The 57,671-nt window shown below is 40.3% G+C and carries 39 protein-coding genes and 3 tRNA genes (2 of these 42 cut by a window edge); 17 read left to right on the forward strand and 25 right to left on the reverse strand.

Annotated features, from left to right (window positions below; genetic code table 11):
* The 11 genes from DWW23_RS13405 to panC form a co-directional block, all read right to left on the reverse strand.
* Positions 1 to 2,530, reverse strand: partial view of a SusC/RagA family TonB-linked outer membrane protein gene (locus DWW23_RS13405; RefSeq protein WP_122353793.1) — the 5' portion only. The gene continues 563 nt to the left of window position 1, outside the view; the window shows 2,530 of its 3,093 coding nt (coding positions 1-2,530); its start codon is at positions 2,528 to 2,530; the stop codon falls past the left edge of the window.
* Positions 2,531 to 2,560: 30 nt separating this feature from the next.
* The gene (locus DWW23_RS13410) at positions 2,561 to 4,384 is read right to left on the reverse strand and encodes a RagB/SusD family nutrient uptake outer membrane protein (RefSeq protein WP_122353794.1); all 1,824 of its coding nucleotides are present in this window, start codon (positions 4,382 to 4,384) and stop codon (positions 2,561 to 2,563) included.
* A 19-nt stretch (positions 4,385 to 4,403) separates the two neighbouring features.
* Positions 4,404 to 7,592: a TonB-dependent receptor gene (locus DWW23_RS13415; RefSeq protein WP_122353795.1), complete on the reverse strand. Its 3,189-nt coding sequence runs from the start codon at positions 7,590 to 7,592 to the stop codon at positions 4,404 to 4,406.
* 644 nt (positions 7,593 to 8,236) lie between these two features.
* Positions 8,237 to 9,448, reverse strand: a complete 1,212-nt coding sequence (locus DWW23_RS13420; protein ID WP_122353796.1) for a hypothetical protein — start codon at positions 9,446 to 9,448, stop codon at positions 8,237 to 8,239.
* A 40-nt stretch (positions 9,449 to 9,488) separates the two neighbouring features.
* Positions 9,489 to 12,320, reverse strand: coding sequence for a hypothetical protein (locus tag DWW23_RS13425; protein WP_122353797.1), 2,832 nt, complete (start codon positions 12,318 to 12,320; stop codon positions 9,489 to 9,491).
* A gap of 256 nt (positions 12,321 to 12,576) precedes the next feature.
* Positions 12,577 to 12,653: transfer RNA gene (locus DWW23_RS13430), tRNA-His, on the reverse strand.
* Between the two features lie 97 nt (positions 12,654 to 12,750).
* The gene (gene folD, locus DWW23_RS13435) at positions 12,751 to 13,647 is read right to left on the reverse strand and encodes a bifunctional methylenetetrahydrofolate dehydrogenase/methenyltetrahydrofolate cyclohydrolase FolD (protein ID WP_122353798.1); all 897 of its coding nucleotides are present in this window, start codon (positions 13,645 to 13,647) and stop codon (positions 12,751 to 12,753) included.
* An 18-nt stretch (positions 13,648 to 13,665) separates the two neighbouring features.
* Complete coding sequence (gene ffh, locus DWW23_RS13440; protein ID WP_122353799.1) at positions 13,666 to 14,991, reverse strand: signal recognition particle protein; 1,326 nt, start codon at positions 14,989 to 14,991, stop codon at positions 13,666 to 13,668.
* Positions 14,992 to 15,070: 79 nt separating this feature from the next.
* Positions 15,071 to 16,393: an MATE family efflux transporter gene (locus DWW23_RS13445; protein ID WP_122353800.1), complete on the reverse strand. Its 1,323-nt coding sequence runs from the start codon at positions 16,391 to 16,393 to the stop codon at positions 15,071 to 15,073.
* 111 nt (positions 16,394 to 16,504) lie between these two features.
* Positions 16,505 to 16,855 (reverse strand): aspartate 1-decarboxylase, encoded by a 351-nt coding sequence (gene panD, locus DWW23_RS13450; RefSeq protein ID WP_122353801.1) that lies wholly within the window; start codon positions 16,853 to 16,855, stop codon positions 16,505 to 16,507.
* Positions 16,856 to 17,008: 153 nt separating this feature from the next.
* The gene (panC, locus tag DWW23_RS13455) at positions 17,009 to 17,851 is read right to left on the reverse strand and encodes a pantoate--beta-alanine ligase (RefSeq protein ID WP_122353802.1); all 843 of its coding nucleotides are present in this window, start codon (positions 17,849 to 17,851) and stop codon (positions 17,009 to 17,011) included.
* Positions 17,852 to 17,952: 101 nt separating this feature from the next.
* Between panC and DWW23_RS13460 the strand changes: the two genes are divergently transcribed.
* Both DWW23_RS13460 and DWW23_RS13465 read left to right on the forward strand, forming a co-directional pair.
* Complete coding sequence (locus tag DWW23_RS13460) at positions 17,953 to 18,771, forward strand: glycogen/starch synthase (protein WP_122353803.1); 819 nt, start codon at positions 17,953 to 17,955, stop codon at positions 18,769 to 18,771.
* 14 nt (positions 18,772 to 18,785) lie between these two features.
* Positions 18,786 to 20,165, forward strand: a complete 1,380-nt coding sequence (locus DWW23_RS13465; RefSeq protein ID WP_122353859.1) for a DUF4270 domain-containing protein — start codon at positions 18,786 to 18,788, stop codon at positions 20,163 to 20,165.
* A 138-nt stretch (positions 20,166 to 20,303) separates the two neighbouring features.
* Here the strand turns inward: DWW23_RS13465 and DWW23_RS13470 are convergent, their stop codons facing one another.
* The 10 genes from DWW23_RS13470 to DWW23_RS13515 all read right to left on the reverse strand — a co-directional run bounded on the left by DWW23_RS13470 (position 20,304) and on the right by DWW23_RS13515 (position 37,924).
* The gene (locus tag DWW23_RS13470) at positions 20,304 to 21,539 is read right to left on the reverse strand and encodes a DUF1735 domain-containing protein (protein ID WP_122353804.1); all 1,236 of its coding nucleotides are present in this window, start codon (positions 21,537 to 21,539) and stop codon (positions 20,304 to 20,306) included.
* Between the two features lie 25 nt (positions 21,540 to 21,564).
* Entirely contained in the window at positions 21,565 to 23,211 is a 1,647-nt protein-coding gene (locus DWW23_RS13475) for a RagB/SusD family nutrient uptake outer membrane protein (RefSeq protein ID WP_122353805.1), read from the reverse strand.
* 16 nt (positions 23,212 to 23,227) lie between these two features.
* A complete protein-coding gene (locus tag DWW23_RS13480) occupies positions 23,228 to 26,191 on the reverse strand; it encodes a SusC/RagA family TonB-linked outer membrane protein (RefSeq protein ID WP_158583185.1) in 2,964 nt (987 codons plus the stop codon).
* Positions 26,192 to 26,215: 24 nt separating this feature from the next.
* The gene (locus DWW23_RS13485) at positions 26,216 to 28,018 is read right to left on the reverse strand and encodes a RagB/SusD family nutrient uptake outer membrane protein (protein ID WP_122353807.1); all 1,803 of its coding nucleotides are present in this window, start codon (positions 28,016 to 28,018) and stop codon (positions 26,216 to 26,218) included.
* 11 nt (positions 28,019 to 28,029) lie between these two features.
* Positions 28,030 to 31,500, reverse strand: a complete 3,471-nt coding sequence (locus tag DWW23_RS13490) for a TonB-dependent receptor (protein ID WP_233564333.1) — start codon at positions 31,498 to 31,500, stop codon at positions 28,030 to 28,032.
* Between the two features lie 105 nt (positions 31,501 to 31,605).
* A complete protein-coding gene (locus DWW23_RS13495; RefSeq protein ID WP_158583186.1) occupies positions 31,606 to 32,598 on the reverse strand; it encodes a FecR family protein in 993 nt (330 codons plus the stop codon).
* 67 nt (positions 32,599 to 32,665) lie between these two features.
* Entirely contained in the window at positions 32,666 to 33,247 is a 582-nt protein-coding gene (locus DWW23_RS13500; RefSeq protein WP_122353809.1) for an RNA polymerase sigma-70 factor, read from the reverse strand.
* 129 nt (positions 33,248 to 33,376) lie between these two features.
* Positions 33,377 to 34,684 carry a glycoside hydrolase family 57 protein gene (locus DWW23_RS13505; RefSeq protein WP_122353810.1) on the reverse strand — a complete coding sequence of 436 codons (1,308 nt, stop codon included), beginning with the start codon at positions 34,682 to 34,684 and terminating at the stop codon, positions 33,377 to 33,379.
* A 30-nt stretch (positions 34,685 to 34,714) separates the two neighbouring features.
* Positions 34,715 to 35,977, reverse strand: a complete 1,263-nt coding sequence (locus tag DWW23_RS13510; protein WP_122353811.1) for a glycosyltransferase — start codon at positions 35,975 to 35,977, stop codon at positions 34,715 to 34,717.
* A 12-nt stretch (positions 35,978 to 35,989) separates the two neighbouring features.
* Positions 35,990 to 37,924 carry a glycogen debranching enzyme N-terminal domain-containing protein gene (locus tag DWW23_RS13515; protein ID WP_122353812.1) on the reverse strand — a complete coding sequence of 645 codons (1,935 nt, stop codon included), beginning with the start codon at positions 37,922 to 37,924 and terminating at the stop codon, positions 35,990 to 35,992.
* A gap of 599 nt (positions 37,925 to 38,523) precedes the next feature.
* Between DWW23_RS13515 and DWW23_RS13520 the strand changes: the two genes are divergently transcribed.
* The 4 genes from DWW23_RS13520 to DWW23_RS13535 all read left to right on the forward strand — a co-directional run bounded on the left by DWW23_RS13520 (position 38,524) and on the right by DWW23_RS13535 (position 43,332).
* On the forward strand, positions 38,524 to 40,599 hold the full coding sequence (locus tag DWW23_RS13520; RefSeq protein WP_122353813.1) for a M3 family metallopeptidase: 2,076 nt from the start codon (positions 38,524 to 38,526) through the stop codon (positions 40,597 to 40,599).
* An 85-nt stretch (positions 40,600 to 40,684) separates the two neighbouring features.
* Positions 40,685 to 41,119, forward strand: coding sequence for a dCMP deaminase family protein (locus tag DWW23_RS13525; RefSeq protein WP_122353814.1), 435 nt, complete (start codon positions 40,685 to 40,687; stop codon positions 41,117 to 41,119).
* 13 nt (positions 41,120 to 41,132) lie between these two features.
* The gene (locus DWW23_RS13530) at positions 41,133 to 42,854 is read left to right on the forward strand and encodes a S41 family peptidase (RefSeq protein WP_122353815.1); all 1,722 of its coding nucleotides are present in this window, start codon (positions 41,133 to 41,135) and stop codon (positions 42,852 to 42,854) included.
* Positions 42,811 to 43,332 (forward strand): 5-formyltetrahydrofolate cyclo-ligase, encoded by a 522-nt coding sequence (locus DWW23_RS13535; RefSeq protein ID WP_370449270.1) that lies wholly within the window; start codon positions 42,811 to 42,813, stop codon positions 43,330 to 43,332. Before DWW23_RS13530 ends, DWW23_RS13535 begins: the two co-directional genes overlap by 44 nt.
* Here DWW23_RS13535 and DWW23_RS13540 read toward each other — a convergent pair.
* Together DWW23_RS13540 and DWW23_RS13545 are read right to left on the reverse strand one after the other, a co-directional pair.
* Entirely contained in the window at positions 43,322 to 43,615 is a 294-nt protein-coding gene (locus DWW23_RS13540; protein WP_122353817.1) for a DUF721 domain-containing protein, read from the reverse strand. The genes DWW23_RS13535 and DWW23_RS13540 overlap by 11 nt on opposite strands.
* The gene (locus DWW23_RS13545) at positions 43,612 to 44,715 is read right to left on the reverse strand and encodes a DNA replication/repair protein RecF (RefSeq protein WP_122353818.1); all 1,104 of its coding nucleotides are present in this window, start codon (positions 44,713 to 44,715) and stop codon (positions 43,612 to 43,614) included. The genes DWW23_RS13540 and DWW23_RS13545 overlap by 4 nt, the downstream gene beginning before the upstream one ends.
* Before the next feature lie 137 nt (positions 44,716 to 44,852).
* Between DWW23_RS13545 and DWW23_RS13550 the strand changes: the two genes are divergently transcribed.
* The 4 genes from DWW23_RS13550 (at position 44,853) to DWW23_RS13565 (ending at position 46,331) form a co-directional block, all read left to right on the forward strand.
* On the forward strand, positions 44,853 to 45,536 hold the full coding sequence (locus tag DWW23_RS13550) for a tetratricopeptide repeat protein (protein ID WP_122353819.1): 684 nt from the start codon (positions 44,853 to 44,855) through the stop codon (positions 45,534 to 45,536).
* Between the two features lie 75 nt (positions 45,537 to 45,611).
* A complete protein-coding gene (ribH, locus tag DWW23_RS13555) occupies positions 45,612 to 46,094 on the forward strand; it encodes a 6,7-dimethyl-8-ribityllumazine synthase (protein ID WP_122353820.1) in 483 nt (160 codons plus the stop codon).
* A gap of 55 nt (positions 46,095 to 46,149) precedes the next feature.
* Positions 46,150 to 46,232: transfer RNA gene (locus tag DWW23_RS13560), tRNA-Tyr, on the forward strand.
* Between the two features lie 26 nt (positions 46,233 to 46,258).
* A tRNA-Gly gene (locus DWW23_RS13565) sits at positions 46,259 to 46,331 on the forward strand.
* Positions 46,332 to 46,757: 426 nt separating this feature from the next.
* Here DWW23_RS13565 and DWW23_RS13570 read toward each other — a convergent pair.
* Complete coding sequence (locus DWW23_RS13570) at positions 46,758 to 47,225, reverse strand: helix-turn-helix domain-containing protein (RefSeq protein WP_122353821.1); 468 nt, start codon at positions 47,223 to 47,225, stop codon at positions 46,758 to 46,760.
* A 249-nt stretch (positions 47,226 to 47,474) separates the two neighbouring features.
* Between DWW23_RS13570 and DWW23_RS13575 the strand changes: the two genes are divergently transcribed.
* The 7 genes from DWW23_RS13575 (at position 47,475) to DWW23_RS13605 (ending at position 55,702) form a co-directional block, all read left to right on the forward strand.
* A complete protein-coding gene (locus tag DWW23_RS13575) occupies positions 47,475 to 48,029 on the forward strand; it encodes a helix-turn-helix domain-containing protein (RefSeq protein ID WP_122353822.1) in 555 nt (184 codons plus the stop codon).
* 11 nt (positions 48,030 to 48,040) lie between these two features.
* Positions 48,041 to 49,696: an AMP-binding protein gene (locus DWW23_RS13580; protein ID WP_122353823.1), complete on the forward strand. Its 1,656-nt coding sequence runs from the start codon at positions 48,041 to 48,043 to the stop codon at positions 49,694 to 49,696.
* Positions 49,697 to 49,710: 14 nt separating this feature from the next.
* Positions 49,711 to 50,796, forward strand: coding sequence for a glutamate 5-kinase (proB, locus tag DWW23_RS13585; RefSeq protein ID WP_122353824.1), 1,086 nt, complete (start codon positions 49,711 to 49,713; stop codon positions 50,794 to 50,796).
* A 47-nt stretch (positions 50,797 to 50,843) separates the two neighbouring features.
* Complete coding sequence (locus DWW23_RS13590; RefSeq protein WP_122353825.1) at positions 50,844 to 52,097, forward strand: glutamate-5-semialdehyde dehydrogenase; 1,254 nt, start codon at positions 50,844 to 50,846, stop codon at positions 52,095 to 52,097.
* Between the two features lie 34 nt (positions 52,098 to 52,131).
* The gene (locus DWW23_RS13595; protein WP_122353826.1) at positions 52,132 to 53,085 is read left to right on the forward strand and encodes an N-acetylornithine carbamoyltransferase; all 954 of its coding nucleotides are present in this window, start codon (positions 52,132 to 52,134) and stop codon (positions 53,083 to 53,085) included.
* A 208-nt stretch (positions 53,086 to 53,293) separates the two neighbouring features.
* Positions 53,294 to 54,304, forward strand: a complete 1,011-nt coding sequence (locus DWW23_RS13600; RefSeq protein ID WP_122353827.1) for an FAD:protein FMN transferase — start codon at positions 53,294 to 53,296, stop codon at positions 54,302 to 54,304.
* 102 nt (positions 54,305 to 54,406) lie between these two features.
* On the forward strand, positions 54,407 to 55,702 hold the full coding sequence (locus DWW23_RS13605) for an NAD(P)/FAD-dependent oxidoreductase (RefSeq protein WP_122353828.1): 1,296 nt from the start codon (positions 54,407 to 54,409) through the stop codon (positions 55,700 to 55,702).
* Here DWW23_RS13605 and DWW23_RS13610 read toward each other — a convergent pair.
* A protein-coding gene (locus DWW23_RS13610) for an outer membrane beta-barrel family protein (RefSeq protein WP_122353829.1) crosses the window boundary here: on the reverse strand, positions 55,671 to 57,671 show its 3' portion. It continues 96 nt past the right edge of the window; 2,001 of the gene's 2,097 nt are visible here — the last part of the coding sequence; the start codon falls outside the window, past its right edge — the gene reads right to left on this strand; it ends in the stop codon at positions 55,671 to 55,673. The two genes, DWW23_RS13605 and DWW23_RS13610, sit on opposite strands and share 32 nt — an antisense overlap.

Consider the following 57,671-nt stretch of genomic DNA (forward strand, 5'->3'; position numbering starts at 1 on the left):
CACGAGGAGTTCCAAATGCATACTTTAAACCGCTATTTTCTAATTCTTCCTGAAAATTAAACATACCATTGCCATTGCTATAATCAATCAGATATCCCCACTGTTGACCATAACTAAATCCTTCTGTACGATACGGATAAGCATATTCATTTGAATAAGGAGATTCATTAATATTAATAACCTTATTCTTATTATAACTGAAAGCGCCACCCACGTAAAAAGACCAGTCTTCGTTTATCTTTTTATCATACATCGCCTCTATTTCAAAGCCATGATTTTCCATTTTTCCCGTATTTGTCTTCGGATAGTTGGAAAGTACAGTTCCCTGATATTCAGGAACCAGACCAGCACTACTGACCAGCATATTATCACATAAAGATTTATACCAATCAAACGAAACGGTTAATTCATTGAACATCCCCAGGTCAAAACCATAATTCTGCTTTTTCATCTTCTCTGCCATCAAATCCGGATTACCTTTTAACCCTTCATTTCCGTTTACATCGATATAATCCAGATATAAAAATCGTTCTCCCCCCAGTTGGTCATTTGCCGTAATACCATACGAAGCTCTTAATTTCAAATTACTTAACCAATTCAAGTTCTCCATAAAAGCTTCATCAGAAACGATCCAGGCACCGGAAATAGCCGGAGTCACGATATACCGGTTATCCGGATGGAACTGCTCAGAACCCGAATATCCCAGATCTGCTTTTACAAAATAACGGTCTTTGTAACCATAGGTTGCAGTAAGTCCCAAACTTTCACGCTTATACGGTAACATACCGGATCCGGAAGAGACTTCTTTCTCCTGTTGCAAATAAAAAACATATCCCATAGCACTAACACTATGATCACCGAACGTACGTTTATAATCCACATTCGCAAAAAGATTCAAATTATAATAGAAAGTGGAACTTTTTCCGTAAGAAAGAGGGGTATTACTATCTGAACCCAATAATGAAAAATCCAACTTTGACAAATCCTTTGAACGAACATAACGTTCAAAATTCTGAGTTGTAGTCGTCTGATTCACCGAATTCGTTTGATAAGCCATTGTCCCACTTACGGAGAGACCTTTAGTTAGGAAACCCATGTCCAAAGTCAACCCGGCCTGTGCGTTGATATTAGCGACAAGAGCCTGAATATAACCCGAACGGTTCAACATCCCATATACAGGAGTTTTTTCATTATCATGTGTTACGACCTGATTGCCATTGCTAAGACCTTCTCCAGCCGGGGTCAACGGACCATACATAGTCGGCGGCAAATTAAATATATGATTATAAATAGTCTCATTTCCATAACCCGCAGTCTTTTCTGTTTTAATATTTCCGGACAACCGCATGAAGCCACTTAAATAATCATTTATTTTCACATCAATATTCGACCGGAAATTAAACCAGTTATTTTTAGGAGTCGGATCATATTTGGAATCACTTTCATTAGCTGTTTTAAACGGCAACTGCTGGTGCATATAATTCACATTTGAAAAATAACGAACCCTATCGGTTCCTCCTTTTACATTAACACCAACTCTGGACATTAAAGTCAAAGGCCGTATAAACATTTTATACCAATTATTATTCGGATATAATTCATTGCCTCCAGCCTGAAATTGTTCGATCTCTGTTTTAGAGAACTGAGAATAAGCCCCCAAACCATCATTATATCCAGCCTGATTTCTCATTGTTGTGTAATCAGAAGAATTAATAAACAGAGGTTCTTTCGTCATTTGCTGAAATGACTGGTCGAAATTCACCTCTACTTTTGTTTTTCCGATGTGTCCCTGCTTGGTCTTAATCGAAATTACACCATTTGCACCCTGAATACCATAAATAGCAGTTGTCGCAGCATCCTTCAGTATAGTTATTGATTCTATTTCTTTAGGAGTAATATACGTATAATTCGTATTAGGACAAATGATACCATCCACAATCACTAAAGGTTCCCGTCCGTTGATAGTCGAAAGTCCCCGGATCAGTTGTGTTACCCCAGTCGATGAAGAACTCAACGCTCCTCGGGATAATTCAGAATTTGTTTCTATGGTCGTCAGTCCGGTAAACCGACCTGCAAAAGTTTTTGTTAAGTTCGATTCAGGAGATTTATCCAAATCGGACCCCAAAGCTCTAGAAACAGCTCCGGTTACCGCCTTCCGGGGTAACGACATATATCCTAAATCGATCATCTCATCCATTTTCTCAGCATCATATGACAACTGAATAGATTCCTGATCTTCCAGATTTACAACTGAAACCTTTTTATCATCATAACCGATATATGAAACCGTAATATATCGACTACCATCCTTTATATCAATTTCATACGTACCATCAACTCTTGTCAGATACTCGCATTTCCCATTTTCCGACTTTAAAAGAGCTCCGGAAACCGGCTTTCCAAACTCATCAATGACAAACCCTTTCAATTGAATAGAAGGATCTGCATTCTGTGCCCAACTTAATATTCCCGGAGAACTCAAGCAAGCACAAACTGCCAATATGGATATTTTATTTTTTATGTAGCTCATAATTAGATTCTTTTCAAGTTATACAGCATATTACCATCCCTGATTTTGCCAGGAAACTCCTGTTGTTGACTCTAAACGGGACACCTCGTCCAACGGTAATGGCAATAATAAATCTCTATTCTGATATCCACCACGTGGATTTGACGAGATGTTATACCGTTGGTAATTAAATGAGCCATCATTATTTTTTGTAATTCTCATTCCTGTCAACCAGCGGCATGTAGCATTCAAATTTCCATCCGGCTTCTGCCAACGACGCAAATCAAAATATCGTACCTCTTCCCAGGCTAATTCAACACGCCGTTCATTGCGGACACGCAAAATCATTTCATCTTTTGATAAACCTGCAGGTAAAGCTGGCATATTCACACGGGCCCTTATCTCATCTACAGCAGCTTTAGCCTCTGCTATATGTCCCGATTCTGCTGCCGCTTCTGCATAATTCAGGATAATTTCTCCTAATCGGAAGAACTTCCAGTTTGAATTATTTATCGGATTCGTATTGGAAGCCTGCGGAGTAACTAATTTCCGATGATAATAACCTGTACGACTGTGAGCTCTGTCCGACGGATCCAGACTAATCCCATGTCGACCATCAACATAAGTTTCTACTGTAAAAACTTCTCCATTGTTCCATATTAAAGAATCACCATTACATAAAACAGTTGCAGTCAAACGAGGATCCCGATTTTTATATGGATTTTTAGGATCATACAGTTTATTTGCAGGATTATAGTTCGGTTGCAAATGTTTGTCGTCCAAATAAGGTTTAGACAAATCGAGTATCGGTTGACCATCTGCTGTTTCAAAAGCATCGACCAGCTCCTGAGTAGGGCATGTCCCACATTTGTAAGTACCATCCATACTACTTCCTATATAACCGACATGCCACACAAAAACACCACCGGCGCGATGTTGCCAAATCGTTTCTTTATCACGTGGTCCTGCTGAATAGTCTGCATTCTGACAAACCAGTTGATGGAAAGCCGCGGCACCATATGTTCCAAATGTAGAAGGATTTGTACATGTGGAAAATAATTCATACCCATTCTCTTTCAATTCCTCCACTGCTTGCTTATTCATCTGATAAGCTTCTTCCCAATGATCTTCTCCCTCATTAAACAAAGGACTGGCCGCAAACAACATCATTTTAGATTTAATAGCCCAAGCCAATGCTTTGGTTGCCCGCATAGCTTCATCTTCTGTTGTGATACGCCAGGGAAGTTCTGCAGAATTGAGACCGGCATCACAATCTTCTACAATAAATTTAACCACATCATATACCGTTTCGCGTCTTAATGTAGAAAAATCAGCATCAAACGCCACCGTTTTATCCACGATGGGAACTTTCCCAAACCATTTAACCAACTCGGAATAAAAAAATGCGCGCATAACATGTGCCTCGGCAGTAAAACGAGCACGTTCGGTTTCACTGTTAACAGCCGCCGTTCCTATATTTTCCAAAAACTGGTTGCACAGACGTATTTGTTGCCAGTATCTGGTCCAATAAGCACTATTGGCAGCACCATGTCCGTCGTGCATATCTCTTATCGGATGAGATGAAGCCGATTCATTCGCATTATACATTGCCTGAATACTTGTACCTTGCACCTCTTCCGAAGACCACCCTTCATCAGTACAAGCCGTCAATAAAGGATCGAAAAACCAGTAGGCATACCCCTTTTGAGGAATATTGTTATAACAAGCATTCAATAAAGCCCCTACTTTATCCGGGTCTGCATATACTTCCTCCATAGTGAGCGTTCCGTCAGGAGCTACATCCAGGACATCAGAACAAGAATTCAATGTTCCCAGCAGAACGACTGAAGATATTAAGAAATATGTTAGTTTCATATAACTCTCCTTTCAATGATTAAAATGTCACATTAATACCAAAATTCATCATCTTAGTAATCGGATAATTTAGCTCTGCACTTTGTTCCGGGTCGATTGCATCTGTTTTCATGGCTTTCCATGTCAATAGGTTATTCCCGTTTACATAAATTCGTGTACTATTAATTCCGACTTTCTTCAAAAGCTTTTTAGGTAATGTATACCCTAGTTCTATATTCTTCAAACGTAAGAAAGAGCGATCCATAATAAAGAAATCATTTGCCTTCTGGCTAGTTCCGGGAGAGGACGCCAAAGCCGGGTATTTAATTTCTTCACCATTTGCATAACGTTCAGGAGTCCAGGCCTGCAAATGATAATCACTATAGAAACCAACCAAACCAAATTCTGTAGCTCCCCAACCAGTATATACACGGGATGCCTTGGCCATACCGGAAAATAAGAATGAAAAATCAAAATTTTTCCAATTTACAGAACCTGAAAAACCATATGTAATACGAGGTATATCACTATACTTGATCGGGGCCTGATCCTTTTCATCAATTACACCGTCTTCATTTATATCGATATAAAGAAAATCCCCCATACGAGGAGTTCCTCCTACCTGATAAGTAGCCAAAGCTTTGTCCAGCTCTTCCTGTGTATTGATATATCCATTACCGTTACTATAGTCTATTTTATATCCGAAACACTGTCCGATACTGTATCCTGTACTCCTGTAGCGATATGCATAATCAGCAGTCTTCTGTGCTTCATCCATAAAACGTTGGGTATTCTTATTATACGCAAAATTTCCCTTTACCGTAAATGACCAATCATCATTTAATCGCTTATTGTAAGTTGCTTCTAATTCATATCCATGATTATCAATACGTCCCATATTGACTTTTGGTAAATTGCCAAGAGCTACTCCCTGAATTTCCGGAACCGTACCACGGGAAATCAATACACCTTCACGTTTTTCTTTAAAATAGTCAAACGTAAAAGAAAGCTCATTAAACAACTGAATATCAATACCATAATTTTGTTTATAAGCAATTTCCCAGCTCAAATTGGTATTTCCTAATTTCCCTTGTGATATGGCTTGTCCACGTCCTAAAGAAGGTATCACTCCACCACCACTCGTAATGTTACTTATATACAGGAAACGTGTACTACCCAATTTATCATTACCGACTTTACCATAAGATGCCCGTAACTTCAAGTTAGAAACAACCTTATTATCTTTCAGGAAACTTTCATTACTTACTACCCAGCCTGCAGAGAAAGCCGGGAAAAAGCCAAAACGATGTCCCTTGGCAAATTGCTCGGAACCATTATACCCAATATTTACTTCTGCCAAATAACGAGAATCATATCCATAAGTAGCACGCGCTGAAACTCCTAACATATTATAAGGCAGATCCGCTGCATATTCCTGCCAATTATCACGCTGAACCAAAGCCATCCCCGTTACATCATGTACCCCAAATTTCCGGACATAATTCAACGAATATTGCATATTCATATAATAGTTGGTCGACATAGACTTCGAAAGAGAAATAGCATTATTTTCATTTGTTCTTACTTTTGTATAATAAGATTGTTCCTCTGCTGTTCTAGCGACCGATACACCATAAGCATCATACGAACGAACTCCCTGCAAGGTTGTCACGGCTTTTGAATCAAAAGAGATCATAAATTTGGTACTCAGTCCTTTCGTTATAAAATCCAGTCCCCAATCTACTATTAAAGAGGAATTTAAATTGGTATTTGTTTCCTGCTGATATCCTCTACGATTTATTTCCCCGTAAGTATTACGATCCTGACCGGACTGATTTATGACCTCACCAGCCGGAACAGATGTTCCATCTATCAATGTATAGCCATCTGCGGTCAATGGCCCCGGATCTGTTGGAGGTGTTCCCCAGATATAAGCCCTCATATTTTCAATCATAGCGGGAACGCTACCTCCAAAAAGAGTTTTTGTTTGCGGAGTATTTACTTTTTCCAAATAAGATGCCAGATTCAGAGAGAGTTTCAAATTGGAGGCAACCTTATAATCTAAGTTTGCACGAAAATTATAACGATCCGACTTATAACTTGGATCATATCCTAAATCTTTCTCTGATTCAGTACGGAACTGTCCTCCTTGTCCCAAATAAGCCGCATTCATAAAATAGCTTAATTTTTCAGTACCTCCACTCATATTTACATTAACACGAGTTTGAGGAGACCATTTCTTAAAAAATTCACTATAAACATCTCTATCCGGATAAAATACGGGATCTTTGCCACTCCTATACATATCAATCATATAGTCCGTATAAGGTAAATCAGCTTCAGAATACCCATCATTACGAAATGCCTGATTACGTAACTCGGCAAACTCCCAGGAGTGAATACGATCCGCTTGTGCGGTAAATTGCTGCAAACTATAATCTGCAGAAATACTTAATTCTGTTTTTCCAACTTCGCCACGGCGTGTAGTAATCATGATAACTCCATTAGCCCCACGAACACCGAATACAGCAGTAGCAGAAGCATCTTTTAAAATGGATACGGAAGCAATCTCATTCGGATCCAGTGTAGAAATATTGTCGCGTGGCACGCCGTCTATTAAAATCAGAGGAGTTGCTCCATTTGTCGTACTTGCACCACGCAAATAGAATGTAACATCATCACCTCCGGGTTGTCCGGATGTCTGTAAAGCAGTCAAACCCGGTAAACGTCCGGCCAGGGCTGTCGACAAATTTGCAGCAGAACTTTGTTTTAACTCTTTTGTCTGTATCGCAGCTACAGCTCCGGTTACAGACACTTTCTTTTGAGAACCATATCCAACTACTACCACCTCTTCTAGTGTTTCTGTATCTTCCAGTAATGTAATGGACAGTTCTTTCTGATTCCCAACTTTTATCGTTTGCGTTACATATCCAATATAGGAAACACGCAATACGGACTGTGAAGTTACTTTAATGGAAAATCTACCATCCGCATCGGTAATTGCACCATTGGTAGCATTTTCCATGATGTTTACACCAATAAGCGGGAAACCGTCTTTATCTAAGACAAATCCTGTTAATTGGAATGTTTGCTGAAGAACTCCTGTCTTTTCCTGACCTTCCGGTATAACATAAGATTTTTCGGAATGACCATAGAGCGGGGTTAACAACAATGAGGTAATCAGTAAGGCGGATTTACCTCCTAATTTTGTTAATCTGACATTTTTCATAAAAGATTAGCTTATTGTTAATTATAAGCAGTTTGATAACAAAGCATATACATCATTATATATGTATTTGAGAGATTCATAAGTTTCTCCTATCCCAACAAAACAGAGAAAACTCACTTCCGAGACAGTTTAGTATATTTTGTTAATTTTTTCAATCATATACATTTTGTTTTATGACAAAAAATTCACAACTTCTATTCACTAATTGCAAGTATTTATTATTTAGGCAGTACTTCAGTTACGACAAAAAAGATCCTGCCACGAATCAAAAACAGATTATTGGCTTCGTATGAATGATTTTTTTAAATACAAGAAGTTGAATGAAAATTCCCAGGACGGGAAAGAATAGTTATTTATCCAGTTTCCCTACTTACTACCAGGGATGATTTACACTGGATAACCAAAATGGAATCTTTTAATAACACTAACCAGACACAAGATTTCATTATAGAATAATATGATTGACAAAAAGATTTGTCAATCATACAGGTTATAACCTGCTTTTTTAGGTCTCTGTCCATCTGTCTCATTTATTTATACGTGATATAGATCTTAATAATATCAAAGGAACAAATTCTTTTTTTATTAAATATTAAAAAAATGATTTTTCAAGTTTCAATTTTGATAAATATATTTTCTGTTTTCTATTTTTCTAACAAATAAATCGATATATCTCCCGGAGATATCATCAGGGTTGCTGTATATGTGTCAGCCTGAACAAGACTACCATCTTTTAATACACGTTTTACGGACGGATCTGCATAAAAAGTAAGTTCCATCGTATCTTTCAGGCTTCTGTTTACAATAGTAAGATATTTTTTATCGCCATTTTCAATCAACGAAACAATAGCTCCATATCCATGTGTATCCAGCACCTTCACTTTTTCCGGAAGATTAGTCAATCGTTTCGTTCCTCTTGGTATCACACTTCCTGTATGTCTAACAGATAAAATTTTTGCACCTAAGAAAATTCCGGCAATTGATTTGATCTCTGCATTCATCTCTTTTACTAAATCATAAATTTCCGTCCGTTTACCATCCAGACCAATCGGTCCATGTTGATAATCATAGAAAGAGTCACCAGCCGGCGTCCAATAAGTAAAATATTGCAATCCCTGAGCTCCATAAACCAGGTCACTATATAATTGTAGCCGTAAAGAAGCTTGTGTCGGAATAGGATACGGTCCATGCTTGGTCGCAAGAGCAAACGCCCAGAAATCTTTACCGACTTTCGCAGCCTCATCGGAAAACTCTTCCAGATTTTCATACCATTCCGCTTTTAAGACATTATCACCAAGAACCGGATAATGGTCGAAAGATAGAAAAGGTAAAGGAACTTCTTTATTAAAACGGGAAACATACTCCCGGTAATTCTGAACACCTAAAAATTTTAAATGTTCCTCTCCTCCTGTTGGAAATAAATTCAGGTAACAAAATTTACTGTTGTCTACAGCTTGTATCCTTTTAGCCCAGGCTGCTAATGCAGCAAAATCAGCTACAACAGGTTCATCCCTTAAAAAATACCCAGCAACAGCCGGATGTTTCATAAACCTCCGAACAGTTTTCTCTGGTTCTTTACGCAATTCAGGACAAGCAATTATCAATTGAATGCCAACTTTATTTGCTGCATCAAGTGCTGTTTCCACCTCTTCCATAGTCGAATACTCACTAAAGTTTATGGTAAACCCAGCCTCTTTCAACTCCTTAAAACGTTCAACTGTCGCTTCATTTGCTCTAATACCATACCAAGCTATTATCGGCATTTGTGCAGACAAATTAAGTTTATCCTGCGCCTGTCCCTGTGCTGGAACGAGTAACAACAAAGACATTATCCCTAATATCCAATAGTACTTCATAACAACATATTTTTTTATTTATCTTCAATATAAAACACGATTATTTCAAAACGACATCTAATTTTTTTCCGGAATAAGCAGGTGAAATCGCCATAGTAAGATAACGACCGATCACCGAGCAATTGATCTTTTTACCATTAAAGCGAACATCTGCTTTTTTCACCTGTTCAGGAAGAGGTATACTTACTTTACCTTCACCAGCCACATATATTTGGTAAGAGGACATATTATCATCTACAGGCGAGAATGTAAGATCCACCGGGCTATCAGCAAATTTATAATAGGTTCCATCAATAGTAATTTCACTACATTGCTGTCCGGAGAATGCGATCAACTGCTGACCGTCCAAACGAAACCCTAACGATAAACGTCCGTCAAATGACACCTCATGCCCATTTATTTTCGCTTGTTTTAGGTTTATCCGATCTGATGGAAGAGGATTTTCGAGTAATACTTTTACATCGTCTTCCTGATTTCTTGAAAATCCGCCAAACCAACTTTCAGCATGTGTACGGTAATGTGCTACCACCATCGTCGTTGAATTCGGAAAAGAAGAGACTAAATAATCACCTGTCCTTGAAAGATATGACGGATTATCATTCACCGCGAATTTCCCGGTAGAAGGATAAGCTCCGCAAGCATTCAGTATTTCAAACAATGTGCGGGTTTCATAACCCAAACTTGCCGATTGATCATCCCTCGGACGGAAACCACAATAACAAGCAATCCCTCCATTCGGATATTTTACCATTGTCCCAATCACTTTCTTATCAGAATGAGCTACAATCTCCGCATTGGAAGCCGGTGTTACAGGGTAAATACGGTCGACAATAAAATCTGTCAGAATCGCCTGCTCCGGAACATTAGACAAACTTTCTGAAAAATCAATTATTTTTCCGGATGCTATTTCTCCCATATAACAATCATGATAATATTGAGCTCCAAATAGTTTTTGCCATTGATCGATACAATTTACCCCACTCTTGTCAACCAGAGGTGGAGTACTGAACCAAACGACTTTTCCTCCTGCTTTAATAAAAGACTCCATCATATCCAGCAATCCCCTTTCCGGCAATGGTTCAAACATAACGACCAATGTTCCATACTTCTTTTCTGCAACCTGAATATGTCCGTCCGATTGTACGGAACCCATTTCAAGCAGCTTATCGGCTGTCAGATAATTAGCATATCCATATTGTGTCATCCAACTGCCAAAACGTGGTTCTACGGCAACTAAATTCATCGGATAAAGAATCAATACCTCAGTATCACGGTGCACATTCCCCGTCATCAGGCGTATCGGCTCACTCGGACTGGCTCCATAGGCATAATTCACTGCCATTTTACGCTCCAAAGCCTTATCCGGCATACCCCAGGCTGCAGCATAAGCATTCGGATATTTATTGATCACACCAATAGACGCAGCCATTGCCGCCCCATAATAATTACGGTCACTCCATCCACCTTCTGCAAAATCATTACCGGTCGGTTGCAAATATTCACTCCATTTAAAATAATCGTAGCAAGCAGCAGATGCCTGATGCACTGTATTGCCCCAAACAAAATTGGAGGTATATTCATATTTATAACGATTGCTATAAAGTTTCTCACAATTCCAGTAATCAATAGTCGGACTTTGAGCCCACGAAGCATGCGCTGAAGTACTCAATTCATGGCCAAATAGCTTTTCACCATACTCTTTTGCATTTCTGAATAAATCAACAACATCATCATTCAGCATCCGGTAATATCGATCACGCAGCAAGAACGTACGATGTATTGCCTCCGGTGTTTCTCCCAAAACATATTGAATATTAACAACAGCATCAGTCGTTGGACGAAATATCGGAGCTCCATAAGCAAAATAAAGCATGTAACGATCGTCAAACTTCTGATTATATTTCTCCGCATAGCGACGTGCCATATTCTCAGTCAAATAACGTTCTGCAAACTGCCCTTCTTCGTGATGACCAAAATAAAACCAATCCTGTTGAATATGCATTTCATCAGAATAGAGAGAAGTCAAATTTACTTTTTTATCATGGTACTTTTTCAATAAATTATTTAGAAAACCCGGAGCATCCGGATCAAAATAGTCCATTTCCTGAGTTTCATATTCCAACATAACCATGACCCGGTCAGAACCTACACATTGTGTACCATCACCATAGATACGCAGGCGCTTCATCGGAATCGTTCCTTGCTCCGTAACTCCGATAGAATCAATCACCTCATATTTTACATTTTTCAATAAAACAATATCTTCCGGGTTTACTGACCGCATAGAGGTTGATACAACCTTTTCTTTAAAAGCATAAGCCTTTACACCTTTAAGTTTAACCGGAGTCTGTCCTTTATTATTTGTCCAAAACAATTGTTGCCACATCTGCAGACTGAATTGCCCTGTCCTAGGATTCCGTAACCCGACTTTATAAGCAAGCCAGCGCCCACTATTCCCTGTCTGATTCTTATAAGCCAAACCTAATTCAAGCGGACTAAGTAAACTCAGACACAGTCCCATATCCTGCTTAGAAACAAAATCACTGATAATTCTTATCTTATCAACATATTCATCCATATCAGGAGTCAGATTGCGTTCCGTATTTTTATCAGTACGATATTGGCGGAAAAATTCATCAAATGCGACTATCAGTTCTTTTGAACCATAACTTTTTCCACGTTTACAAACATCACGAAGACTTTCCACCCGAGAATCATATCCTAATGAATTATCTATCTTTTTATCAGGATCTGTTAAATCATTCAATTGTTGATCACTTGTCAGAATAATTGTCTGTGCTTTTACATTACCGGTTACCAAAGCTATTCCTACAAACACAGATAAAGTCCATTTTACTATTGTGTTTCCCATAATCTCTAAATTTAAGTAATTCAAATATTATGCAACAAAAGTAGAATTCCTTTATTTGTATCAATTCACAATTCTGACATTTATGCCTACAATATTGACACACAAGTTTTCATAGCATATATTTGTATAAAAACACTCACACTAGCCAAGCCTTTTACTATTAAGAGGGAAGAAAATCTCTGGCGGAGTATTTAGGAGTATTTATAGGATAAACACAAAAAAGCCACCCTTTAACAGGATGGCTTTTTATTCTATCTGGGGTGAACGATGGGATTCGAACCCACGACCCTCGGAACCACAATCCGATGCTCTAACCAACTGAGCTACGCTCACCATTTCAGTCTCTTTGAGTATTTCTCTTTAAGACGGTGCAAAGATAGATGTTTTTTATTATTCTGCAAGCGTTTTTCAAAGAAAAAATACAAATATTTTACTTGTAAATTGCTTTCTTCCCGGCTAACAGCGTATTACGCATCAAAGAAATGATTGTCATAGGACCGACACCTCCCGGAACCGGAGTAATATAAGAGCATTTCGGTGCTACTTCATCAAACTTCACATCGCCTGTCAGCTTATATCCGCTCTTAGTTACACTGCTCGGCATGCGGGTAGTACCCACGTCAACGATCACAGCTCCTTCTTTCACCATATCGGCCTTCAGGAATTCAGGAACACCCAAAGCGACAATAATGATATCGGCACTCAGACACATTTCTTTCAGGTTGTTTGAACGACTGTGGCAAACCGTTACCGTACAGTTACCCGGATAACTTTTCTGTATCATCAACATAGCCATCGGCTTGCCGACGATATTGCTGCGTCCCAACACAACACAATGCTTACCGCTGGTTTCTATTTCATAGCGTTTCAGCAACTCAAGGATACCGGCCGGAGTAGCGGAGACAAAACAAGGAAGACCGATCGACATGCGTCCCACATTGATCGGATGGAATCCGTCAACGTCTTTACGATAATCGATCGCTTCAATAATCTTTTGCTCTGAGATATGCTTCGGAAGCGGAAGCTGTACAATAAAACCGTCAACATCCGGGTCATTGTTCAGTTCATCCACACGACGAAGTAATTCTTCTTCGGTCACATCATCTTCATAACGGATCAATGTGGATTTAAAACCAATCTCTTCACAGGTTTTCACTTTACTGGCCACATAGGTTTCGCTACCCCCGTCATGACCCACCAGAATGGCTGCCAGATGAGGGATCTTACCTCCTGCCGCTTTGATCTGGGCGACTTCTTCAGCCATCTCTTTCTTCATCTGAGCAGAGACCGCTTTTCCGTCCAGTAATTGATAATGATTGTCTTCCATAATATATGTCTTTAATATTTATCTCTTTAATGAAGGAAATTTCTTACTTCCCGGTTTAGCGGCAGTAAGCATACGCATCATCTTACGGGTTTCGTCGAACTGTTTGATCAGTTTGTTTACTTCCTGCACCGTCGTACCGCTACCTTTGGCAATACGCTGGCGGCGAGAACCGTTCAGGATAGCCGGATTGACACGTTCGTCCGGAGTCATTGAATAAATGATCGCTTCAATACTCTTGAAGGCATTGTCATCGATATCGATATCTTTCAAGGCTTTGCCGACACCGGGGATCATGGAAGCGAGTTCTTTCAGGTTACCCATCTTCTTGATCTGTTGGATCTGAGCAATAAAGTCGTTGAAATCGAACTGGTTTTTGGCAATCTTCTTCTGTAAGCGCTTGGCTTCTTCTTCGTCGTATTGTTCCTGTGCACGTTCTACCAAAGAAACGATATCACCCATACCGAGGATACGGTCGGCCATACGTTCCGGGTGAAATGTATCGAGTGCATCCATCTTTTCACCGGTTCCGACAAACTTGATCGGTTTATCGACAACTGTACGAATAGAAAGAGCGGCACCACCACGGGTATCACCGTCGAGCTTAGTCAGAACAACCCCGTCGAAGTTCAGGCGTTCGTTAAATTCCTTTGCAGTATTAACGGCATCCTGTCCAGTCATAGAGTCTACAACAAACAATGTTTCGTCCGGTTGGATAGCGCTCTTGATGGCAGCGATCTCTTTCATCATCTGCTCATCGATAGCCAGACGGCCGGCAGTATCGACAATCACGACATCGTTACCCTTTGCACGGGCTTCGCGGATTGCGTTCATAGCGATCTCTACCGGATTCTTATTTTCCAGTTCCATATAAACAGGAACGCCAACCTGTTCACCGACTACACGCAACTGTTCGATAGCAGCCGGACGATAAACGTCACAGGCAGCCAGCAACGGCTTCTTATTTCTTTTGGTTTTCAGCATATTCGCCAACTTTCCGGAGAAAGTAGTCTTACCCGAACCTTGCAGACCAGACATAAGGATGATGGCTGGTGAACCGGCCAGATTGATATCGATAGCTGTTCCACCCATCAGGCTGGCCAGTTCGTCGTGTACAATCTTTACCATTAACTGGCTGGGTTTAACAGACGTAAGTACATTCTGTCCCAACGCTTTTTCTTTTACCGTATCGGTAAATGACTTAGCCACCTTGTAGTTTACGTCGGCATCAAGCAGGGCTTTACGCACATCTTTCAGTGTTTCAGCCACATTGATCTCGGTGATCTTGCCTTCACCTTTCAACAGCTTAAACGATCTGTCTAACCTTTCGCTTAAATTTTCAAACATAATTTGTATGTGTATTTATTTTTTTCTTTCTAATTTCTAACGTAATAGGGTGCAAAGGTAAGAAAAAGGATGTAATCCTCTAAATCTTTTTATTCTGCCACGCCGCTTTTTTCAAATAAATTACACTAGCCAACAACAAACCGCTATAATAAATCACCTCGGTCAGGAAACAAATCGCCACCGGAAGATGCAAACGCATCCCCGCCACATAGATAAACAGCGTATAAAAAACAAGCGTCACCACCTCCATCGCAAAAGCCGAACGGGTATTCCCTGTACCTGTCACCCCATTAAATACGATATTGGCAACAGCAGCTATCAGCAACGCACCGGAGATAACATAGAGCGAAGGGACCGATGCATGTATTAAAGTAATGTCATTCGTATAAATCGACAATATGGCCGAAGGAAAAATACAAGCAATAAAAACACAGCCAGCCATAATGCTCAAAGAGATATAAGATATCTTACGAATGATCGGGATAACCAGGTCTTTATGACCGGCACCGATACTATTACTGACAAAAGAATTGGTTGCGGTCGATAAAGAATTGACCGGGATCAACAATACGATATACACACTACGGACAATATTGGCTATCGCCAACTGCCGTTGTCCCAGGTGTTCTACTGCTACAAAAAGCAAAAAGTAAGTACTCAGCGATATAAAGTACTGCAACATCGTAAAGATGGAGATATTCAACACACGCTTAAGTAATTCAATATCGAACGACCGGAATTGATTCAGTGCATACTTCTTTATATCGACCGTCAAACGGGTATAGATTAAAAAGAAAACGATTGACATACCTTCTGCCACCACCGAAGCGATAGCTGCCCCCTTGATACCCATTTCAGGAAAACCTCCTTTTCCGAATATCAGCAGATAGTCGAGCAGCACATTGGTCAATGCCATCACAATAGCGTTCAATGTCAGCACCTTTGTCCGGGTAATACCGATAAACAAGGCACGGAACATCACATTCACAAAAGAGAAAAAGAAACCGAACACACGCCAGTCGAGAAACTCTTCCGTCGCCATCAGAATCGTATCGGAAGAGATCATCACCCGCATAATATCTTTGGCAAAGAAACGGGACAAAGTAAACATCACCGCAGCCAGTGCCAGAAGGAAAAATACCCCCTGTATCATGACCGGCCCTACATCCTTGTACAACTGCTCGCCATTCCTTCGTGCCATCACGATCTGCGACCCGGTGCTGAAACCAAATGCAATAGTAAACACACATATATAATAGAGCCCACCCATCGCAGAGGCTCCCAACTCAACTTCACCTACCCTTCCCAGGAAAGCCGTATCGGTCACATTTATAATATTCTGCGCCAATAAACTCAGAAAGATAGGGTAACTTACATTCCAGATCTGTTTGTTTGTATACATACTCTATAATAATTTCAAAACGAAAACATAGGGTCACAAAAAAAGCCCGCCGGCATCCGGCGAGCTTTCTTATTTTTATTTCTAAAACATTTCAATTGCTGCTTCGATGCTCTATATCAGTTTATTGGTTGCTGTATCAGGAAACACAACAGCCGGTTTAAATGTTTTGGCTTCTTCAAAATCCATCATGGCGTATGACATGATAATGATGATATCTCCAGGCTGTGCCTTTCGGGCTGCCGCTCCGTTCAGACAAATCACGCCTGAGCCTCGCTCGCCTTTAATGATATACGTTTCAAAACGTTCACCGTTATTGTTGTTCACAATAGCCACCTTTTCATTCGGAATCAGGTTGGCGGCATCCAGCAAATCTTCATCGATAGTAATACTACCGATATAATTCAGATTAGCTTCCGTTACCGTCACCCGGTGAATCTTTGATTTAACTACCTCTATAAACATCGTTTTTATATAATTTGATTATCATTAAATGTCCCTCAAACAAAAGTAGGGTCTTTTGCATTTAAAATAAGGGACTTTCGTCTTCAAAATAAGGGACTTTTATAATCAAAAGTCCTGACTTTTTCCGAACAGATATATCTCCTTATTTATCAGCTATTTATATTTTATATTATCGATCAACCGAACTTCACCGCAATAAACGGTGATACAACCCACTACATAATCGGCGTCCGACCAGTTTTTAATCGATTCCATTGTGTATCCGTCTACGATTTCGTAGTATTCAACACGCATGACAGGATCCGCATTGATTGTATTCACAACAAATTCAATCACCTCCTGTACGCTTTTTCCGGCTGCAAAGTTAGTACTTTCTTTTAACGTACGTGCAATCAGGGGCGCTTTTTGACGTTGTTCCGGCGTTAATCTGACATTACGGCTACTTAAAGCCAGTCCGTCAGCCTCCCGGAGAATCGGGCAGGCATTAATTTTTACCGGAATGTTCAACTGTTTTACCATCGCACGGATCACGGCGATCTGCTGGAAATCCTTTTCTCCGAAATAAGCATTATCCGGTTCCACGGCATAAAAGAGTTTGCTGACGATCTGGGCAACACCATTAAAGTGTCCCGGACGGCGAGCACCTTCCATCACTGCCGATACGGTTCCAAAGTCAAAAGTCCGTGTATCCGGTTCGGGATACATCTCTGCTTCAGTAGGAGCAAATACATAATTACAACCGGCCGGTTCCAATAATGCACAGTCATTATCCAGTGTACGGGGATAAGTGGCAAGGTCATTTTTGTCATTAAACTGGGTCGGATTAACGAAGATACTGACAACGCATACATCGTTCTCTTCTACACAACGCTTAACCAGGCTCAGGTGTCCGTTATGTAATGCTCCCATGGTGGGAACAAAGCCTATTTTCCTGTTATGCTGCCTTTCTTCGGCAAGATAACGCTTCAATTCTTGGATGCTGTTTACTATTTTCATCTTTTTTAGATGCTTATTGACGGTGCAAAGCAAATAAATAATTACCGTAAATGAAAGAAATTTATTATCTTTGTGCCGTCTTTATAAAACTAGTTTACAGAATGGATGCAAAAAAAATCTTGTTTATAGCCCAAGAAATAACACCCTACCTTCCCGAATCTGAGATTGCAACGATATGCAGGAATCTGCCGCAAGGCATTCAGGAGCGTGGTCGCGAGATCAGAACTTTCATGCCTAAATTCGGAAATATCAACGAGCGACGCAATCAGTTGCACGAAGTAATCCGCTTGTCAGGTATGAACCTTATCATTGATGATACGGATCACCCGCTGATCATCAAGGTAGCATCCATTCAGGCCGCACGCATGCAGGTGTACTTCATTGATAATGAAGACTTCTTCCAGCGTAAACATACTGTTAGCGATGAGAATGGGAATGATTATGAAGATAACGACGACCGTTCGATCTTCTATGTACGTGGTGTGTTGGAAACAGTGAAGAAACTTCGCTGGATCCCGGATGTGATACATTGTCACGGATGGATGTCTGCACTGACTGCATTATATATAAAAAGAATGTATGCAGACGATCCATGTCTTAAAAATGCAAAAATAGTCTACTCTATTTATAATGATGACTTTAATTCACCGTTAAGAAAAGAATTGGCCCACAAGCTGAAAACTGACGGTGCAAAAGACAGTGACCTGAAAGGCATCAAAGCTGATACCAGCTTTGTCGGCCTGACTAAACTGGCTATCGATATGGCAGATGGCGTGATACAAGGTAGTGAAACGATCAATCAGGATATCCTGGATTATATCGCCACTAAAAAGGACACTCCATTCCTTCCTTATCAATCGCCGGAAACTTATATGGATGCATTCAACGAATTTTACGATGTCGTATTAGATTCTAAATAAGTGAGAGAAAAATGATGAATATCAAGCCTTTATTAATTGGCCTGGGCTTGGGAATAACAATCCTGAGTGGGTGTAGTGATGATTTGAATCTGGTTGGCTCGACAATTCAGCCTGACGGAGACAAAATGCCCGTGTATGTAGATACGTTCCAGATGCAAGCAACAACCTTGCTGATGGATTCGGTATATGCAAGAACTACTAGTGGACTACTCGGCGAGTTTTATGATCCGTTGTACGGTAATGTGAAATCTGATTACATCTGCCAGTTCTACTGTCCGGAGGATTTCAAATTTAAAAAGGAACCGATCAACGGTCAGATTGACTCTGTCGATTTTAAGATCATATATCAGAACAGTGCCTGGGTTGGTGATTCATTAGCTCCTATGCGTGCTCAGATATATCAGGTAACTAAAGAACTGGAAAGGGATTTCTATACAAACTTCGATCCGCTGGAATATTGCGATATGACGCAATCGTTAGGTATGCAGACTTATACTGCGTATGACAACTCAGTTCCGGACAGCGTTAGAACTCATCTGGATAGCAGTGGCAATAATACTTATACTCCAACTATCACGATCCGGATGCCCAAAGAATTCGGACAGAAGTTTTATGACGAATCAATTAAGAATCCGGGAACATTCAGCAGCCAGGAGAATTTCAATAAATTCTTCCAGGGTATATATGTAACAAATACATATGGTAGCGGAAATATCCTGCAGATCAGCTTTTCATCCATTTCTATCTATTATAAATTCAATATGAAAGGTAGTCAGGATCAGGATTCAACAGTACTTACAAGTGAGACATTCAATGTAACGAAAGAAGTATTGCAGTTGAACCGTTTCAAGAATACGGATTTAAACTCGTTATTGGAACCGAGTGATTCAATAGCTTATCTGAAAACACCAGCCGGTGTATATACCCAGTTAACTATTCCTGCACAGGATATCGTTGATAGAATAGGAGACCGGGTTATAAACAATATTCCTCTGACAATGAAAGCGTATCCACAGGAAGAATGGCAATGGGCACTTCCGGCTCCTGCTAATTTATTATTATTACCTAAAGATTCTTTGCCAACATTCTTTGTTAATAATAAGATAGAGGATAATAAAACGGCATTCCGTGCAGACTATAATGCCAGCAGTCGGTCTTATCCATTCGGAAATATCGCTAATTTAATGCAAGAGCATATAAAGAACAATCCGGATAAAGATATGGTATTACTTTTGATTCCGGTTGAACGTATTACAGCTAAATCAAATAGTTATTACGGCCAATCTCAAACATATACAACTGCATTAAATAACTATTTATTACCTTCAGGAGTGAAATTACTTAAATCCAAAGATGCTACAAAAATTATTGTAACAACAACAGAATACAAGTAATATACCACAGACAATTTCTGTAAAACACTTTCCTAAACAGACTAAGTGATAAATTCATTTATAAGCAAAGAATCCGGTTTACACCGGATTCTTTTTTTTTAACATCAATCTAATTTTTCAGGAATACTATTGAATATTTCATTTACTTGTATTTGACCTGGAATGCATTAACTCATGTGTCCACGTACCAGGCCACCCTTCAAATTCATAGCATATATACAACTCTTCCTTTTCCGGATCGTAATAATTTGAAGCATTCATATCAACATAGACACCTTCTCTGATTATCAATTGATTATTGACGGGATTGCGAACTATATATTGCCGGTCATTAGAAGCATTGGCTGTTGTCTCCGCATCACAATAACAACGAGCACCATATCCTGTTTCATACGTATAAGGACCTGTTTTCTTTATGAACCGACGTATCGGATAACTACTCACACTCCAATCTTTCGAATTCTTCTCCAATCCCTCAACGGTATACCAGCCCTGCAAATTATCAGGCCTATAAATAACAAAGATAGTCTTCTTCGACTCTTCAAAATAATATTGAGATACTGACTTCATTGTTATAGGTATAGCGTAAGAATGCCAGTTCTTTAAAGACTTTCCATCGACAGACACAGACGTTTTCACTTCTTTTTCTCCTGATTTCAAAATAATACTGGTTGTTTCTATCGAATAAGCATCTTTAGGCATCATTTCTATGAAGTCTTTCCCTTCTTTATTATAGGAATCCACTGCGTCCGGATCAATTTCCAATTCAAAATGAATATCTTCCTTACAAATAAAATCACTTCCTATCACTACATCATAAACAAAATTCATATTATCATAATGCTGTGAAAACCAAACATCCGTCACTTCTTCATTTGAGAACTTAAACGTGGGACGAAGTATATCCAGCACCAACAACAAATTTGATTTCCCTTTCGTTTCCTGAATATTGCCATTTAATGATTCTATCTTAAGAGGTATGACGTAATCCGAACGATATCCAAGATCATTAGCTATTTTAGCTATATCGACAGTAATATTTGATATTGCCCGTGTCTGATCCGCTGGAATTTCCAGTTCTCTTTCAGGCATAGAATAATACGCTTCGGGTAACAGTTTATACACTGTCTGATATATATTGTTATACTCTTCCAAATAGGCTTTGTCTTCCGATATTTTGACAATTCCTACTTCATCCGTCTCTCCGCTTTTATAAACAGCCACCGGATAAATATACGTTTCCCCCATATTATAAACTGTTTCTATCTGACAGGCATTATTCACAATATAAACTTTATTGGGTATTTCATCCATCATTTCTGAACATGAACAAAGTCCCAAGGAGAGCCATGCAAAAACCACAAAGCTTTTCATATGATTATCTTATTAAGTTTAACAATTACCAACCTGGATTTTGTACCAAATTGACATTTTTAAAGCGCTCTGTATTGGCTATCGGATATATATACATTTTATCCTCCCATTTTCGAGGCTCTACTAAAACACGTTTATATTCAAACGCTCCATCTACACCTTTCTCTATTTCCAATCCATAGATCACATTGGTCCTATCTCCAATTTTCCATCGGCGGATATCCCAAAACCTCTGGCCTTCAAAAGCAAATTCAACCCTTCTCTCATTACGTACTTTTTCACGGAATGCATCCTGCGACAAAGACGTTAAAAGAGGCATACCTACTCTCTGTCTAATTTTATTTAATGCATCTTTCGCTGACAATGAAAACTCTCCACCAGTGTATTCTGGTCCATAAGCCTCATTCAAAGCTTCTGCATAATTCAAAAAAATCTCTGCATAACGGAAAATCACCCATACATGACGTTCTGAAGTGGCACTACCAGTAGTCAAATTAACAGATTCTTTCAAATATTTTTTCAAATAATAAGAAGTCTTGGAAGCTCCATTACGAGGATATCCATTTTTCCCACCTTGGTAAGATTCAACAGTTTCACCTTTCCATGTGGCACCGTTATAAAGCATCGTTTTGAATAACCGAGGATCCCTGCTATTCACATCATACATACTTTCCACATGTTTAGGATTATTAAAATCAAAAGTAGTCCCATCAATCATTTCAAATGCTTCCATCAAATTTTCACTGGGACACATGCCTGTATTACCACCTTCATACCCTACCGGAAAATTAGTAGACTCAAATACATTGCTATTTCCCTCCATCCGTTGAAGAATCAAACCTTTAGCATCCGGATTATTAACTACTTCTTCATTTATAATCTGATACCATCCTCCAGCTTCTGAGAGATCAATCAACTCTTTTGCCGCTTTTGCCGCTTTCAGCCATTTTTCCTTATCATTCGTCGGGTTATGTAAAGGACTGGCTGCATATAATAAAACTCTTGACTTCAATGCCAAAACGGCTCCCTTTGTTATACGTCCAACCTCTTTTCCCGGAACATCATTATAGTTAACAGGCAAATGATCTTTTATTGCATCGCACTCAGATGAGATAAAATCAGTCATGACCTCATAATCCGTTTGTAACAACTCATTCACATCTTCTATCTCCAGAGTTTTTTCAACCAAAGGAACATTTTTATATCGTTTTATCAACTCAAAATAGAAAAATGCTCTTAAAAAACGAGCCTCATACGGATAATACCGATACTGCTTCATCTGTTCCTCATAATCAACATTATACTGATTATCCGGGAAATCTCCCTGATAAGACTCCAAAAATATATTAGCTGCCCGAATTCCTGCATACAGATTTCCCCATTGATCATCTATCGTATTGATAGAGCTCCAACTTCCATTGGTAAATATATGTATAGAAGATGTCGGCCAAACATAAATGGCATCATCTGTAGCAGCATCCAGCATAGCACCGCCTCCCAAATCAGAAGGAAGAAACGAATAAACATGAGTCAACATAGATTTTGCACGAACGAAAACAGAAAAGATATCTTCTTTTTCATATCCTACTGATTCATCAAAATCCAAATAGTCGCAACCGGTAAAAGTACATAAGCCCAATAATCCGGTAAATAATATATTTTTCATTTTCATAATTCAACTCTTTAAATTAAAATTCGATATTCAATCCGATCAAATAAGCCTTCGATGTTGGATAATATGCACTGACCAATTCCGGATCCATTACTTTTACATGATCTGTCATAAATAAGTCTTTACCCTTTACGAAAAAACGTAGGTTAGACAGGAAGATCTTTTTACATAAAGATGCCGGTAAATTGTAATATACTTCCAAATTTCGAAGCTTCATATAAGCTCCATTTTCCATCCAGACCGAATTATTTCGAAAATTATTATCATTTGCCAACGTTGTTAATCTTGGATATTTAGCAACTTTATTATCAGGAGTCCAACGATTAGCCATGTAATAATTTGAAACTGTTTTATCAGAGCCTAAAGGCCAGTATACACTATTTACTTGTGTAACTAAAGTATAATTTGCTAATCCCTGAAAATCAGCCCTCACCCCAAAACCTTTATATTCAAATCCTAATCCAAACCCATAATAAATTTCTGGAATAGAGGTACTATATCCCATACAGACTTTATCGTACTCATTAATAATTCCGTCACCATTCTGATCTTTATATTTAATGTCACCGGGCTTCACATCGGAAAAAGTTTGTTGAGGACTATTCTTTATATCATCATCATCTTCAAAAAATCCGATTGCTTGCATAGCCGAATATTGTCCGATTCTACGATTGGTCATTTTTAAATAGTCTTCCGTCTTGTATTCTTCATTCATCTCTACAATATTAGTCCGCAAAAACGAAAAATTACCTCTTAAATAATACCGGAAGTCTTTCCCTATGACGTCCGTCCAATTCAAAGACAATTCTGTCCCATAATATTCATTAATACCGGAATTCATCATCGGTGCAGATTTCCCCAGTACAGAAGAAACAGCACCAGAAGAAGAAACCAACACATCCTTTTCTTTTTCATAAAAGGCTTCTAATTCTATATACAGGCGATCAAACAAATTTGCTTCCACCCCGATATTCGTTTTAAATGTCGTTTCGTTTTTCAAACCGCTTACAGGCAAACCACCTTCCGCACTTCCACTATTCCAAACCAAATTATTTCCGAAATAATAGCCATTACCACCATTCAGATTATAAAAATGTTTATCTAGTTCATAAGCATAAGGAGCTTTTCCAGTCATACCCCAGGAAGCCCTTAGCTTTAATTGCTTTATGAAATCCATATCTTTCATAAAATTCTCACGGGAAAGGAGCCATGCTGCAGAAACAGCCGGAAATAAACGGAACTTATCACCTTTAGGCATAGTGCTGTAACCGGCATAAGATACAGCCAGATTAAACAGATATTTATCATACAATCCGTAATTCACATTTGCGATCAAACTTTGTCCCAAACGAGAACTGTTTCTACCTGTATATGTATAACTAAACTGATCATAGATTAACGCTGCATTTAAATTACCCGCATTCCAGTCTTTTTCATAATTGATCGTGGCACGCAAAGTGGTCAGCATACTTTGTGATTCCAGCGAGTGATTAAAATCGAGTTCAGTTTCATTACTATAACGGGTAACAGTACTATCCAACAGTGATCCGTCGGATGCACGATGAGGAATAACTTCTTCATAAGCATATGATTTCGACTTCACATCCTTATAAGATGCCCGGTTATCATAAGCTATCGCCAACTCTGCACTCAATCCTTCCGCCAACATAGATAAATCTTGTTTTAGTGTTATATCCGCAAATAACGCTCGATCTTGCACTTGAGTAAAACCTGTACTGGCAATTTTAGCAATCGGATTACTCCAAGTACTGTTCTGCGACCAGATACCTCCAGCCGAACGTATAGGAAAAGCAGCCGAAGGTAAGTTATATAAAGTTGTTATTATCCCATCCATCCCGTTATTAGTATTATACTGTGATAAACGTCCCAATAAATTCAGCTTCAACTGAGTCGTTTTAGTCATTTCAATATCCAAATTTGTTCTGAAATTTAATTTATGGCTAAGAGCCTGCGTTGAATACCCTTCATTCAAATCCGTATGATCCAGAAACCCTGTCACATTAGAATAATTTGCCAATACATAATAACGTACCCTTTTTCCTGAACCGGCAAAAGAAATATTCAATTCGTTTGTCGAACCATGTTTACGCAGCGTTTCTCCCCACCAATCCACGTTAGGATACAAATAAGGATGACCCCCACTTCTAAAATCGGTTATATCATATGATGAATAGCGGGCAGGCAACCCGTCATTTGCTAATGCTTCATTCAACGCATCTGCATATGTCGCAGCATCCGCCAGTTCCGGCAATCTAACCGGAGTTGTAATACCATGATGATAATCGACTTTAATATCCATTGATTTATTACTACCCCGTTTAGTCGTAACAGAAATAACCCCATTACTGCCTCTCATTCCGTACATAGCTAATGCCGCAGCATCTTTTATCACAGAGACCGATTCTATTTCCTCCCGTGAGAGTGTATTCATAGGGCGCTCAAAACCATCGACTATAACTAAAGGCGAACGTCCTCTCAATTGAAATTTAGGACCTTCATAAGACGGCAGAGTCCAATTCTGCTGAACTGTCAACCCCGGCAATAACCCATACAATGCAAACTCAGGATTTACCTGACCAGAAATAGACAAATCTTCGTGAGTTACAGTAGAAACTGATCCGGTAGATATATTCTTCAATGTAGAAATATACCCCAACTGTATTTCTTTGGCATTTTTATCCATCTTAACCACTAAAGAGGGATTGTCCACCACTACTGTTTTCTCATACTCATTAAAAATACAGACTGTCGCTACCTTACCTTTTTCTATCGTAAACCGGGCATTCCCCTGTTTATCCGTCAGCACCGGTTCATACAGTACATCTTTTACGACAATAACAGCTCCCTCTATCGGTTTATTATTTGCGTCCAGTACAGTAGCCTTCACTTCTATTTCCTGGGCATTTCCGACTAATGCGGAAAAAACAAATAATCCTATTGTATATAATTTGTTTCTCATCATATTAAATTTTGAAATTAACCATTACCATCCTGGATTTTGAATCAAGCCATACCGTTTATTCACTTCACTGGGAGGAAAAGCACTGAAATACCATTTGGGAGACCAGTTTTTCTTCCAGTAGCGTTCCGGTAATTTCCATTGCTCATAAGTAAACGGATTGTCCGGATTATTCGTTTTATAGATATACAAACCATGCAGATCTTGCTTAAAAATATCTTCCCGTTTCCAACGTACAAGATCAAACCAGCGAACTTCTTCAAAAGCAAATTCTCGCGCTCTTTCATCCAGAATTTCTTCCCGCAATTCTTCTTTCGAATAGACTTGAGGCAAATTCGGTAAATCGACTCTGTTACGAACCTTATTAATCCAGGAATAAGCCTCACCTATCCGACCTGTTTCATTTAGAGCCTCAGCATAACTCAGATAGATTTCCGGTAAACGCAAATAAGGATAATTCACAACCCGATAAGATAAAGTTGCATCATCACGTTCCCATAAAAACTTACGTGTACCAAACCCAGTTTTACATTGAAGATCGTTCATTGGACCACGCTCTTCTCCTCCTATATATAATTGCGCTGTCCTTCCCTGGAAATAATCGCCATTAACTAATACCGTTTCATACAAGCGCGGATCTCTATTAGTGAAAGGATCTTTCGCATGTTCCGGATTATTCCAATCAAACTTAGTGCCATCCATAAACTCAAATTTATTCACATAATCCAGCGTGACACAGCCTCCTCCATAGGTTCCCATATACTGAGGATGATAGAGGTTAGACCACCAATAAGGAGTAAAGTCATGTCTGAAACGACAGGTCGCAATCAAAATTTCGTTATTATGCCTTTTCCAATACGCATTTATAAAATCTTCCCTCGGATTCCCAGTATCTACCAACTGGAAAACTTCCCCATTTTTATTATTTTCCAAAAAGAAATCTTCACATGCTTTAATCACTTTTTCCCACCGCTGAAAATCTTTATTTCCATACCAAGTCATTTTCTTATCACTAGCTTCTCCTTCCATATAAGGTTCACTATCATTAAATATAGGACTTGCTGCCAATAACAGGACACGAACTTTTAATCCTAATGCACCAGCTCGACAAAAACGACCATCATTTTCTGCTGAAACCTGCCAGGGTAAATCTACAGCTGCTTCATCAATCAATTTTACAATAAAATCAACCATTTCCTCCAAAGTAGCCCTTGGATACTCATTTCCCTCATCTAAAGTTACTGCATGATCAATTATAGGAACACTGCCAAAATGTCTCATCATCTCGTGATAATGACTAGCTATTATCATTTTAGCTTCTGCTTTACCGCGTTTGATATCCTCTTCTGTCATATCCGGAACCCGATCTACATTCTCTATATAAATATATGCCCGGCGAATACCGATCCAACTATATTCCCGATCCGGATTATATCCATATTTAGTACTTGAAGATTCTTCTTCCGTTGCAGCATTATACTGTCCATTATAATATAATCCATCAACACCACCCCAAGTACAAAAAGTTTGGTCAATATCAGTCAATGCCTCCAAGCAGTCATACCCTAATTTATTTCCCATATAAGTCAACGGGAATTCTGTGGCAGGCTGATTGGGACCTACTATACCATAACGTAATGTCGAATAAGCGGCTGTCAATGCTCTGTCAGCATACATTTTAGAAGAAAAAATTGTATCCTGGGTAACATCTACCCCTGGAGCTTTTTCCAGAAACTTATCTCCGAATTTTATATCACTACATGCACAACATAAAGCGATTAGAGACACTGTGGTTAATACAGATATTCTGTTCATCATTTTTTTCATAAGATCTAAGTTTAAAATTTCACGTTGAAACCCAAATTAAAAATCTGAATATTTGGATAATTATAAGAATTACCCGTATTTCCTTCGGGATCGATATCCAACTTCTTCAATTTTGAGAAGGTTAATAAGTTATATCCATTCGCAAAAATACGTAGCGATTGAATCCCTAGCTTTTTCAATCCAGGCAAAGCCATATTGTATCCCAATTCCACATTTTTCAACCGGATATAAGAGGCATCCCACAACCATAGACTGGATGTTTGCTGATTATGGACTTTATTAGCAAATGTAAAACGAGGCATAGTAGCTGTTTCTGCCGTTTCCGGTGTCCAGCGTTCATTGGCCATATACTCCAAAAGACCACGATCATTCGTTGTTCCGAAAGGAGTACGATATTCAACTTGCAATAATCTCGACACATTCGTAGCACCTGTCCACTGCATCGAAAAATCAAAATTGTTCCAGGAAAAACCACCTAACAAACCAAATATATATTCCGGACGAGCACTATATCCAAAATAAGTTTTATCATCACTGTCTATTACATTATCATGATTTAAATCTTTATACATAGCGTCCCCTGGTTTAGCATCTACAGAATGGACAGGAATATTATCTTTCAATTTTCCATCTGCATCGAAATCGTCTTCAGAAAAAAAGCGATCAAAAATATACCCGTAATTCAATCCGATAGGACGCCCGGTCTGAGCCATATAAGGTTCATTCGGTTCCACCTCATCAAAATATTTTACTTCGTTCCGTGCAAACGACACGTTGAAACCTGTCCAATAATTAAACTTATTAACCTGATCTTGCCATCTCAAAGACAATTCATAACCATAATTATCCACCTTACCTATATTTACCAAAGGGAGATCGACTGCAATAATCGAAGGAATAGTTTTACGTTGAGACAATATATCCCGACGTTTTTCATAAAAGAAATCAGCAGAAAGTGATAATCTGGAATCCAAAGTTTTAATATCCACTCCATAATTTTGTTTTGCCGAAGTTTCCCAAGTCACATCCGGATTTCCTAATGTTTTTTCTATTGCTCCCGGTTGAATAGTAGAAGTTGTACCCAAATTATATCCATAACTACCAGTACTAGGATCGAAACTTCCTGCCAGATACAAAAAACGATATCCGGAAAATTTATCATTACCCACCAATCCGTAAGAAGCCCTCAATTTCAAGTAGTCCAATACTCGTTGATTTTTCATCCACTTTTCTTCCGTCATTACCCAACCGACAGATGCTGCCGGAAAAAAGCCATAACGCAGTCCCGGAGCAAAATTTTCAGAACCATTATATCCCATATTCAAATCAATCATATAACGGGTTTTGTAATCATAAGTAACTCTACCTACCAACCCGACATATCCGGTTGGTATTTCTGTATATACCGAAGGATAGTATGTTTTTTGCTGGTTATACAGTAACAAACCAGATACATTATGGTCACCGAATTGCTGGTTATAACGTAGGCTGAATTCACCATACCAGTCTCTATCTTTTCCATATGACTCACTGTAAGAAAGAACGTCTTTTGCACCTAAGTGACGAAATACAACTGTCTTATCAAAACCTGGATCTGTTATCGATATTGTCGGATCATCAATTGTCCCTTTATAAAGAGCTATATAATTGTCTTGAGCATTGTTAGCCCGGCTTTTCTTAAAATAATACGATGTATTATATGCAGCTTTTACCTCCGCTGAAAGTCCTTTTGTTATAAAATCGAGTTTCTGATTAATTGTAATATCAAAATTTAAAACGTTTTGAGTCGATTTATCATATCCATACAAATAATATCGGCTCAAGCCATCATCTTTAGATAATGGAATATAATAATCACTACTCTTCACATACTTTCCATCCACAATACCCGCACCACCAAAAGGTTGTCCCCAGATAATAGAACGCCACAAATCTGTATTTTTAGGTTCATTAGTCACCCCTACACGACCTCCGATATTGACTTTGACTAACGTTGTCTTAGTTACATCAATATCTAAGTTTGATCTGTAATTATAACGGCTATAAGTGTAATTAGGATTATAAGTCTCTTCAAATTTTCTCAGCATCCCATTCTGATACATATATCCTAAAGAGACAAAATAACGAACTCGATCCGTACCACCGGTAAGCGTCACATTATGCTGGGTTTGCCAAGAATATTTTTTCGTTATATAGCTTTCCCAATCAATGCTTGGAAAGATAAGAGGATCTTTTCCTTCCTTAAACATTTGGGTAACAAAAGGAGTAAATGTAAGTTCTTCCGGCTTTAAAGAGGGATTATCATTCAACTCTGTCTCCGAATACAACAAAGCATGCTTATAGCTATCCACGATAGATAAATGTCGGATCGCATGAGTCAAACCGGCCGATGAAGTCACCGATATAGACGTTTTACCTTTTTCTCCCCTCTTTGTTGTTACCAGAATAACTCCATTAGCTCCTTTCACACCAAATACGGCTGTTGCCGATGCATCTTTCAGAACTGTAACATTCTCTATTTCATTCGGATCCATTTGAAAGAAAGAACGTTCTACTCCATCTACTAAAATCAATGGGCGAGAAGCATCTACAGATAAAGAGCCGGTTCCACGAACAAATATTTCTGGATCTTCAGCTCCGGGTTGGCCGGAAACCTGTACAGAAGATACCCCACTCACTGCTCCTGCCAATATATTTCCGACACTGGAACTAGGAGATTTTACTAATGCTTTAGTATCTATAGATGAAATTGCACCTGTAATCGTTACTTTTTTTTGTGCACCATAAGCTACTATTTGTACCTCTTCCAGTTGTTCTGCCTTAATTTCTAATTCAACTTCTACACTTTGGCTTTCCTTCACCGAAATCTCTCGGGTAAAATAGCCTATATAGGAAATAACAAGAGTTAATTCCTTTTCCTCATTTGGCATACGAATAGAGAAATATCCATCCACATCACTCAAAACACCTGTAGTCGTATTTTTTATTATAATATTGGCTCCTATAACAGGTTCTTGAGTTATAGCATCAACCACTCGTCCTTTTACATATTTATTATCAACAGGTTGCTGGATAAGCTTTTTTATTTCAGTCTTTTCCTTCGTAGCTACTTGTTTTTTTATAATGATATGTTTTCCTTTGATCTCATAACTCAAACTCCTGTCTTTTAATACGTAATCCAATATTTGAGTCACAGATTTATTTTCTAAAGAAACAGACACTTCATCATCTAAAGAAATGACATCTGTATCAATCCAAAAAGAATAATCACTTTTATTCTCTATATACAAAAAAACATCCTTAATCGTCACTTTTTGTAAATCTACACTTAATACGGTAGTTAATGCCTCTACATTTTTACACAAAACATTTTGTGCCCAAAACATCAGAATAATAATAAAAAAGAACTGCCTTATCGCACTCCCAAAGCTCCTCGCCCTCCAATAGGCTCTCACTTCCCTTCGAAAATAGTGTGTTTTCATATTTTATTAAATTACAAATAAATAGATTAACTAAATACTATTGCTATCATAGCCTTTTCTCTCTCCTTTACAATTGATTTCTTAAACTAATTTCTCCATACTCTTTTATTTTTTAGAATAAATACTATATACATTATCTCTATATACATATTGAAGATCAAGACTACTACTTACAATATCCAGTATTTCCGTAATAGATTGATTAACTGAAAAACTACCATAAAAGACTTTTTGATTATAAGTCGTACTTTCCATTTGAATTTCTACATTATACTGTCGCCTAAGAGTTTGTATAATATCAGACAATGGTTCCATATCAAAACGAAGAATTCCCCTTCTCCAATCTGCCACTTTATGAATATCAATATATTTTTTGCTATACCCTGACTGTCCTTTTCTATAAACGATTTCTTCTTCAGGTTGAACAAACAACTGATCTTTTTCAGACTCAAGATTTAATGCAATTTTACCTTCCTGCAAAGCGACTTTTACGATTTCCATATCAGAGTAGTTACGAATACTAAATTTAGTACCATATACTCTGACTGAAACAGAGTCCGTTTTAACAATAAAGGGTAGCTGTTGATTTTTTCTCACACAAAAATAGGCCTCTCCTTTTAAATAGACTTCCCTGTTTTTGGTTCCATAATCAGAAGTATATTTAAATTCACTACCGGAATTCAACCAGACCTCAGTGCTATCCGATAAATAGAAAAATGAATGCTTACTATTAGGTACACAAACAATAAACTCTTCTGCCTTATGAACACTTGTACCTAAATAGTGATAGAAATAAAATCCGATAAACACACAAAAAAATAATACAGCAGCATATTTCATAAAAGATCGCAAATGATGCACAAACACTTTTTTCTGCGTATTCTTCTGACGTTTCAAAAATTGTTGATATGCCAGATCACCATTATACCTGCTTTGTTTCCAAAAATCTGTGACTAAATTTGCCTTCTGGTAAGATAGTAAATATTGTTTGTTTTCCTCTTGCTCATTCACCCACATAAAGAGACGTTCCACATCTTCTTCTGATATGGAATGTTCTAAAAAAGTAATTATCAATTGGTCTATATCTTGTTTTTTCATGTACATAATTCTGTCTTTTATAATTAAGACGAAATTTATGTACAATAGGGTAGTGGCTTTTTTATTTTTATTTAAACATAATGATAAGAAGTATCTTTAGATAGTCTTTCAAATTGGCATGAAAAAACGCCAATGCCTTTTTCATATGGTACTTTACTGTATTAATAGATATACCTAATTTATCAGATATTAAAGAATAAGACATATCATGAAAACGATTCAATATAAAAACATTTCTGGTCTCTTCCGATAAAGAAGACAACAGAGTCTCTATACGATTTTCTAATTCACTGGAATTCAAGTGTTCCAAAGGAGTAATATTTTCATCTGCAATGGTTTCAAAAAGTAAATCTCTCAACTCCCGACTACATGAATGTTCTTTTTTATAAGCATTTGCATCTAAATAATCCAGACAAGCATTCTTTACAGATTTTATCAAATAACGTTGTATAGATTTATCTATATGAATAGTCTCTCTTCTTTCCCACAACTTAAAAAAAACATCACTTACGATCGATCGTGCAATAAAGTCATCTTCAACAAATTCATATGCAATCTGACATAAAATCGGATAATAACGCTCAAACAGATATTTATAAGCATCGTTATCCCCTTGTTTTATTCCTTGCACCAAATCAAACTCATCCATGTCATTCCAGAACTGATAAACAACCTAAATCTATTAAGATTCAACATACCTAAACAAAATAGGAGTATGCTTAAAAAGCATACCCCTTTTTATATTTATAGTCTTGTAACGCAATTCATTTCCATAAAATCAAGCTTCCGTTTTCTTCTTCGTTGTTGTTTTCTTTTTCAACTTTTCAAGCTCTTTCTGAAGATCTTCAATCTCTTCTCCCTGATTCTTGATTGTTGTAAGAAGTGAGTTAAGTTCCTCGTTTTCGATTGTTTCCGGGAACTGAGCATTTACACGGGCAATGAAATCAGATAAAACATTCATATAGTTATTGAATGCATCATACGGATTATCATACGGACTAAAACCGCTATTTCCATGCTTCGTACTCATATAGAAGAAATGATCGCTACTCTGCAAATAATTCCAGTCTTGTTTAATACGACGTTCTTCTACCAGGCCAACACGTTCGCTTATGCTATTAATCTTATGGAATGCTTCCTGTTGCAGGACATTACCTAACCAGGAGCTGCAGTCCTTTTCTTCATCAACCCATGACATCGGATAAGGAACAGAAATCGAATCAACCGGTTTCAGTAAAGCAAACACTTCCGATGGTGTAGAGAAACCGATTCCCTTGTCAGCTGCGAAACGAGGCAATGCCTTAAAGAAATCGAATATACCAGTTTCTGCCGGATTTAAAGAACCCAACACTTCATAATTCATAAACAGATTTATAATCTGTTCCGAATCCGGAGTAGCCGCGATCCATGAAATATATTTATCTGCAGTCAACGGATATTCATTCCAGTTATAGTTATTGAAACGCAAAGATAAATCTTCACTGAAACGGTCGTTCTTCAACAGCAGTTTCAATTGAGGCTGTATACAAGAGCTATACATATAATTCGGACTCTTCCATCCCAGAATATGTTTTGCACCTTCAGTCAACATACCCTTGAAACCCATCTTATAAACTGCATCAGAAATATCGTCTGAATAGATCAACTCTGTATTACGGAACACTTTCGGTTTTACACCGAACAGGTCGTGTATCTTTTGCTTATGTTTCTTTACCTGATCCTGAAACTCTTCGATATTCTCGCCCAAAGAAGCCAGCGAGTGAGCATATGTTTCAGCCAGGAATTCCACATTGCCTGTAGCTGCCAACTCCTTAAAGCTATCGATCACTTCCGGAGAATAGATCTCCATCTGCTCCAAAGCCAAACCGGAAATAGAGAATGCAACTTTAAATTTGCCACCACTTGTTTTGATCATTTCCAGGATTGCCTTGTTAGCCGGCAAATAGCAACGTTCAGCTATACGACGCATAATTTCTTCATTCTGGAAGTCATCATAGTAATAATGGTCGTTTCCGATATCAAAGAAACGGTATCTTTTCAGGCGGAACGGCTGATGTATCTGAAAATAAAAGCAGATCGTTTTCATAATATAATTGTTTTAATTTTTGTCTTGTCGTTATTTATTAATCACTTGTTCGTAGATACGGCGAACTTTCTGTCCGGCATATTCCCACTTGATATTATCTACCTCTTTCTTTCCTTCCACTTTCAGGAATTCATGCATAGCCGGATAGGTAATAATAGAATACATGGCATCAGCCATCGCTTCAATATCCCAATAATCCACCTTCACCGCATAGTCCAGAATCTCCGCACAACCCGACTGTTTTGAAATTATAGACGGGACACCACATTGCATGGCTTCAAGCGGAGATATACCAAACGGTTCTGATACAGAAGGCATTACATACACATCACTAGCCTTGAGCACTTCGTACACTTGTTTACCTTTCATAAATCCGGTAAAATGGAAACGGTCGGAAATATTGCGTTCAGCCGCCAAACGGATCATCTTATTCATCATATCACCGCTACCAGCCATCACAAAGCGTGTTTTCGGAGCTTTAGCCAACACTTTAGCAGCTGCTTCCACAAAATATTCAGGGCCTTTCTGCATAGTAATACGTCCCAGGAACGTGATCACTTTATCTTTCACTCCCTTCTTATCCTGGATAGCCAGGATTTCGGGACTCATTGGTTCCACTGCATTATGAACGGTCGTTACTTTCGACGGGTCCTGATGATATTTTTCAATTACCGTCTGACGAGTCAGGTTACTAACAGTCATAATATGATCGGCATTATCCATACCGTTCTTTTCGATAGCATATACATCCGGGTTCACATTACCGCGACTTCTGTCGTAATCGGTTGCATGCACATGAATCACCAGAGGCTTACCGCTGACATTCTTTGCATGGATACCGGCCGGATAAGTCAGCCAGTCGTGTGCATGTATTATATCGTACTGCTCTGTACGGGCAATTACACCGGCTACAATGGAATAGTTATTAATCTCTTCCAGCAAATTATCCGGATAACGTCCGGAGAATTCCATACACCCCAGGTCGTTCACATGACGATAACTGAAGTCTGCATATATATGGTCACGATATTCAAAATATTTCTGTGGGTCCATAAACTTGGACAAGCGATTTTTCACATGTTCCATGTCTACATCGCGCCACACGATCGGGACATTACAAACTCCTATGATTTTAAGAAAACTCTGGTCTTCATCGCCCCAGGGTTTCGGTATACAAAATGTTATATCCATATCCGGCTGCATAGCCATGCCTCTGGTCAGTCCATAACTGGCCGTTCCTAATCCTCCCAGGATATGCGGAGGAAATTCCCATCCAAACATCAATGCTTTCATCTGGTACTTGTTTTATTCGGCGTTATACTTCTTCAATAAATCCACTACCCTGAGAATAGCGGCCACATTCATTGCAAACGAAATAGCACCACGACCGGTGAACGGTGGGTTACCATCGAACAACTCCGGTATAGTACCGATGCAATGCAATGACATTTCATCCTCCATACTTATCAACATACGTTCGGCAAAAGAGACACCACTCTTTCCGAATACCCGAAGATAAGCTTCCAGATACGCTCCCAATAACCAGGGCCATGCCGTACCTTGATGGTAAGCCTGATCACGCTCGTATTGCGGACCGACATAATAAGGTCTGTAGCCTTCACTCTTCGGACTAAGCGAACGCAGTCCTTTAGGTGTCAACAGTTCTTTCGTAACGATATCTACGACGCTGCGTTTCTGAACTCTCGTCAACGGAGAATAAGGAACAGAAACAGCAAAGATCATATTAGGACGTACACTCCAGTCCACAATAGAACCATTCACCGAATCAAACAGATAGTTATATCCATTCACGAATGTTTCCTGGAAAGAAATATCCATTGCCTTGATCAGCTTATCGTATTTTTCGATTGGCACGCCGCCCATCAATTCTGTATAGAAACAAAGAGCGTTATACCACAGGGCATTAAACTCTACTATATAACCGGAACGAGGTACAACAGGTTTACCGTTTATGGTCGAGTTCATCCAGGTAATCGCTTTATCGCGGCCATTGGCAAATAGCAGGCCATTTTCCATCACCTTCATATCCGGATGTTTCTGCCCGGAGATAAACTCTAATATCTCATTCACAAATTCTCCATACAGTTCTTTGGCACGTTCGAGACCTGCCTCTCTGGCATACTGTTGTATAGCCCAGATAGCCCACAGGAACACATCTGGTTCATCTATTTCACGAATAACTGCATCCGGTTTATTTTCAGCCATATAAGCCCTCACAGCCGGCATGGCTGTGTGCATAATCTTTTCAAAACGCACCGGATCGGCAATAGACAGGGTACAACCGGGAAGTGCCACAAACAAGTCTCTTGCACGCACTTTGAACCACGGATAGCCGGCCAGCAGATAAGCATCGTCTTCTTTCGGACGGAAATAAAATTGCTGTGCCGAGTTCTTCAGACAGTTAAAGAAGCTGGTACGCGGCGTACGGGCATTCACCTCGTTTTCATACAAACTCTTCAAACGCGTAGTGGCAACCGGACTATCACCGGCACTGAATATGATCGATTCTCCCTTTTTGATAGGAATTTCAAAATAACCGGGGACATACAGGTCTTCCTTATACGGATAACCTCTCTCCTGTTCTTTCGGGTATTCAATCCCATTATACCAATAAGGTTCATAAACAAATTTCACTTTCTTATTGAACTGCATATATAATTCCGGATATCCATGATACATGCAAGTCTTTATCCCGTTGGGTACTTCTGTATACGACTGATTCACATTCCCGTTAGCCTGGGTTAGTGATTTTACGCTACGAAAAGCAAGGAAAGGGCGGAAACGGAGGGTAGTTGCAGAATGGGCGTCTTCAAGAGTGTACTTGATCATGATGCGGTTTTCATACAAAGAAAATACTTTTTCCTTTGAAAAAATAACCCCTCCAACCCGATAGAGTGTACGTGGAACTGTATCTGAGCTATACTCGCGGATATATTTATGTCCCTTAGGGCTAAAGTTATCCCCTTGGTATTTATGTAAACCCAGGTTGAACTCCGCACCATGTTGGATCACTGTTTCATCCAGTGAAGAAAGCAACACATGGTTATCGTCGTCTATCTCGGGCACAGGCATAACGAGTAATCCGTGGTATTTTCTTGTATTACAATCCACAACAGTCGTACAATGATAAGCCCCCGTCCGGTTGGTTCGGAGTACTTCACGAGTCAACGACTCCTCCAGGTTTATCATTACTGTTTTGTCAAATTTAAGATAACTCATATTTGTATTTGGTTTTAAGTTTATGCTTATATAATTAAAATGATATGATATCCAGACCAAATGTATCACTTAAAAACTAAAAAAACAAACTAGCTTTCATATTTATTTAGAAACTCTATTTTTTTAAAACAACGAAGATATTGATAAATAACCGATTAGAAAATGTAGCACGACCAGAGATGTGTTGTCAAACACATACTAAGTTGTTAAAAACATCAAATACACCACACTATGAATATCTTAGACTTGCTCTAAAAAGGTTCGAATTTCATTACTTTCGGACAACTACACTTGATTACGAAAACAAAATATTTATTCTACGGGTTATAAAACAAAGAATCGTATGTAATGAAGACTATTTCTTCACATTGTAATTGCTTGTCGATAATTGTCGGTAAACCTGTCGACAATTATAGGTAAACTTGTCGATAATTATAAACAAGTCTGCCCACAATTATCGATAGGCAAACAGATAACGAATCGAATAGGAAATCTACAGGGGAATTATTCTATAACCCAGGTATTTTTTCCATATTTGCACCTTAAAAAGAAATATCAGGGAAATAATCAAGTAATATAATATATAATGTATAAGAGATATGACACAAACAGTAAATAATCCATTCTTTCAACAATATAATACTCCGTTTGCAACACCTCCTTTCAACGACATAAAGATCGAGCATTACGAACCTGCATTCGATGAAGGAATCAAACAACTGGAAAAAGAAATTCAGGAGATAGCAGAAAACGAACAACCTGCTACTTTCGAAAACACAATCGTTGCATTGGAAAGGAGTGGCAAGCTACTTGAAAAAGTAAGTTCAGTATTCTTCAATGTGCTTAATGCAGAAGCTAATGATGAAATGATGGATCTTTCACAACAAGTCTCCCCGAAATTATCGGAAAGTTCCAATAATATATTTCTCAACGAGAAACTGTTCGCACGTATTAAAAATATTTACGGACAAAAGGAACAGCTAAGCTTATCAACGGAAGACGCCAAATTACTGGAAGATACGTTCGAATCATTCTGCGTACGCGGAGCAAATTTAAGTCAGGAAGACAAGGAGAAATATCGTAAACTCAGTTCAGAGCTAAGTACCTTGACGCTAACCTTCGACCAGAATGCATTGAAAGACAAAAACAGATACGAACTGCTCCTCACAGAAGAAAAAGATCTGACCGGACTTCCCGAAAGCATCCGCGAAGCGGCAGCACACAGGGCAAAGGAAAAAGGGAAAGATGGCTGGCTGTTCAACCTGTCTGCCCCCAGTTATATTCCCTTCATGCGCTATTCGGCTCTACGCCCTCTGCGTGAAGCTATGTACCGGAAATATATGAGCATCGGAAATAAAGGGGATGAATATGATAACAAAGAGATTATCCGCCGGATCGTCAACATCCGGTTGGAAATAGCCCGGCTCATGGGACACAACACCTATGCAGAATATTCACTCAAACGAACGATGGCTAAAACACCGACCAACGTATATAGACTATTGGAACAATTACTAAAAGCTTATAAACCGGTTGCTATCAATGAATACAATGCCGTTCAGGGCTTCGCGATGGGGATTGAAAAAGAGAATATCACCGTCATGCCCTGGGACTGGAGTTATTATTCCGAAAAGCTGAAAGACATCCGTTTCAATGTAAATGACGAGATGACGCGTCCGTACTTCGAACTGAATAATGTTAAAAACGGTGTTTTCGGACTTGCAACACAATTGTACGGAATCACATTCAGGGAAAACAAAGAAATTCCTGTTTACCATCCGGAAGTCGATGCTTACGAAGTATATGACGCCGACGGTAAATTTCTTTCTATCCTGTATACAGACTTCCATCCACGCGACGGTAAACAATCGGGAGCCTGGATGAACAGTATCAAAGAGCAATACAACGAAGCCGATGGTAACGACAGCCGTCCACAGATCATCATTGTTATGAACTTTACGCGTCCGACAGAAACCAAACCGTCCTTACTGACTTTCGACGAAGTGAATACCCTCCTGCATGAGTTCGGGCATGCGCTGCACGGCATGTTCGCCAAAGGGAAATATGCCAGCCTGTCCGGTACGAACGTGTATCGCGACTTTGTAGAACTTCCTTCCCAACTTATGGAAAACTGGTTGACGGAAAAAGAATTCCTGGATCAGATCGCCGTACATTACGAGACAGGAGAAAAGATACCTCAGGAGCTTATCCGCAAGCTAGTCGATGCCGCCAATTTCAACACAGGATATTTCTGTTGCCGCCAGCTGAGTTTCGGTATGCTGGATATGGCATGGCATACCCGGACAGAACCATTTGATAGAGATGTTATCGCTTTCGAGAAGCAGGCATGGGCACAGACCGTTATTGTTCCGGAAGTTTCCGGAACATTGATGAGCAGCAGTTTCGGTCATATCTTCTCCGGAGGCTATGCAGCCGGATATTACGGATATAAATGGGCAGAAGTGCTGGATGCAGACGCTTTCTCCGTTTTCAAGACAACCGGGATATTCAACCGTGAAACAGCCCGATCATTCCGTGAAAACGTCCTGTCGAAAGGAGGAACAGAAGACCCGGCTATATTGTATAAACGCTTCCGCGGACAGGAGCCGACCATCGATGCCCTGCTTATACGAAACGGTATTAAACAGGCTGAACCGAAAGCAAATAGCAATTGATATAAAAATAGCTAAACATACAATAGTTAAATCAATTATATTTACCTTTGCTAGCTAAAATAATAAGTACAAAATCAGGTAAACAATGTGCGAAAAAACAGAAAAGCAATATGAATTAGATAAACGTTATCTGAGAATGGCCGCAGTCTGGGCCGAAAATTCATATTGCAAACGGCGACAGGTCGGTGCACTGATAGTTAAGGACCAAATGATTATTTCCGATGGATACAACGGGACACCTGCCGGTTTTGAAAATATCTGTGAAGATGAAAATAATGTAACCAAGCCCTATGTGTTACATGCCGAAGCTAATGCCATAACAAAAGTGGCGGCATCTTCAAACAGCAGCAAAGGGGCAACAATCTACGTTACTTCGGCACCTTGTATAGAATGCGCCAAACTGATTATCCAATCAGGTATTAAGCGTGTTGTATATTCAGAGAAGTATCGGATGGAAGACGGATGCAATTTATTGCAACGTGCAGGTATTAGCATAGATTATATTGATATAAACGAATAAAATATACGTTTTTATGGACAAAAACAGAAGGTTAACTATTTGGTTACCTGTTATCATTGCAGCAAGTATTGCTCTCGGTATCTTTATTGGGAACAACTATCTTTCTCTTACCCAGCATGGTAAACGCCGGATGTTTTCCAGCGGGAATAAAATAAATGCCATACTCGATATTATCGACGAACAGTATGTCGATACTGTGAATATGGGTAAGTTGGTGGAAGGCACAATACCTAAAATATTCAGTGAGCTAGACCCCCACTCCGTTTATATCCCTGCCGAAGATGCAACGATCGTAAACGAAGACCTGGAAGGTTCATTCAGTGGCATCGGGGTTTCATTCAATATGCAGACAGATACCATCCTGGTAATCAGCGTCATTCCTAAAGGCCCGGCCGAAAAGGCAGGATTATTGCCGTTCGACCGTATCATCACGATCAACGACTCCATTTATTCCGGGAATAACACCAGCCAAGCAAAGATTATGCGTACACTACGCGGAGCGAAGAACAGTACGGTTAAGCTTGGTGTGAAACGTGGAGGTGCTCCCGACCTGCTTTACTTCGATGTGACACGCGGAGATGTTCCGGTTAATTCCGTGGATGTATCTTATGAGGTGAGCAAAGGAATCGGTTACATCAAAGTTAGTAAATTTGGACGGACAACCTATAACGAATTTATCACAGCGATTGCCAAACTGAAAGAAATGGGATGCAGCTCTTTCGTCATCGACCTGCGTGGAAATACCGGTGGCTATATGGATGCTGCTATCAATATGGTTAACGAATTTATGCCGGAAGGACGGCTGATCGTTTACACAGAAGGTAAAGCATTCCCGAGAAACGATGTGTACACCAATGGTACCGGTACTTGCAAAGAGACTCCTATCGTTGTCCTGACAGATGAATTTTCAGCTTCTGCCAGTGAAATTTTCTCAGGTGCGATCCAGGATAATGACCGCGGATTGATCATCGGACGCCGTACCTATGGAAAAGGGTTGGTACAATCGCCCATCAAACTAAGCGATGGTTCAGAAATCAGACTGACGATTGCCCGGTATTATACGCCTTCAGGACGAAGTATTCAAAAGGACTACAAATTGGGAGATTCCGCAGACTACGATCAGGATCTGTATAATCGCTTCATTCATGGTGAATTCGATTCTGCTGACAGTATCAAGAATACACACACGGAAAAATATCATACCATGATCGGACGAACTGTCTATGGCGGTGGCGGTATCATGCCGGATATCTTCATTCCGCGTGATACGAGCGGCATCACTACTTATTTCACCAGCATTGTTAACAGCGGAACGCTTTATCTGTATGCTTTGGAATATTCTGATCAGAATCGTGAAAAGTTATCATCGTTCACGGATTATCAGGATCTGTACAAATATTTACAATCTCAACCTTTGTTGTACGATTTCACCAATTTTGCAGCATCCAAAGGCATCAAGAAACGTCCGAACCTGATCAATATATCAGGTAAACTGATCGAAAACCAGTTACACGCGTATATTGTACGGAACTTCTTCGACGAAGCCGGATTCTATCCGATCTTCCTGAAAGACGACCCTACTTTATTACGTGCCATTCAGATCATAAACGAAGGAAAATCGATTCCTACATTAGAGAAAAAAGATGCAGATAAAGGAATTGCAAGGATCCAAGCAACACCTTCGAAAATACATAGCCTCTCTAAAGAGTTCGTACGAGAAGACTACATTGCTTGATTTTTCTGAAACAATACTGAAGCAGCTGGAAGAGACTGAACTCTTCCGGCAGGCTTCTTGTGTCGCATTATACAACGCTATCCCCGGAGAAGTTCAGACAGCCACTTTTCTCGAAAAATGGTATGATAAAAAACAACTTCTCCTCCCACTGGTAGTTGGCAACGATCTTCGTTTATTACCTTACGAAGGAATAGATACCTTAAAACCCGGAATTTTCGGCATTCTGGAACCTGCCGATCAGGAAACGACTATTCCTGAAACGGATATTGATCTGATCATTGTTCCCGGTGTGGCATTCGACCGCCAATTGAACCGCATGGGACGCGGAAAAGGATATTACGACCGGTTATTATCCACTTTACAGGCACCTAAAATTGGAATCTGTTTCGATTTTCAGTTACAGGAAATGATCCCGGTTGAACCTTTCGACAAAAAAATGGATATGATCATTACAGAAAAAGAAGTTATTACCGGATAATTATATCATGAATAACAGTAGCACCAGCATATTCATTCAAGCTCTTCACCAACCTTTCGCGGCATAAAGTAAGCTCACTCCTTAATACGGAAGAAGTCAGCGATACATATAATATATGATCGCGTACATATATATTACGGGTATATTGCATAACCATCGGTCCGAGCACCTCTTTCCAGGCACGTTCCACCCGAATCTCCAGAATCTTTTCATAAAGTTCCGTATTATCTTCAAAGAAATCTCTCAGGACTTCACCGATAGCTTGTGTGTTCCGCCGTTTCATACACGATCCTCCATAGGTTGCACCTCACCCTGTTCTACCCTGAACAAGGCATAATCATGATTCATAGCTTGCAGTATTTCATCCAGATATTTCCTGTTGGTATCAGTTATAAATATTTGTCCGAAACTGTCACCGCTAACCAGTTTTATAATCTCGGCAACACGAGCCGCATCCAACTTATCAAAAATATCATCCAAAAGCAAAATGGGAGTCGTCTGGCCTTTTCGGTTAAGAAAAGCGAACTGGGCCAGTTTTAGCGCAATCAGATAAGTTTTGTTCTGTCCCTGAGAACCTACTCGGCGGATCAGCTGCTCATTCAGTGTCATTTCCAGTTCATCTTTATGCACGCCGTTGGATGTATATCCCAGGATACGATCACGTTCCCTGTTGGCAGCCAATGATTCTGTCAAGTCTCTATCCTCCAACTGGGAAATATAGCGTAATCCGACCTGTTCGGTAGAACGGCAAATAGTCTGATAGTACTCATTGAAAATAGGAATGAAACTCTCCACCAGTAGTTGACGCTTATCGAAAACCATTCTTCCGTACATACTCATCTGCATTTCCAATACTTCATACAAAGCGGCATCCGTACTTTGATTCTTAAGAAGCATATTACGCTGAAGCAACGCCTTGTTATACTGTATCAGAGCATGCAGATATTGCTTGTCTTGCTGTGAAATGATCAGGTCCAGAAATCGGCGTCGTTCGTCACTTCCGCCACGGATCAAATCCGAATCAGCAGGTGAAACCATGACTAAAGGCAATAGTCCGATATGTTCGGACAATTTTTCATATTCCTTTTTATTCCGCTTGAACTGTTTTCGCTGACGGCGACGGATAGCACAGAAAATATCCTCCGCCCTCCCTTCGTAATCATACTCTCCCTGGATCACACACATATCCTGATCATTGTTGATGATCTGACTGTCAAGAGTATTTATATGACTCTTACAAAACGAAAGATAATGGATCACATCCAACAGGTTCGTTTTCCCCATCCCGTTATTTCCAAAGAAACAATTCATTTTCGGGGAGAAAACAACTTCCGCCTGAAGAATATTTTTGTAGTTGAGAATAGAAAGCTTTCTGAGTATCATCTGTACTTTATTAATCGTACAAAATTAAAAAATATACTTCTAAGTATAGATTATATCAGTAAAAAAAACTACTTTTGCGCTTTGAATTGCCATTGGCATAAATCTGTAGATAAAATAATAAATAACTATAACACATTATGGCTACTAAGGGAAAAGACACCAACAAGGAGTTAGAAGTAGAAGAGATTGTTTCGAGATCGGAACAGTTCATTGAAAACAATTCAAAAAAGATCATTTACGGAATTATAGCTATCGCACTTGTTGTTGGAGCTGTTCTGGGAATTAAACACGGTTATTTGATTCCTCAGGAAAAGAAAGCAGCCGCTGCTATATTTAAAGGAGAACAGTATTTCGCTAAAGACTCTTTCAATCTGGCATTGAACGGCAATGGAGCTGATTTCGACGGCTTTGAAGGAATCATTGATCAATATGGAAGCACAGCTTCCGGTAATCTGGCAAAAGCCTATGCAGGTATCTGCTATTTCAAAATGGGCGATACGGAAAAGGCTATTGATAAACTAAAATCATTCAGCGGAGACGACAACATGATTTCTCCGGCTATTATAGGTTTGATCGGTGACTGCTACGTAAATATGGGTAATATAAAAGAAGGCATCAGCTATTTCGAAAAAGCTGCCAAGAAAGCAGACAACGAAGTGATCAGCCCGGTTTACCTGAAGAAAGCAGGTATTGCTTACGAAAACCAGAAACAGTACAGTGATGCTGTTAAAGCATATACTACGATTAAAGAAAAATATTTCAACTCAATGGAAGCTGCCGATATCGATAAATATATCGCCCGTGCTTCTGCTGCTAAATAATATAATCATACGATATAAACTATATAAGAGGATGTCTCATCAAAAAAGGCATCCTTTTATTTTAAATATAGAGTTATGGCTACAGCTTATCAAAATTTATCAGATTACGACTTCAACAGCGTTCCGGACGGCTCAGAAATGACATTCGGTATTGTAGTCGCAGAGTGGAATAAGCACATCACAGAAAAACTACTGGAAGGTGCCTGTAACACGCTGGAAAAACATGGTGTAAAACCGGAAAACATATATGTCAAACGTGTACCGGGTAGTTTTGAACTGACTTTCGGAGCCAAACGTATGGCTGAAACAAAAGATGTAAATGCCGTGATCGTTCTGGGATGCGTTGTCAGAGGCGATACTCCCCATTTCGACTATGTTTGTTCAGGCGTTACACAAGGTATTACCGAGTTAAATCTGATGTATGATATTCCGTTCATTTTCGGTCTGTTAACTACTGACAACATGCAGCAATCGGAAGACCGAGCAGGCGGTAAGTACGGAAATAAAGGGGATGAAGCAGCAGTGACTGCATTAAAAATGATTCATTTTTCTGACTAAACGCTTGCAGGTTTCAAAAATAATCGTACCTTTGCATCGCAATTGAAAATAATAGGGGCAGTTACCAGAGTGGCCAAATGGGGCTGACTGTAACTCAGCTGTCTTTCGACTTCGGTGGTTCGAATCCATCACTGCCCACTAACTTTTCAAAAGCAATTAAAATTGCGGAAGTAGCTCAGTTGATAGAGCATTAGCCTTCCAAGCTGAGGGTCGCGGGTTTGAGCCCCGTCTTCCGCTCTCAAGAAAAGGATAATCGAAAGGTTATCCTTTTTTTATATGCAAAAGTCCCGACTTTCACAAGCCGGGACTTTTCTGATTTAACCAAAACTATTATGAAAAATGTACAAAAACAGGTTGATCAACCATCATCAAAACGCAAACCTTTTCATAGGCCCCACTTTCTTAGAAAAGGTAGTCCGACAAACGTCTTTATCAGACTACCTGAAAGAAGAATCACTTCTTCCTTCTTTCTTCATAGATAAGGTATGCCTGTCTATTTAAGATACGTTATATCTTCTTTTTCGCTTCATCTATTTCTCTGATGCAAATAAAGAAGAAAAAAAGACATCTGCCAAGGAAAAACAAAGCATACAGAAGACAAAACAGTTTCACCGATAAGACAAAATCGTTTTTGTCCGTTCCCTGAACAATTTACCGGTCGAATCAGGTCTTCTTTAACCCGTTACGACGGCGGTATTCACTAGGAGTCATATTATACACTATTTTAAAATTACGCACAAATGTCCGGGAATTATTAAAGCTGGCTTCTGAAGCTACAACTTCAATCAACTTGTTAGAGGGATCCAACAACAGAGTAGATGCATAAATAACACGCTGTCTATTTATGTATCCATGAAAAGCCACATCATCTTTTAGGCGAAGAATTTTATTCAATGACTTCTTCCTGACATCGCATTGACGAACAATGATATTTACATTTATATCTTTATCCAGAAAATGCTTTTCTGTTACCACATACTGATGAATCTTATTATATATTTCTACATACTCAGTATTGTCTGAAGGTTCAGGCATTTTATATTGAGGTATATGCCAGTCCAATATTAATACAAAAAAACAGTTGTCTGAGACTTTAATTCCCCAAAAACGAAATTCAATCTTTTCATTCATACGTTCACTATGTTAATCAGAAAATTTAAAGGGCAGACCCAGTATAGCTTATAGTAAACACTACATATTAATATTAGATTTAGGTTTAGCGATAATAAATTCATACCCTAGATACTAAAACAAATATAATCTTAACATCTTTATTTCCAAAGGAAATATCCAAATAACATTCTATCCCCCATTTTTCTAGTCATTTTGCTTTTTATTCATATCTTTGGGGCAACATAAATATATTAATAATCTACGGAGATGAACGAACAGATAAAACAGATAGCTGAGCGTCTGGCCGGATTGCGGGACGCACTGGAGATTACTCCTGAAGAGATCGCCAAGGTCTGTAACCTGACCACAGAGCAATACCTGGAACTGGAAAGCGGCACAGTCGATATTTCAGTCAGCCTTTTACATCAGATTTCACAGGCATACGGTGTAGAACTTACTACCTTGATGTTTGGCGACGAACCTAAAATGAGTTCTTATTTTATTACTCGTAAAGGTAAAGGTATCGCTGTTGAACGCACCAAGGCCTACAAATACCAATCGCTGGCTGCCGGATTTGTCGGACGTAAAGCCGATCCGTTCATGGTTACTGTTCATCCGAAACCGGAAGATGAGCCTATTTATCTGAATTCGCATCCCGGACAGGAATATAATCTGGTATTAAAGGGCCGCATGCTCCTGCAGATCAATAACAAAGATTTGATCCTGGAAGAAGGAGACAGTATATATTTTAATTCCGAACTGCCTCATGGTATGAAAGCGTTGGATGGAGAGAAGGTCAGTTTCCTGGCTATCATTTTATAAATTAAAAAGTCATGTTAGAAAGATTCTTAGATCAGACGACCTTTACGTCGCAGGAAGATTTTATAAATAACTTCAAAATAAAAGTACCCGAAAATTTCAACTTCGGATATGACGTGGTAGATGCTTGGGCTGCAGAAGAACCCGACAAAAAAGCCTTGTGCTGGACAAACGACCAGGGTGAACATATTGATTTCACTTTTGCCGAACTGAAGAAATATACAGATCAGACGGCTGCCTATTTCCAGTCTTTAGGAATCGGGCACGGCGACATGGTCATGTTGATCCTGAAACGTCGTTACGAATTTTGGTTTTCGATCATCGCACTACATAAGCTAGGAGCCGTAGTCATTCCGGCAACTCACCTGCTGACAAAAAAGGATATTGTCTATCGTAATAACGCTGCCGATATAAAAATGATTGTTTGTGCCGGCGAAGATATTATCACCAAACATATTATCGATGCACTGCCGGAATCTCCGACTATCGAAAAATTAGTATCCGTCGGTCCGGAAATACCAGAGGGATTCGACGATTTCCATAAAGGGATCGAGAATGCCGCACCATTCATACGCCCGTCTCACCCGAACAGCAATGATGACATTTCATTGATGTATTTTACGTCCGGAACGACAGGTAATCCGAAAATGGTGGCACACGATTTCACTTATCCACTGGGACATATCGTAACCGGTAGTTTCTGGCACAACCTACACCGTGACAGCCTTCACCTCACCATCGCCGACACCGGCTGGGGTAAAGCCGTTTGGGGAAAACTATACGGACAATGGATTGCCGGAGCAACTGTATTCGTTTACGATCACGAGAAGTTCACTCCTGCCGATATGTTACAGATGATCCAGGATTACAAGATCACCTCTTTGTGTGCACCTCCTACGATCTTCCGTTTCCTGATCCGTGAAGACATGACGAAATACGATCTGTCTTCCCTACAATATTGTACGATTGCCGGTGAAGCACTGAACCCTGCCGTATTCGAAGCATTCTATAAACTCACCGGCATTAAATTAATGGAAGGATTCGGTCAGACGGAAACAACACTGACTGTTGCTACATTCCCATGGATGGAGCCGAAACCAGGTTCTATGGGGGTACCTAACCCGCAATACGATGTAGACCTGATCCGTCCGGACGGAACCCGTGCAGAAGATGGAGAGCAGGGACAAATCGTTATTCATACGACTCAGGGCAAACCGATCGGTCTGTTCAAAGAATATTATCGCGATGCCGAGCTTACTCATGAAGCCTGGCACGACGGCATGTATTATACGGGCGACGTTGCCTGGCGTGATGAAGACGGTTATCTGTGGTTTGTCGGTCGTGCCGACGATGTGATCAAAAGCTCCGGTTACCGCATCGGCCCGTTCGAAGTGGAAAGTGCACTGATGACACACCCTGCTGTTGTCGAATGTGCGATCACAGGTGTACCTGATGAAATTCGCGGACAGGTGGTAAAAGCAACGATTGTACTGGCGAAGGATTACAAGGAGAGAGCGGGCGAAGCATTGATCAAAGAATTACAGGATCATGTTAAGCGTGTTACCGCTCCATATAAGTACCCTCGTGTAGTAGAATTTGTCGAAGAATTACCTAAAACCATCAGCGGTAAAATCCGCCGTGTGGAAATCAGGGATAAAGATAAAAAATAGAAGATTACACGAAAATGACATATCAGTTTACACGGATAGCAGTAAAGATAGGAAGTAATGTATTGACAAGAAAGGATGGCTCACTCGACGTCACCCGTATGTCGGCATTGGTTGATCAGGTTGCGGAGTTACACCGCAACGGAGTAGAAGTGGTATTAATATCTTCCGGAGCAGTAGCCTCCGGAAGAAGCGAGGTGAAACCCGGTAAGAAGCTCGATGCCGTCTCTGCCCGCCAACTCTATTCAGCAGTAGGTCAAGCCAAGCTGATCAACCGCTACTTTGAGTTATTCCGCGAACATAAGATCGCTTGCGGCCAGGTTCTCACCACAAAGGAGAACTTCGGTAGCCGCACGCATTACCTCAACCAGAAACATTGCATGGAGGTGATGCTTGACAACAAAGTGATTCCTATCGTCAATGAGAACGATACAATATCCGTTACCGAACTGATGTTTACCGATAATGATGAACTATCCGGCCTGATCGCTACCATGATGGGGATGGATGCGCTTATTATCCTGAGTAATATCGACGGTATCTATAACGGTAATCCGGCCGATCCGGCAGCAACGGTCATCCGGGAGATTGACGGTGGTAAACAGGATCTTTCAGAATATGTACAAACCAGCAAGTCTTCTTTCGGACGTGGCGGAATGCTGACGAAATGTACTATCGCGCAGAAAGTAGCTGACGAAGGAATCACCGTGATCATTGCTAATGGCAAAAAAGAAAATATCCTGCCTTCGTTATTGGCAAAAAGCAGCCAGACCGTATGTACACGTTTCATTCCGGCAGCCAAACCTGTCAGCAGCGTAAAGAAATGGATCGCTCACTCTGAAGGTTTCGCCAAAGGAGAGATACACATCAATCAGGGTACGGAAGAGGCCTTAACCGGAAACAAGGCTACCAGCCTGTTGTTGGTAGGCGTTACCGCTATCATCGGGGACTTCGAAAAGAATGATATCGTAAAGATCATTAATGAAGAAGGTGAACAGATCGGAGTCGGTTGTGCCGGATACGACAGCCGGGAAGCTATTAGTCTGATCGGACAACGCGATCTGAAACCGCTAGTTCACTACGATTACTTATATCTGGATTAATTAATAGGTATGTTTAATCATGGGAAAAGATAATATCAGGAAATAATATGTCAACAAATATAACAGAGTTATTAAAGCAGAGCGTTACCGCATCCCGTCAACTTATCACGTTAAGCGACGAGGCTATAAACCGTATCCTGACCGATACAGCTGACGAACTGATAAACAGACAGGCGGAAGTTCTTGCTGCCAACGAGAAAGACCTGGCCCGTATGGACCCGGCCAATCCCAAATATGATCGTCTGAAACTGACCACTGATCGTTTGGCCGGTATTGCCGGAGACATGCGGAACGTAGCCTCACTCCCCTCTCCGCTCGGCAAAGTGATCAGTGAAGCCATCCGCCCGAACGGCATGGCAATCCGTAAAGTATCGGTACCATTCGGAGTGATAGGCGTTATCTACGAAGCACGTCCGAATGTCACATTCGATGTTTTCTCTCTATGTTTCAAAAGTGCAAACGCCTGTGTACTAAAAGGTGGTTCTGATGCAGACGACTCCAACCGTGCATTGGTTACTATCATCCATACCGTGTTGGAACGTCACGGCATCGACCCGGCCGTTTGTACTTTATTACCTCCCGAACGAGAAGCGACAACGGAACTGTTGAATGCCGTCGGCCTGGTAGACCTTATCATTCCCCGTGGCAGCAGTTCGCTGATCAATTTCGTACGCGACAATGCCCGCGTGCCGGTTATCGAAACAGGAGCCGGTATCTGCCATACTTATTTTGACAAAGATGGAGATAAAGAAAAGGGACAAGCCATCGTAAACAACGCCAAAACCCGGCGGGTAAGTGTTTGCAATGCATTAGATTGTCTGATCATCCATCAGGAACGGCTCCACGATCTTCCCTTTATCTGCGATAAACTGAAAGATAGCGATGTCACGATCTATGTGGATGAGCAGGCTTTCACCGCTTTGTCAGGACAATATCCGTCAGCACTGTTGCAACCGGCCAACGAAGATAGTTTCGGTACTGAGTTCCTCGACTACAAGATGAGTATCCGTACCGTATCATCGCTCGAAGAAGCACTGGAACATATTGCCTGTTACAGTTCTAAACATAGCGAAAGCATCGTCAGCGAATCATCCGAAGCTATCCGCCTGTTCCAGCAACAGGTAGATGCCGCCTGTGTCTATGCCAACGTATCGACCGCTTTCACCGACGGCGCACAGTTCGGTTTCGGAGCAGAGATCGGTATCAGTACGCAGAAACTACATGCCCGCGGACCGATGGCTTTACCGGAACTGACGACTTATAAATACATTATCGAAGGAAACGGGCAAATACGAAAATAATACCTATTTTTGTATCCATCATTAAATTAATAATATGAGACATTTCACTTGTGTACAGGATTTAAGCGACCTGAAGCAGGCGCTTAACGAAGCTTTCGAGATCAAGAAAGACCGCTTTCAGTTCACAGAACTTGGCAAGAACAAGACGCTGTTAATGATATTCTTCAACTCCAGCCTGCGTACGCGCCTCTCTACTCAGAAGGCTGCGATGAACCTGGGGATGAACACGATGGTTCTCGACGTGAACCAGGGTGCATGGAAACTGGAAACCGAACGCGGCGTCATCATGGATGGAGACAAACCGGAACACCTGCTGGAAGCTATTCCGGTCATGGGTTGTTACTGCGACATCATCGGTGTACGTTCTTTCGCCCGCTTCGAAAACAAGGAAGACGATTACAACGAAAAGATCATCTCTGAGTTTATCAAGTACTCCGGTCGTCCGGTATTCAGTATGGAAGCGGCTACCCGCCATCCGCTACAGAGTTTTGCCGACCTGATCACAATCGAGGAATATAAGAAAACAGCCCGTCCGAAAGTGGTTATGACCTGGGCACCGCATCCCAAGTCTCTTCCACAGGCTGTCCCCAACAGTTTTGCCGAATGGATGAATGCAACGGATTATGAATTTGTGATTACCCATCCGGAGGGCTACGAACTGGATCCTAAATTCGTAGGCAATGCCCGTGTGGAATACGATCAGAAGAAAGCCTTCGAAGGTGCAGACTTTATCTATGCCAAAAACTGGGCCGCTTATACCGATCCGAACTACGGCCAGGTATTAAGCAAAGATCGCGCCTGGACTGTCGATACGGAAAAGATGGCACTGACCAACAATGCTTATTTCATGCACTGTCTGCCGGTCCGCCGTAACATGATCGTTACCGACGACGTGATCGAAAGCCCGCAAAGCATCGTGATCCCGGAAGCCGCCAACCGCGAAATTTCGGCACAGACGGTACTGAAAAAGATATTGATGGGATTATAACCCTAAAAACGAAGTCTCTATTTCGTTTCACAACCGGATTTCTTTCATATCACAGTTGGATTCCGTCTGTTTCACAGATGAGTTTCTTGTGTTTCACAACTGTGATATGAATAAATAATTGGACCTAATAAACACAACCTGCCGGATAAAGCGAACAAAGACCGAGGTAGCTGGCTATATCCGGAACATAATTTATCTCAACTAAAGCATGAAACATTCCTACTTACTCCCAGCTGGTCTGTCTTTTTTCATCATCTCCTTATTAATCGGTTGCAAACAACCTGAACAGTATTTTAAAGTAGCAGGAATACTTCACACTCCTTATCAGATTCAATTCTGTTATACCGAGTCGCTGGAAGAAGAGATCCATGCAGAACTTCAACGTTATTACCATTGCCTCAACCCGTTCGATTCTACCTCAGTCATTTCTCAGGTCAACAGGAATAAAGACATAGAAGTGGACGATCTTTTTGTGGAGGTATTCAACAAAGCAAAGGAAGTATCCGAACAAACCAATGGCATTTATGATATTACTTGTGCCCCTTTCATCAATCTTTGGGGATTCGGGTTCAGTAAAAGCGACAGTGTTACACAGGCGATGATAGATAGCATACGTGCTTTTGTCGGATATCAGAAAATACGTTTGGAAGGAAAGAAAGTAATCAAGGATGATCCACGCATCCTGCTGAATTGTTCTTCATTGGGAGATGGTTGCAGTTGCGAAGTCATTGCCCGTTTATTCGATAGTAAAGGTATTGAAAATTACATGATCGACATAGGCGGTGAAACGACAGTCAAAGGAGTCAACCCTAAAGGAGAGTGTTGGCGTATCGGTATCACCAAACCAAAAGACGATCCGATGGGTGTCAACCAGGAGTTACAGGAAATCGTACAGTTATGTGGTCGCCATGGTCTTGCCACTTCCGGTGACTATCGTAATTTCTATATCAAAGACGGAAAGAAATACGCCCATACTATCGATCCCCGAACCGGTTATCCGGCAGGTCAACCGATCCTCAGTGCCACCATCGTTGCTGCCGATTGCATGACAGCCGACGCCTACGCAACAGCTTTCATGGCTATGGGCCGGGAAGAAGCCCACAAAATCCTGCAACAGCATCCGGAACTGGAATATCTGTTCATTTATGCCGACGAAAACGGTGACTACCGGACCGAATCTTCTGAAAGGTTCCGCCAATATCTGGTTTCCAAACCGTAAAACGACAGATTAATTACCTTCTAAATCAAGACTTCGTCTATTTTAACCATCAACTTATTCCGGTTCCCGATTGTTCTATTATAAAACATAAAATAGAACATCATGGGCTTCAACATTGCAAAAACAGATAAGAAACGGGTTGTCATTATTGGTGGTGGTTTTGGAGGATTAAAGTTGGCCAATAAACTGAAAGGAAGCAACTTCCAAATAGTCTTGATAGACAAGAACAATTTCCATCAGTTCCCGCCCTTATTGTATCAGGTAGCATCATCCGGTCTGGAGCCGGGATCAATCATATTTCCTTTCCGAAAGATATTCCAGAAACAGAAAGACTTCTACTTCCGAATGGCAGAAGTGAAAGCCGTTATCGCCGAACGAAACCTGATCGAGACATCGATCGGTGAACTGAGCTACGACTATCTGGTGATAGCTTCCGGTACCATCACCAACTTCTTCGGCAACAAGACTATTGAAGAGAAAGCATTACCGATGAAAACGATCCAGGAAGCTCTCGAACTAAGGAACACCCTGCTTTCCAACTTTGAAAAGGCGACAATCTCTACCGATCCGGAAGAAAAACAAGCACTGATGAATGTGGTTATCGTTGGCGGTGGAGCCACTGGCGTAGAGGTTTCCGGAGTACTGGCTGAAATGAAAAGATTCGTTATGCCGAAGGATTATCCGGACCTGAAACAGTCGGATATGAATATCTATTTGATAGAAGGTTCTACCAGGTTACTCGGAGTAATGTCTACCGAAGCATCCGAGAACGCAGAGAAATTCCTGAAAGAGATGGGCGTAAACATCATACTGAATAAAAGGGTAACAGACTATCAGGATGGAAAAGTCATACTGGACGACAACTCCACTATCACAACCAAAACCCTCGTTTGGGTCAGTGGTGTAACCGCCACGCATTTTGATCATATCGATAAAGAAGCATTGAACCGGGGTGGCCGGATCACAGTCAATGAGTTTAACCAGATGCCAGGGATGACAAACGTATTTGCTATCGGCGATGTTTGTTTCCAGACAGAAGAAGAATACCCGAACGGTCATCCGCAAGTAGCCCAGGTAGCTATCCAGCAGGGAAATCTGCTTGCTGATAACCTCAAACGCCTGGAATCGGGGAAGACATTGAAAGCCTTCCATTACATAAATCTCGGAACACTGGCAACCGTAGGACGCAACAAAGCTGTCGCCGATCTGAAAAAGCTGAAGTTACAAGGGTTTATTGCTTGGATGGTGTGGATGTTGGTTCATTTACGTTCTATCCTGGGGATCAAGAATAAGTTGATGGTACTGATAGAATGGGTATGGAGCTACTTTACTTACGACCAATCTATTCGTTTGATACTCTATATACCTAAAAAGCATAAGTCAACGTCAACCACGTAACCCGGGCATCCCGATTACGGATTTGCTCCATATGCATTTTGCTCGTATCGATAATCGTTGTCTCCTCCAGACCGTCGAAGATATTATTGATACTCAAGTTAGCACGTAATTTACGATTCATAAAATACTGCGAGAGTCCGGCATTCACACTGCTGTGGCTCTTTATTTTTCCCTGCGGTGTCAACTGGTCCGAAATAAAGAAACCATCCAACTGAAACTCGGTGGTCGGTGTTATGGCAATGCTTACACTCCCCTTCCAATCCGTGCAAACCATCGATTTCTTTTCATCATAGCCGACCGTACGCCCGTCGATCTCATCTTTATAGACATTTCCAGAAAAGCCGATATTCAGTATACGGATAGGATTCCAGTTGCCAGACAGTTCAAAACCGAATGACTGGCTGTGTCCGATATTCTCTTTCTGCCAGACAGACTCATCATTCACCACTTCCATGATCCGGTTCGACTTATTCCGGTAATAAATAGCCGGAGAGAAACGGAAACGATCCGCCACCAATAAATAAGACAACTCCAAAGAATGAATGAACTCATCTTTCAGGTCAGGATTTCCCTGTGTCAAATGCGTCGGGTCGCCATACTGAATGAAAGGATTCAGATCCGCTCCGTAAGGACGAATCACCCGTTGCAGATAACTCAACGACAGGCTACCGGATTTACTGGTTTGCAAAGATAGTTTCACGCGTGGATAAATATGAAAACGGGTATGACTTCTTTCCGAATCCGAAGTCCCCGACTTATCCACTTCCGGGACATGAGTATTAAACTCCTGTGCATTTATCTCCGCCTGTAAACCAGCCTCGGCAGAAAAACGATTCCATCGCTTATCTACAGAAGCATACAGCAAATGAGTATTCCGGTTGAAAGAATAATCGTATGTCTTATTATCTACCGGAGTCCAGATATCGTCATCCAGGCTGATATCGTTCGTCTCAGTCCTGTACTTTTCATCTTTTATACGTCCGATATAACCGGCTTTGAAATACCAATCGTTTGTAAACAATTTACTGAATGCGGCAGACAAATAATAATTATGTTTGTCCTGATTGGCAAACATATTATCTTTCTTCAGGATATTTCCGGTACCCGGCTTTTCATTCTCATACTGATTATCCTCATCGTAACTAAAATCATTGTAATTGAATGTCACACTTAACTGGTCCAGCGGATTGGCAAAACGATGATTCCATCTCGCTTCCACAGCATAAGCATCCTGGCGCTGGTCGTTGTAACGGTGGCGCATCATCTGATTCTTCACAGTCCCGTCCGGATTCAATACCTTATTATTGATCCCGCCATAACGGCTGTAATCCATTAAATGATACAGTCCATATACCGTCAGCAGGTCATTTGAAGTCAAATCGTAACCAACGCTCAAATCCGCCAGATGAACATCGGGACGTGCCTTCGCATTGTTATTCATCAGGGTCGTACCCGCCTCCGTCCATGTAGTCTTATCGAATGAACGTTCACGGTATTCCTTACGATAATTATATTTTCCGACAATATGGAATTTACCCGGATGCAGATTGACGACCGCACCGACATTATACCGTTCCTGTAACCCGGCCCCCAATGTAACCGTCAAAGGAGAATCGGATTTCGTATAGTTGGCAGAAGAAAGATTCAGTACACCGGCATCACCGTCGGGAACCAGCGAGATATCGGGCAGGGCAGACATGGAGATACGGTTAAAGAACAAAGCAGGCAACTGGATCAGGACATCTCCGCTATATTCTTCCAGCAATCCGTAAGGAATACCGTTGATCAGCATCCCCGCCTTACTGGAACCGCGATAAGTCACTCCCCCTTCAATATCAGTGACCAGCGAAGGCATCTGGCGAAAGGCTTCCGAGACAGTCCCCGTCACACTACTCAGGTTCTTATCGACCTGCAGACGTTTGACCTCTCCCCCGTTCAAGCCGGAAAAACGCTTTCCCTGTATTTCTAC

The sequence above is a fragment of the Parabacteroides sp. AF14-59 genome, from assembly GCF_003479515.1.
Lineage (GTDB): Bacteria > Bacteroidota > Bacteroidia > Bacteroidales > Tannerellaceae > Parabacteroides > Parabacteroides faecis.

Excerpts from the sequence above, each read along its gene's own strand:
- DWW23_RS13410 (WP_122353794.1), bottom strand. The coding sequence starts at position 4,384 with ATGAAACTAACATATTTCTTAATATCTTCAGTCGTTCTGCTGGGAACA.
- DWW23_RS13415 (WP_122353795.1), bottom strand. The coding sequence starts at position 7,592 with ATGAAAAATGTCAGATTAACAAAATTAGGAGGTAAATCCGCCTTACTG.
- DWW23_RS13420 (WP_122353796.1), bottom strand. The coding sequence starts at position 9,448 with ATGAAGTACTATTGGATATTAGGGATAATGTCTTTGTTGTTACTCGTT.
- DWW23_RS13425 (WP_122353797.1), bottom strand. The coding sequence starts at position 12,320 with ATGGGAAACACAATAGTAAAATGGACTTTATCTGTGTTTGTAGGAATA.
- folD (WP_122353798.1), bottom strand. The coding sequence starts at position 13,647 with ATGGAAGACAATCATTATCAATTACTGGACGGAAAAGCGGTCTCTGCT.
- ffh (WP_122353799.1), bottom strand. The coding sequence starts at position 14,991 with ATGTTTGAAAATTTAAGCGAAAGGTTAGACAGATCGTTTAAGCTGTTG.
- DWW23_RS13445 (WP_122353800.1), bottom strand. The coding sequence starts at position 16,393 with ATGTATACAAACAAACAGATCTGGAATGTAAGTTACCCTATCTTTCTG.
- panD (WP_122353801.1), bottom strand. The coding sequence starts at position 16,855 with ATGTTTATAGAGGTAGTTAAATCAAAGATTCACCGGGTGACGGTAACG.
- panC (WP_122353802.1), bottom strand. The coding sequence starts at position 17,851 with ATGAAAATAGTAAACAGCATCCAAGAATTGAAGCGTTATCTTGCCGAA.
- DWW23_RS13460 (WP_122353803.1), top strand. The coding sequence starts at position 17,953 with ATGGATGCAAAAAAAATCTTGTTTATAGCCCAAGAAATAACACCCTAC.
- DWW23_RS13465 (WP_122353859.1), top strand. The coding sequence starts at position 18,786 with ATGAATATCAAGCCTTTATTAATTGGCCTGGGCTTGGGAATAACAATC.
- DWW23_RS13470 (WP_122353804.1), bottom strand. The coding sequence starts at position 21,539 with ATGAAAAGCTTTGTGGTTTTTGCATGGCTCTCCTTGGGACTTTGTTCA.
- DWW23_RS13475 (WP_122353805.1), bottom strand. The coding sequence starts at position 23,211 with ATGAAAATGAAAAATATATTATTTACCGGATTATTGGGCTTATGTACT.
- DWW23_RS13480 (WP_158583185.1), bottom strand. The coding sequence starts at position 26,191 with ATGAGAAACAAATTATATACAATAGGATTATTTGTTTTTTCCGCATTA.
- DWW23_RS13485 (WP_122353807.1), bottom strand. The coding sequence starts at position 28,018 with ATGAAAAAAATGATGAACAGAATATCTGTATTAACCACAGTGTCTCTA.
- DWW23_RS13490 (WP_233564333.1), bottom strand. The coding sequence starts at position 31,500 with ATGAAAACACACTATTTTCGAAGGGAAGTGAGAGCCTATTGGAGGGCG.
- DWW23_RS13495 (WP_158583186.1), bottom strand. The coding sequence starts at position 32,598 with ATGAAAAAACAAGATATAGACCAATTGATAATTACTTTTTTAGAACAT.
- DWW23_RS13500 (WP_122353809.1), bottom strand. The coding sequence starts at position 33,247 with ATGGATGAGTTTGATTTGGTGCAAGGAATAAAACAAGGGGATAACGAT.
- DWW23_RS13505 (WP_122353810.1), bottom strand. The coding sequence starts at position 34,684 with ATGAAAACGATCTGCTTTTATTTTCAGATACATCAGCCGTTCCGCCTG.
- DWW23_RS13510 (WP_122353811.1), bottom strand. The coding sequence starts at position 35,977 with ATGAAAGCATTGATGTTTGGATGGGAATTTCCTCCGCATATCCTGGGA.
- DWW23_RS13515 (WP_122353812.1), bottom strand. The coding sequence starts at position 37,924 with ATGAGTTATCTTAAATTTGACAAAACAGTAATGATAAACCTGGAGGAG.
- DWW23_RS13520 (WP_122353813.1), top strand. The coding sequence starts at position 38,524 with ATGACACAAACAGTAAATAATCCATTCTTTCAACAATATAATACTCCG.
- DWW23_RS13525 (WP_122353814.1), top strand. The coding sequence starts at position 40,685 with ATGTGCGAAAAAACAGAAAAGCAATATGAATTAGATAAACGTTATCTG.
- DWW23_RS13530 (WP_122353815.1), top strand. The coding sequence starts at position 41,133 with ATGGACAAAAACAGAAGGTTAACTATTTGGTTACCTGTTATCATTGCA.
- DWW23_RS13540 (WP_122353817.1), bottom strand. The coding sequence starts at position 43,615 with ATGAAACGGCGGAACACACAAGCTATCGGTGAAGTCCTGAGAGATTTC.
- DWW23_RS13545 (WP_122353818.1), bottom strand. The coding sequence starts at position 44,715 with ATGATACTCAGAAAGCTTTCTATTCTCAACTACAAAAATATTCTTCAG.
- DWW23_RS13550 (WP_122353819.1), top strand. The coding sequence starts at position 44,853 with ATGGCTACTAAGGGAAAAGACACCAACAAGGAGTTAGAAGTAGAAGAG.
- ribH (WP_122353820.1), top strand. The coding sequence starts at position 45,612 with ATGGCTACAGCTTATCAAAATTTATCAGATTACGACTTCAACAGCGTT.
- DWW23_RS13570 (WP_122353821.1), bottom strand. The coding sequence starts at position 47,225 with ATGAATGAAAAGATTGAATTTCGTTTTTGGGGAATTAAAGTCTCAGAC.
- DWW23_RS13575 (WP_122353822.1), top strand. The coding sequence starts at position 47,475 with ATGAACGAACAGATAAAACAGATAGCTGAGCGTCTGGCCGGATTGCGG.
- DWW23_RS13580 (WP_122353823.1), top strand. The coding sequence starts at position 48,041 with ATGTTAGAAAGATTCTTAGATCAGACGACCTTTACGTCGCAGGAAGAT.
- proB (WP_122353824.1), top strand. The coding sequence starts at position 49,711 with ATGACATATCAGTTTACACGGATAGCAGTAAAGATAGGAAGTAATGTA.
- DWW23_RS13590 (WP_122353825.1), top strand. The coding sequence starts at position 50,844 with ATGTCAACAAATATAACAGAGTTATTAAAGCAGAGCGTTACCGCATCC.
- DWW23_RS13595 (WP_122353826.1), top strand. The coding sequence starts at position 52,132 with ATGAGACATTTCACTTGTGTACAGGATTTAAGCGACCTGAAGCAGGCG.
- DWW23_RS13600 (WP_122353827.1), top strand. The coding sequence starts at position 53,294 with ATGAAACATTCCTACTTACTCCCAGCTGGTCTGTCTTTTTTCATCATC.
- DWW23_RS13605 (WP_122353828.1), top strand. The coding sequence starts at position 54,407 with ATGGGCTTCAACATTGCAAAAACAGATAAGAAACGGGTTGTCATTATT.